Source organism: Methanomassiliicoccales archaeon, assembly GCA_036504055.1.
In the GTDB taxonomy this organism is placed as follows: Archaea; Thermoplasmatota; Thermoplasmata; order Methanomassiliicoccales; family UBA472; genus DASXVU01.
In genome coordinates, this window is the sequence record DASXVU010000033.1 from 1 (window position 1) to 54,797 (window position 54,797).

Annotated in this window: 66 protein-coding genes and 1 tRNA gene (1 of these 67 running past the window's edge); 21 read left to right on the top strand and 46 right to left on the bottom strand. The window is 58.0% G+C overall.

The window, feature by feature from the left end; genetic code table 11:
- Together glnA and VGK23_07565 are read right to left on the bottom strand one after the other, a co-directional pair.
- Positions 1–1,246 (bottom strand): type I glutamate--ammonia ligase (glnA, locus tag VGK23_07560; protein ID HEY3420391.1); only part of this gene is annotated, 1,246 nt, incomplete at its 3' end.
- A gap of 64 nt (positions 1,247–1,310) precedes the next feature.
- On the bottom strand, positions 1,311–2,498 hold the full coding sequence (locus VGK23_07565; GenBank protein ID HEY3420392.1) for a DHHA1 domain-containing protein: 1,188 nt from the start codon (positions 2,496–2,498) through the stop codon (positions 1,311–1,313).
- A gap of 218 nt (positions 2,499–2,716) precedes the next feature.
- Here VGK23_07565 and VGK23_07570 point away from each other — a divergent pair, with 218 nt between their 5' ends.
- Entirely contained in the window at positions 2,717–3,208 is a 492-nt protein-coding gene (locus tag VGK23_07570; protein HEY3420393.1) for an Lrp/AsnC family transcriptional regulator, read from the top strand.
- Between the two features lie 189 nt (positions 3,209–3,397).
- The gene (aspS, locus tag VGK23_07575; GenBank protein ID HEY3420394.1) at positions 3,398–5,221 is read left to right on the top strand and encodes an aspartate--tRNA ligase; all 1,824 of its coding nucleotides are present in this window, start codon (positions 3,398–3,400) and stop codon (positions 5,219–5,221) included.
- Here aspS and gatB read toward each other — a convergent pair.
- The 3 genes from gatB to gatC are packed head-to-tail and all read right to left on the bottom strand — an operon-like array spanning position 5,218 to position 8,173.
- Entirely contained in the window at positions 5,218–6,570 is a 1,353-nt protein-coding gene (gatB, locus tag VGK23_07580; GenBank protein ID HEY3420395.1) for an Asp-tRNA(Asn)/Glu-tRNA(Gln) amidotransferase subunit GatB, read from the bottom strand. The genes aspS and gatB overlap by 4 nt on opposite strands.
- Positions 6,567–7,904: an amidase family protein gene (locus tag VGK23_07585; GenBank protein HEY3420396.1), complete on the bottom strand. Its 1,338-nt coding sequence runs from the start codon at positions 7,902–7,904 to the stop codon at positions 6,567–6,569. Before VGK23_07585 ends, gatB begins: the two co-directional genes overlap by 4 nt.
- Entirely contained in the window at positions 7,901–8,173 is a 273-nt protein-coding gene (gatC, locus tag VGK23_07590; GenBank protein HEY3420397.1) for an Asp-tRNA(Asn)/Glu-tRNA(Gln) amidotransferase subunit GatC, read from the bottom strand. Before gatC ends, VGK23_07585 begins: the two co-directional genes overlap by 4 nt.
- Positions 8,174–8,386: 213 nt before the next feature.
- Between gatC and VGK23_07595 the strand changes: the two genes are divergently transcribed.
- The gene (locus VGK23_07595; GenBank protein HEY3420398.1) at positions 8,387–8,878 is read left to right on the top strand and encodes a hypothetical protein; all 492 of its coding nucleotides are present in this window, start codon (positions 8,387–8,389) and stop codon (positions 8,876–8,878) included.
- 21 nt (positions 8,879–8,899) lie between these two features.
- Here VGK23_07595 and VGK23_07600 read toward each other — a convergent pair whose 3' ends face one another.
- From VGK23_07600 to mptA, 3 genes are read right to left on the bottom strand one after another with little or no spacing between them, the layout of a single operon-like run.
- The gene (locus VGK23_07600) at positions 8,900–9,082 is read right to left on the bottom strand and encodes a hypothetical protein (protein HEY3420399.1); all 183 of its coding nucleotides are present in this window, start codon (positions 9,080–9,082) and stop codon (positions 8,900–8,902) included.
- Between the two features lie 57 nt (positions 9,083–9,139).
- Positions 9,140–9,874 (bottom strand): phosphoglycolate phosphatase, encoded by a 735-nt coding sequence (locus VGK23_07605; protein HEY3420400.1) that lies wholly within the window; start codon positions 9,872–9,874, stop codon positions 9,140–9,142.
- Between the two features lie 15 nt (positions 9,875–9,889).
- Positions 9,890–10,759, bottom strand: coding sequence for a GTP cyclohydrolase MptA (gene mptA / locus VGK23_07610; GenBank protein HEY3420401.1), 870 nt, complete (start codon positions 10,757–10,759; stop codon positions 9,890–9,892).
- A gap of 466 nt (positions 10,760–11,225) precedes the next feature.
- Between mptA and rnhB the strand changes: the two genes are divergently transcribed.
- Both rnhB and VGK23_07620 read left to right on the top strand, forming a co-directional pair.
- Positions 11,226–11,870: a ribonuclease HII gene (rnhB, locus tag VGK23_07615; protein HEY3420402.1), complete on the top strand. Its 645-nt coding sequence runs from the start codon at positions 11,226–11,228 to the stop codon at positions 11,868–11,870.
- Positions 11,871–11,874: 4 nt separating this feature from the next.
- Positions 11,875–12,207, top strand: a complete 333-nt coding sequence (locus tag VGK23_07620; GenBank protein ID HEY3420403.1) for an SCP2 sterol-binding domain-containing protein — start codon at positions 11,875–11,877, stop codon at positions 12,205–12,207.
- Positions 12,208–12,209: 2 nt separating this feature from the next.
- On the opposite strand, the gene VGK23_07625 is transcribed toward VGK23_07620, so the two are convergent.
- Positions 12,210–12,377: a hypothetical protein gene (locus VGK23_07625; GenBank protein HEY3420404.1), complete on the bottom strand. Its 168-nt coding sequence runs from the start codon at positions 12,375–12,377 to the stop codon at positions 12,210–12,212.
- Between the two features lie 126 nt (positions 12,378–12,503).
- On the opposite strand from VGK23_07625, the gene VGK23_07630 reads away from it, so the two are divergent.
- The 5 genes from VGK23_07630 to VGK23_07650 all read left to right on the top strand — a co-directional run bounded on the left by VGK23_07630 (position 12,504) and on the right by VGK23_07650 (position 16,649).
- Positions 12,504–12,581, top strand: a tRNA-Met gene (locus VGK23_07630).
- A 110-nt stretch (positions 12,582–12,691) separates the two neighbouring features.
- Positions 12,692–14,266: an anaerobic glycerol-3-phosphate dehydrogenase subunit GlpA gene (gene glpA, locus VGK23_07635; GenBank protein HEY3420405.1), complete on the top strand. Its 1,575-nt coding sequence runs from the start codon at positions 12,692–12,694 to the stop codon at positions 14,264–14,266.
- Entirely contained in the window at positions 14,263–15,354 is a 1,092-nt protein-coding gene (locus tag VGK23_07640) for an FAD-binding protein (GenBank protein ID HEY3420406.1), read from the top strand. The genes glpA and VGK23_07640 overlap by 4 nt, the downstream gene beginning before the upstream one ends.
- Positions 15,351–16,382, top strand: coding sequence for a heterodisulfide reductase-related iron-sulfur binding cluster (locus tag VGK23_07645; GenBank protein HEY3420407.1), 1,032 nt, complete (start codon positions 15,351–15,353; stop codon positions 16,380–16,382). Before VGK23_07640 ends, VGK23_07645 begins: the two co-directional genes overlap by 4 nt.
- Positions 16,383–16,439: 57 nt before the next feature.
- A complete protein-coding gene (locus tag VGK23_07650) occupies positions 16,440–16,649 on the top strand; it encodes a hypothetical protein (protein HEY3420408.1) in 210 nt (69 codons plus the stop codon).
- Positions 16,650–16,651: 2 nt separating this feature from the next.
- Here the strand turns inward: VGK23_07650 and VGK23_07655 are convergent, their stop codons facing one another.
- The gene (locus VGK23_07655; protein HEY3420409.1) at positions 16,652–17,335 is read right to left on the bottom strand and encodes an RAD55 family ATPase; all 684 of its coding nucleotides are present in this window, start codon (positions 17,333–17,335) and stop codon (positions 16,652–16,654) included.
- Between the two features lie 12 nt (positions 17,336–17,347).
- Positions 17,348–18,814, bottom strand: coding sequence for a gas vesicle protein GvpD P-loop domain-containing protein (gvpD, locus tag VGK23_07660; GenBank protein ID HEY3420410.1), 1,467 nt, complete (start codon positions 18,812–18,814; stop codon positions 17,348–17,350).
- 169 nt (positions 18,815–18,983) lie between these two features.
- Between gvpD and glmU the strand changes: the two genes are divergently transcribed.
- Entirely contained in the window at positions 18,984–20,174 is a 1,191-nt protein-coding gene (gene glmU / locus VGK23_07665; protein ID HEY3420411.1) for a bifunctional sugar-1-phosphate nucleotidylyltransferase/acetyltransferase, read from the top strand.
- A gap of 1 nt (position 20,175) precedes the next feature.
- The gene (gene glmS, locus VGK23_07670) at positions 20,176–21,966 is read left to right on the top strand and encodes a glutamine--fructose-6-phosphate transaminase (isomerizing) (protein HEY3420412.1); all 1,791 of its coding nucleotides are present in this window, start codon (positions 20,176–20,178) and stop codon (positions 21,964–21,966) included.
- On the opposite strand, the gene cas4 is transcribed toward glmS, so the two are convergent.
- Positions 21,967–22,947, bottom strand: a complete 981-nt coding sequence (gene cas4, locus VGK23_07675; GenBank protein HEY3420413.1) for a CRISPR-associated protein Cas4 — start codon at positions 22,945–22,947, stop codon at positions 21,967–21,969.
- Between the two features lie 43 nt (positions 22,948–22,990).
- Complete coding sequence (locus VGK23_07680; GenBank protein ID HEY3420414.1) at positions 22,991–23,749, bottom strand: C15orf41 family protein; 759 nt, start codon at positions 23,747–23,749, stop codon at positions 22,991–22,993.
- A gap of 230 nt (positions 23,750–23,979) precedes the next feature.
- Between VGK23_07680 and VGK23_07685 the strand changes: the two genes are divergently transcribed.
- Positions 23,980–24,648, top strand: a complete 669-nt coding sequence (locus VGK23_07685; protein HEY3420415.1) for a hypothetical protein — start codon at positions 23,980–23,982, stop codon at positions 24,646–24,648.
- A gap of 21 nt (positions 24,649–24,669) precedes the next feature.
- On the opposite strand, the gene VGK23_07690 is transcribed toward VGK23_07685, so the two are convergent.
- The gene (locus VGK23_07690) at positions 24,670–24,930 is read right to left on the bottom strand and encodes an RNA repair domain-containing protein (protein HEY3420416.1); all 261 of its coding nucleotides are present in this window, start codon (positions 24,928–24,930) and stop codon (positions 24,670–24,672) included.
- 61 nt (positions 24,931–24,991) lie between these two features.
- On the opposite strand from VGK23_07690, the gene ade reads away from it, so the two are divergent.
- Complete coding sequence (gene ade / locus VGK23_07695; protein HEY3420417.1) at positions 24,992–26,623, top strand: adenine deaminase; 1,632 nt, start codon at positions 24,992–24,994, stop codon at positions 26,621–26,623.
- An 84-nt stretch (positions 26,624–26,707) separates the two neighbouring features.
- Here ade and VGK23_07700 read toward each other — a convergent pair whose 3' ends face one another.
- Positions 26,708–28,396 (bottom strand): histidine kinase N-terminal 7TM domain-containing protein, encoded by a 1,689-nt coding sequence (locus VGK23_07700; protein HEY3420418.1) that lies wholly within the window; start codon positions 28,394–28,396, stop codon positions 26,708–26,710.
- A 318-nt stretch (positions 28,397–28,714) separates the two neighbouring features.
- Here VGK23_07700 and VGK23_07705 point away from each other — a divergent pair, with 318 nt between their 5' ends.
- Positions 28,715–29,377, top strand: coding sequence for a phosphoribosyltransferase (locus VGK23_07705; protein ID HEY3420419.1), 663 nt, complete (start codon positions 28,715–28,717; stop codon positions 29,375–29,377).
- A gap of 13 nt (positions 29,378–29,390) precedes the next feature.
- On the opposite strand, the gene VGK23_07710 is transcribed toward VGK23_07705, so the two are convergent.
- Positions 29,391–29,696 (bottom strand): Rieske (2Fe-2S) protein, encoded by a 306-nt coding sequence (locus VGK23_07710; protein ID HEY3420420.1) that lies wholly within the window; start codon positions 29,694–29,696, stop codon positions 29,391–29,393.
- Between the two features lie 108 nt (positions 29,697–29,804).
- Between VGK23_07710 and hpt the strand changes: the two genes are divergently transcribed.
- Entirely contained in the window at positions 29,805–30,362 is a 558-nt protein-coding gene (hpt, locus tag VGK23_07715; GenBank protein HEY3420421.1) for a hypoxanthine/guanine phosphoribosyltransferase, read from the top strand.
- Positions 30,363–30,376: 14 nt separating this feature from the next.
- Here the strand turns inward: hpt and VGK23_07720 are convergent, their stop codons facing one another.
- Both VGK23_07720 and VGK23_07725 read right to left on the bottom strand, forming a co-directional pair.
- Positions 30,377–31,162, bottom strand: a complete 786-nt coding sequence (locus VGK23_07720) for an ABC transporter permease (protein HEY3420422.1) — start codon at positions 31,160–31,162, stop codon at positions 30,377–30,379.
- On the bottom strand, positions 31,159–32,073 hold the full coding sequence (locus VGK23_07725) for an ATP-binding cassette domain-containing protein (protein HEY3420423.1): 915 nt from the start codon (positions 32,071–32,073) through the stop codon (positions 31,159–31,161). The genes VGK23_07720 and VGK23_07725 overlap by 4 nt, the downstream gene beginning before the upstream one ends.
- Before the next feature lie 62 nt (positions 32,074–32,135).
- Between VGK23_07725 and VGK23_07730 the strand changes: the two genes are divergently transcribed.
- On the top strand, positions 32,136–33,785 hold the full coding sequence (locus VGK23_07730; GenBank protein HEY3420424.1) for a tripartite tricarboxylate transporter permease: 1,650 nt from the start codon (positions 32,136–32,138) through the stop codon (positions 33,783–33,785).
- A gap of 194 nt (positions 33,786–33,979) precedes the next feature.
- Here VGK23_07730 and VGK23_07735 read toward each other — a convergent pair whose 3' ends face one another.
- From VGK23_07735 to VGK23_07745, 3 genes are read right to left on the bottom strand one after another with little or no spacing between them, the layout of a single operon-like run.
- A complete protein-coding gene (locus VGK23_07735; GenBank protein ID HEY3420425.1) occupies positions 33,980–36,349 on the bottom strand; it encodes a DNA polymerase domain-containing protein in 2,370 nt (789 codons plus the stop codon).
- On the bottom strand, positions 36,346–36,597 hold the full coding sequence (locus VGK23_07740; protein HEY3420426.1) for a hypothetical protein: 252 nt from the start codon (positions 36,595–36,597) through the stop codon (positions 36,346–36,348). The genes VGK23_07735 and VGK23_07740 overlap by 4 nt, the downstream gene beginning before the upstream one ends.
- Positions 36,594–37,340 carry a hypothetical protein gene (locus tag VGK23_07745; GenBank protein HEY3420427.1) on the bottom strand — a complete coding sequence of 249 codons (747 nt, stop codon included), beginning with the start codon at positions 37,338–37,340 and terminating at the stop codon, positions 36,594–36,596. The genes VGK23_07740 and VGK23_07745 overlap by 4 nt, the downstream gene beginning before the upstream one ends.
- A 56-nt stretch (positions 37,341–37,396) precedes the next feature.
- Between VGK23_07745 and VGK23_07750 the strand changes: the two genes are divergently transcribed.
- From VGK23_07750 to VGK23_07765, 4 genes are all read left to right on the top strand, one after another.
- On the top strand, positions 37,397–39,610 hold the full coding sequence (locus tag VGK23_07750) for a catalase (GenBank protein HEY3420428.1): 2,214 nt from the start codon (positions 37,397–37,399) through the stop codon (positions 39,608–39,610).
- A gap of 99 nt (positions 39,611–39,709) precedes the next feature.
- A complete protein-coding gene (locus VGK23_07755) occupies positions 39,710–40,087 on the top strand; it encodes an ACT domain-containing protein (protein HEY3420429.1) in 378 nt (125 codons plus the stop codon).
- A gap of 80 nt (positions 40,088–40,167) precedes the next feature.
- On the top strand, positions 40,168–41,181 hold the full coding sequence (locus VGK23_07760) for an MBL fold metallo-hydrolase (protein HEY3420430.1): 1,014 nt from the start codon (positions 40,168–40,170) through the stop codon (positions 41,179–41,181).
- A gap of 135 nt (positions 41,182–41,316) precedes the next feature.
- Positions 41,317–41,538, top strand: a complete 222-nt coding sequence (locus tag VGK23_07765) for a hypothetical protein (protein ID HEY3420431.1) — start codon at positions 41,317–41,319, stop codon at positions 41,536–41,538.
- On the opposite strand, the gene VGK23_07770 is transcribed toward VGK23_07765, so the two are convergent.
- The 25 genes in view from VGK23_07770 to VGK23_07890 are tightly spaced (at most 19 nt apart) and all read right to left on the bottom strand, a layout consistent with a single transcriptional unit that may run on beyond the window.
- Positions 41,539–42,516: an RNA-guided pseudouridylation complex pseudouridine synthase subunit Cbf5 gene (locus VGK23_07770; GenBank protein HEY3420432.1), complete on the bottom strand. Its 978-nt coding sequence runs from the start codon at positions 42,514–42,516 to the stop codon at positions 41,539–41,541.
- Positions 42,495–43,040, bottom strand: coding sequence for an AAA family ATPase (locus VGK23_07775; GenBank protein ID HEY3420433.1), 546 nt, complete (start codon positions 43,038–43,040; stop codon positions 42,495–42,497). Before VGK23_07775 ends, VGK23_07770 begins: the two co-directional genes overlap by 22 nt.
- On the bottom strand, positions 43,037–43,753 hold the full coding sequence (locus tag VGK23_07780) for an EMC3/TMCO1 family protein (GenBank protein ID HEY3420434.1): 717 nt from the start codon (positions 43,751–43,753) through the stop codon (positions 43,037–43,039). Before VGK23_07780 ends, VGK23_07775 begins: the two co-directional genes overlap by 4 nt.
- A gap of 1 nt (position 43,754) precedes the next feature.
- Positions 43,755–45,338 (bottom strand): preprotein translocase subunit SecY, encoded by a 1,584-nt coding sequence (secY, locus tag VGK23_07785; protein HEY3420435.1) that lies wholly within the window; start codon positions 45,336–45,338, stop codon positions 43,755–43,757.
- A 16-nt stretch (positions 45,339–45,354) separates the two neighbouring features.
- The gene (locus VGK23_07790) at positions 45,355–45,783 is read right to left on the bottom strand and encodes an uL15 family ribosomal protein (GenBank protein HEY3420436.1); all 429 of its coding nucleotides are present in this window, start codon (positions 45,781–45,783) and stop codon (positions 45,355–45,357) included.
- A 19-nt stretch (positions 45,784–45,802) separates the two neighbouring features.
- Positions 45,803–46,267: a 50S ribosomal protein L30 gene (locus VGK23_07795; protein HEY3420437.1), complete on the bottom strand. Its 465-nt coding sequence runs from the start codon at positions 46,265–46,267 to the stop codon at positions 45,803–45,805.
- Between the two features lie 5 nt (positions 46,268–46,272).
- Positions 46,273–46,971 carry a 30S ribosomal protein S5 gene (locus tag VGK23_07800; protein HEY3420438.1) on the bottom strand — a complete coding sequence of 233 codons (699 nt, stop codon included), beginning with the start codon at positions 46,969–46,971 and terminating at the stop codon, positions 46,273–46,275.
- 1 nt (position 46,972) lies between these two features.
- Positions 46,973–47,473: a 50S ribosomal protein L18 gene (locus tag VGK23_07805; protein HEY3420439.1), complete on the bottom strand. Its 501-nt coding sequence runs from the start codon at positions 47,471–47,473 to the stop codon at positions 46,973–46,975.
- Positions 47,473–47,928, bottom strand: coding sequence for a 50S ribosomal protein L19e (locus VGK23_07810; GenBank protein HEY3420440.1), 456 nt, complete (start codon positions 47,926–47,928; stop codon positions 47,473–47,475). The genes VGK23_07805 and VGK23_07810 overlap by 1 nt, the downstream gene beginning before the upstream one ends.
- Positions 47,929–47,943: 15 nt before the next feature.
- Positions 47,944–48,639, bottom strand: a complete 696-nt coding sequence (locus VGK23_07815) for a 50S ribosomal protein L32e (protein HEY3420441.1) — start codon at positions 48,637–48,639, stop codon at positions 47,944–47,946.
- Positions 48,639–49,187, bottom strand: coding sequence for a 50S ribosomal protein L6 (locus VGK23_07820; GenBank protein HEY3420442.1), 549 nt, complete (start codon positions 49,185–49,187; stop codon positions 48,639–48,641). Before VGK23_07820 ends, VGK23_07815 begins: the two co-directional genes overlap by 1 nt.
- A gap of 10 nt (positions 49,188–49,197) precedes the next feature.
- Positions 49,198–49,587 carry a 30S ribosomal protein S8 gene (locus tag VGK23_07825; protein ID HEY3420443.1) on the bottom strand — a complete coding sequence of 130 codons (390 nt, stop codon included), beginning with the start codon at positions 49,585–49,587 and terminating at the stop codon, positions 49,198–49,200.
- 9 nt (positions 49,588–49,596) lie between these two features.
- Positions 49,597–49,746, bottom strand: a complete 150-nt coding sequence (locus VGK23_07830; GenBank protein HEY3420444.1) for a 30S ribosomal protein S14 — start codon at positions 49,744–49,746, stop codon at positions 49,597–49,599.
- Complete coding sequence (locus tag VGK23_07835; protein HEY3420445.1) at positions 49,743–50,264, bottom strand: 50S ribosomal protein L5; 522 nt, start codon at positions 50,262–50,264, stop codon at positions 49,743–49,745. Before VGK23_07835 ends, VGK23_07830 begins: the two co-directional genes overlap by 4 nt.
- Positions 50,261–50,971, bottom strand: coding sequence for a 30S ribosomal protein S4e (locus VGK23_07840; GenBank protein HEY3420446.1), 711 nt, complete (start codon positions 50,969–50,971; stop codon positions 50,261–50,263). Before VGK23_07840 ends, VGK23_07835 begins: the two co-directional genes overlap by 4 nt.
- Entirely contained in the window at positions 50,968–51,342 is a 375-nt protein-coding gene (gene rplX / locus VGK23_07845; protein HEY3420447.1) for a 50S ribosomal protein L24, read from the bottom strand. The genes VGK23_07840 and rplX overlap by 4 nt, the downstream gene beginning before the upstream one ends.
- Before the next feature lie 9 nt (positions 51,343–51,351).
- A complete protein-coding gene (locus VGK23_07850) occupies positions 51,352–51,750 on the bottom strand; it encodes a 50S ribosomal protein L14 (protein ID HEY3420448.1) in 399 nt (132 codons plus the stop codon).
- Between the two features lie 5 nt (positions 51,751–51,755).
- Positions 51,756–52,085, bottom strand: coding sequence for a 30S ribosomal protein S17 (locus VGK23_07855; GenBank protein HEY3420449.1), 330 nt, complete (start codon positions 52,083–52,085; stop codon positions 51,756–51,758).
- A 5-nt stretch (positions 52,086–52,090) separates the two neighbouring features.
- Positions 52,091–52,351, bottom strand: coding sequence for a ribonuclease P protein subunit (locus VGK23_07860; protein ID HEY3420450.1), 261 nt, complete (start codon positions 52,349–52,351; stop codon positions 52,091–52,093).
- A gap of 7 nt (positions 52,352–52,358) precedes the next feature.
- Complete coding sequence (yciH, locus tag VGK23_07865) at positions 52,359–52,658, bottom strand: stress response translation initiation inhibitor YciH (GenBank protein ID HEY3420451.1); 300 nt, start codon at positions 52,656–52,658, stop codon at positions 52,359–52,361.
- Positions 52,658–52,858: a 50S ribosomal protein L29 gene (gene rpmC, locus VGK23_07870; protein ID HEY3420452.1), complete on the bottom strand. Its 201-nt coding sequence runs from the start codon at positions 52,856–52,858 to the stop codon at positions 52,658–52,660. Before rpmC ends, yciH begins: the two co-directional genes overlap by 1 nt.
- A gap of 5 nt (positions 52,859–52,863) precedes the next feature.
- Positions 52,864–53,601, bottom strand: coding sequence for a 30S ribosomal protein S3 (locus VGK23_07875; protein ID HEY3420453.1), 738 nt, complete (start codon positions 53,599–53,601; stop codon positions 52,864–52,866).
- On the bottom strand, positions 53,602–54,048 hold the full coding sequence (locus VGK23_07880) for a 50S ribosomal protein L22 (GenBank protein ID HEY3420454.1): 447 nt from the start codon (positions 54,046–54,048) through the stop codon (positions 53,602–53,604).
- Between the two features lie 9 nt (positions 54,049–54,057).
- Positions 54,058–54,519 (bottom strand): 30S ribosomal protein S19, encoded by a 462-nt coding sequence (locus tag VGK23_07885; protein HEY3420455.1) that lies wholly within the window; start codon positions 54,517–54,519, stop codon positions 54,058–54,060.
- A 5-nt stretch (positions 54,520–54,524) separates the two neighbouring features.
- Positions 54,525–54,797, bottom strand: partial view of a 50S ribosomal protein L2 gene (locus VGK23_07890; GenBank protein ID HEY3420456.1) — the final stretch only. The gene runs 432 nt beyond the window's last position; only the last 273 of its 705 coding nucleotides appear in the window; its start codon lies off the right edge, out of view; it ends in the stop codon at positions 54,525–54,527.

Consider the following 54,797-nt stretch of genomic DNA (forward strand, 5'->3'; position numbering starts at 1 on the left):
CACCAAGTGTCTGTTTCATCAGCTTGCTCTCGGAGAATACCTGCATCGCATCCCCCAGGTTCATCGGCAGGCTGTCTATCCCGTTCTTTGCCCGTTCCGCCTTGTTCATCCTGTATATGTCCTTCTCCACCGGCTCAGGAGGTTCCAAACGGCGGTCGATGCCGTCGAGGCCAGCGGCAAGCATGACCGCAAATTGGAGGTAAGGATTTCCGGCCGGATCGGGATTCCTCAGCTCCACCCTCGTCCGCGCACCCCTTCCGGCGGGTACCCGTATCAGTGCGCTCCGGTTCCGATTCGCCCAGCTGATGTAACAAGGAGCCTCATATCCCGGGACCAGTCGCTTATAGGAATTCACATGGGACGCCAATATGGCACAGTTGCTCTTGGAGTGTGCCAAGAGCCCTGCCAAATAGTTCAGCGCCATCCCGCTCAGCCCGAACGTTCCCTCTGGATCGTCGAAGGCGTTATGGCCTTTGTTCGCCAGGGATTGGTGGACATGCATTCCCGAACCGGCCAGGCCGTGCACGGGTTTGGGCATGAAGGTGGCATGGAGGCCATATTCCGCGGCGATGGTCTTGATGCCGAACTTCAAGGTCAGCACCCTGTCCGCCATTGTTAGGGCGTCCTGGTATCTCAGATCGATCTCCACCTGGCCCGGAGCAACTTCATGATGGGAGGCCTCCATTTCATAGCCCATCTGGTCGAACATGAGCATGATCTCTTTGCGGGCCATCTCGCCTCTGTCCATGGGCATCAGGTCAAAATAGCCTCCTGAATCGGAAGGCTTCCGGATCGGAAGCCCCGCATCGTCCATCGGGAAAAGGAAGAACTCGAACTCTGGCCCGACATTGAAATCGTAACCTTTCTCTTTGACCTTGGCCACCAGCTTCTCCAAGACCCAGCGAGGGTCCCCTTTGAAACGGTCTCCGCTATGGTCGTAGATGGTGCACATGAACCTTGCCGTTCTCAAAGGCCCATCCATCGTCCACGGATACACCTGGAAGGAGTCCAGGATAGGCATGGCCCGCATGTCTGATTCCTCGATCGTTGCATATCCGAGGATCGAGGACCCGTCGATATAGACTCCCTCCTCTATCACCCGGTCAATATGGGTCGTGGGAATGGAGACGCTTTTTACCGTACCTAGAATGTCAGAGAACTGCATCTCGATGAACTTCACGTCATCTTCTTTGATCTTCTTGATGATCTGTTCCTTCAATTCCGAATTCCGAGGAGCTTCGGTCATGATAGATACTCTGGTCAGACGAATATGGTTCTTTCCCTATGAATGACCGGACCGAATATTTGCCTCAGACCTTCCGACATCTCCGAACCGTTTCCACCACGTCACCGACCAAAACCTCTGACTGGCCACACACCTGCGCCCCTCCGGTGGCAAAGGTCCGATTTCCCCCGCCCTTCCCTGAGACCCTTTTCAGAACGTCGTTCAGCACCACGGAACAGTCGATCCCCAGGTCTGGACTGGAGGCAACGACAAGGGTTAGCTTGTCCCCCTCGGTGGCGAATGCACAAAGGGACGTGCTTTCTCTGGTGATAGAATTGGCCGCATCCATCAACACCTTCTTGTCGACACCTTCGAAAACACCGCTGTAGACCCTCATCCCGTCGATCGTTTCAGGAACGATGCGAGCCAAAGCCTGCCTGGCGTATTTCTTGAGTGCATCCTTGCTCATTCTAAGCTCTTCACCCTGGTTGGAGATCGCACCAAGCAGGGTATCCGTGGTCGCGCCCATCGAAGAGGAAGCTTGAAGCGCGAGACTGGACAATTCCAACGCCTTAAGCGTTGCTTTGTTCCCGACCTCGAACTCGATCTCGTAGTCTCCCACCGGCTTCGCGGAGGTGAATTTCGTCACCAGCAGCATTCCGATCTCGGATGTGTTCTTTACGTGAATCCCGGAGCAGGCCGCTATGTCATAATCTCCGAAGCTGACCAGGCGGACCCGGTCGCCATGAATCCTTTCCAGCTTGACCCTGGCCTTTTCCAGTAGAGGGCTGTCCCTACCCACCCAAACCTCCTCTGACAGAATGCCCTTCGCGATGACCTCGTTCACGGCCCGCTGGCTCGCCATGATGATGCCCCAGTCTATATGCCCCCGGACCATGACCATCTTCTTTTCCGGCGTGATCGATATCTTCACCAGCTCGAGCTCGTCCAGCATCTTCTGGATGGAACCGTAGAGAAGGTGTTCGCCGGAATGTCCTTTCATGAGGTCGTACCTCCTCTCCCAATCGATCTCACAATGGACCGCTTGACCGTTCGTGAACGTGTGGCGAGGCACCCGGTGTTTCACCGATTCCTTGTCTGCCTTCACCTCGGCTACGGCCATGCCCTCGATCGTTCCCAGGTCGGGTTCCTGCCCTCCTCCCCCGGGATAGAAGTATGTGCCATCCAAGGCGATCCAGTCCCCGTCGATGCCGACAACCTTGGCGTCGAAACATGAACAGTATGGATCATTCTCGTAAAGACGAACCGTCATACGACTCTGAAAACCATGAGCGCGTTGATAAACGTTCTCAATTCGGATCGTCTTCCTTTTGGGTTCGGTCATGCTCCCTAATCGACCAAGCTCAATTCTGCCAGGAATAAATGGCTAGATAAATGATTACTGTGTGGTCATGCAAACCGACATATATCTAGCATGACATTTCTGAACACCGCAACGGCCGAACCAATAATTCGGGACTGGGAAGTAACATGTTGGACGATTTGGACAAACGTATCGTTGAGGAGATATGCACCTCCAGCCAGGGATCCTATAGACAGATAGCGAAGAGGCTGGGGATACATCCTACGACCCTTATCCAGAGGGTCAAGAACTTGGAAGAGCAGGGGATCGTGAAGGGTTATCGCGCCAACGTCGACTATATGCGTCTCGGGTATGAGTTCATGGCCATCGTCCATATCTATGTAGAGGGGGATCTGGTCGAGGTCGAACGGCGAATCACCGACCTAAAGAACATAGTGGCGGTCTTCGATGTCACCGGCGAATGTGATGCGATCGCCTGGGTGGCCTGCCGCTCTAGGGAAGAGTTCAGCAACGTTGTGAAGGGCATGCTGACCATCCCCGGCGTAAAGAAGACCAATACCTACGTCATCTTGAGCTTGATCAAGGACCCGTTCAAGTTCATCCCTAATTTCGATGACAATAGCGAGGGTGAGAAGCCGGTCCACCACCGTGGAAAGTAGGCTGCCTCCCCGGGTGAAACCACAAACAATCGGCAGATTCTATTGTTAATTGAAAGCATAGTGTCAACTTTATTGGGCAATTGTTGCCATTATTCGTCATTTTGATCGAAGCCAGCTAGAAAAACGTTTAATACCGTTTGCCCTTAACCAAAGCCATCACAACCACAGCGTGACCAGAGGTAGCAGCAAATGATCAGAACACATGATTGCGGCGAAATTCGAACAAAGGACCTCGGAAAGAATGTCAAGCTGGCTGGTTGGGTTCGCTTCTACAGGGACCATGGAGGAGTGCTGTTCTTCGACCTAGCGGACGCACATGGCACCACCCAAACCGTCTTTGATCCGGAGGCCTACACCAGCTCAGTCGACGTAAAGGGTCTGGGCTCCATCCTGAATAGCATCGGCAGGGAGTATGTCATCTCCATCACCGGTACCGTCAGGGAAAGGGTGCCAGGCACCGAGGATGCGCGCAATCCCACTGGAGAGGTGGAGGTCCTCATCGAGGAGGCGAAGGTGCTCAACACGTCGAAGGCGCTGCCCTTCGAGATCGCAGAGCAGAAGAACTCTACTCTGCCAAACGAGGACGTGAGGATGAAATACCGCTATGTCGACCTGAGACGGAAGGAGATGGTGGCCAACCTGCGCTTCAGGCACAAGGTCATCTCCTCTGCCAGGAAATATCTGGACTCGGTCGGTTTCATCGAGGTCGAGACGCCCATGCTCACCAAGAGCTCGCAGGAGGGAGCAAGGGACTTCCTGGTGCCCTCCCGGACCATGCCGGGCGAGTTCTACGCCCTGCCTCAGTCGCCGCAGCTCTACAAGCAGATGCTGATGGTCGGCAGCGTCGAACGCTACTACCAGCTGGCACGTTGCTTCAGGGACGAGGATTCCCGGGCCGACCGGCAGCCGGAGTTCACCCAGCTCGATGTGGAGATGTCGTTCGTGGAGCAGGAGGACATTTTCGCCACCATCGAGGAGATGTACTCTTTCGTCTGGAAGGAGGTCTTCGGCAGCGAACTGAAGACACCGTTCCCGCGCATTCCGGTCGAGGAGGCGTTCTCCAAATATGGCACCGATGCGCCGGACGTGCGTTTCGGGCTTGAGATCGTCAACGTCACCGAAGAGGTGAAGTGCGCCAACTACGAGATATTCCAGCATATCCTGAAGAAGAAGGGCATCATCGTCTGCATCAACCTCAGATCGTCCCTGGTCAAAGAGAAGATCTTGGACGCGAACGTCGGCCGCAAACAGGTGGACCGTCTTATCGAATGGGCCAAGCAGCAGGGCATGGGCGGACTTACCTGGATGAGGATGACCGAAGAAGGTCTCAACTCCAACATCGTGAAGTATTTCCCTGAGGACGTCCGTAGATCGCTGGAGGAGAAAATGGAGGCGGAGAGCGGCGACCTTCTCCTGTTCATGGCCGGATCGAAGATGCCGACACTGAAGGCGGCGGGTCAGCTAAGGATCAAGCTGGCAAAGGAGAACGACCTGCTCGAGGGCAAGGGACACCAGTTCGTCTGGATCGTGGACTGCCCCATGTTCCAGGCCGATCCGGTGACCGGGAAGCTGACCTCGTTCCACCATCCGTTCGTCAGACCGGTCAACGGGGACATAAGCCAGAATGAGGACCCGATGAACATCATGGGGCTTTCCTACGACCTGGTACTGGACGGCAGCGAGATCGCCTCCGGCTCCATGAGGAACCATGATGCCTGTGTCCAGCGGAAGGTGTTCCATATGCTGGGCAAGGACGAGGAGCAGATGAAGAAGGAGTTCGACTTCTTCCTGGAGGCTTTATCCTTCGGCGCCCCGCCTCATGGAGGCATCGGGATGGGAATGGACCGTCTCTGCGCCATGCTGCTCGGCTGCGAGAGCATTCGCGACGTGATCGCTTTCCCGAAGAACAAGAAGTTCCAATCGCTGGTGGACGGCTCCCCGACGCAGGTCGAGCAATCGAAGCTGGACGAACTCCAGCTGCTCTCCCTGGCCGAGGATGAGAAAGAGGCCTAAGGCCTCTTCTCCAACTCTCTTCTCACCGCTTCCACGATCTCTTTCGACTGGAACTTCCCTTTTGTGGCCTTCATCACATGACCGATCACGCTGTTCGCCGCCTTCGGGTTGGTCTTGGCGTCCCTGACCGTCTCGGGATGGGCATCCAGGAACTCGTTCACGGACCGGACCAGTTCATCCTCGACCAGTACTCTGTCCTCCACCACGTGATTGCCGCCCCCGGCAATGGTGGCGATCGCCCTTCGTGCCTCGGAGTCGGTGATCTTACCGTTGATGTCGTCCTCGATGACCCGGCAGATCTGCGACCTCAAGTGATCGTCCAGCCTCTGCTCGATCGCTGTCCAGTTGGAGGTGATCGGACCGAGCAACTTAGGAACCACCTTCTCCGGCTCCAGTCTTAAGCATAGGTGCTCGAACAGGTCGGCCATGCCCCACGACGTCATCACGATCTGTTTCGCCGTGACCGCGCTGATCCCGTACTGGCTCTGCAGACGATAGGCACGCCGGACTGGTGTTTCGGGAAGCACTATCCCTCTGGCGAACTCCCCTACGTTGTACTCGCCCAGGTCCGGTTCGCCGATGTAACCGTATTCCTCCTCCATCTCCTTCTTCCGGGCTGGCATCGTGACCTTACGTTCCTCGTCGAACGCCCTGGTCTCCCGGATTATCTCCTTTCCCGCGGAGAGCATCTTGGTCTGACGGGAGACCTCGTAGTTCAATGCCCTTTCCAGGTTCTTCAGGCCCAGTATGTTCTTGACCTCGACGCGTTCCTCGCCGACCGAGATGTTGGCATCACAGCGGGCCACCTGCTCGTCGGATGCGCTCAGCCCGACCAGATGACGGAGTTCCACCAAAAGCTCGGCCACGAAGTCCCTGGCCTCGGCCGGTGACGACATATCCGGTGCACTGACTATCTCCACCAGCGGTACACCACTGCGGTTGTAGTCGATGAGCGAGACCTCCTCGCCTGACCGGCCCACACGCTTGATCCGTCCCGGGTCCTCCTCGATGTGGACCCTCCATATTCCGATACGCTTGCCGTTCAGCATGTAATGACCGTGCTCGCCCAGCGGGCTCTCGTACATGGTGATCTGGAAGTTCTTGGGCAGATCTGGATAGAAATAGGTCTTCCTGGAGAACCAGATGCGGTCGTGGAGCTCGCAATTCAGGAACTTGGTGATCATCAGGCCGTACTCGAGGGCCTGCCGGTTCAACGACGGGCGGGAGCCGGGGAAGCCTAGGCAAGTGGGGCAGATATGGCTGTTCGGTTCGGCGCCTTCGGTGCTGCAGGAGCAGAACAGCTTCGACTTAGTCGGAAGCTGGAAGTGCATCTCTAGTCCGATCTTCATTGCGCCACCTCCGGGTTCTTGCGCTGGAACGCCGATTCCCATTCCTCGCCCATCGAGATCAGCCCGGATTCATCCCAGTGAGGGGCGACGAACTGCATTCCTACTGGCATAGATGAAGTGTAACCGCAGGGTGCCGATAGGTGTGGCAGCCCGGTCAGGTTGGGCGGGATGGTAAGGAAATCGGCCGAATACATCTCCAGCGGCTTCATCTTGGCGATCTCTTCGAACCGGGGTGCCACAAACGGCATCGTCGGGGTCACTATCAGGTCGTGCTCATCGAACACGGTCCGATATTCCTTGGTAATGAGCTGACGGACCGCGAGCGATTTCAAGTAATACTTGTCCCTGAAACCCACCATGCGGCAAAAGGTCCCCAGCAGGATCCGGCGTTTCGCCTCCGGGCCGAAGCATTCCGAGCGAACGCCGGAGAAGAAATCGTTGAAATGCTGCGAAACGTCCTTTTCTGGCACCCCGAACCGCATGCCGCAGTACCGGGCCAGATTGGTCGACGCCTCGGTCGTGGCCAGGATGTAGTAGGCGGGCATAGCGAACCTAAGCGATGGCATGCTCACCTCGTGGACTGAGATCCCGAGCTCCTGCTTCATCATTTCCAATGCGTGACGGAAGATCAATTCCACCTCCGGCGAGATGTTCGCCATCGCTTCCTTCGGCAAGGCCAGACGCCTGATCTTCTTTGAGGATATCTCCAGCCTCGGCTGGGTACAGGAGGTTGGATCCTTCGGGTCAGAACCGGAAATCACCGGGAGAAGCCTCCTGATGTCCGCGATCGAACGGGACAAAAGACCCACCTTGTCCAGCGAGTTACCGTAGTCGATAAGGCCATAACGAGAGACGCGACCGTAGGTCGGGGTCAATCCATACACCCCGCAGAAAGAGGCCGGGGCCGATATCGAGCCGCCGGTAGACACACCGAGGGCTACATGACCCTCGATGAGCGCCGCAGCCGCGGCCGCACCCCCGCTGGAACCTCCGCATGCCCGTCCAGTATCGAACGGGTTCAACGGTATGTCGAAACCAGAGTTGGTGCTGAACGTGCCAAAACCGAACTCGTCCATGTTCGTCTTTCCCAGCAGCAGGCCTCCGGCCTCCCTCAGCTTGCGCACAGGCGTTGCATCGAATGGCGGACGGTATCCTTCAAGGATCTTCGAACCGGCACGGGCCTGGAACTCCTTCGTGCAAAGGTTATCCTTGGCCGAGAAAGTGAACGACGAACTGTCGTCCGCTTCCAGCATCTCCCGGTCGATCATCTGGTTGAATATTCGATACTTGTCGTTGATGGCCCTCAGAAGAGGCTCGTCAATGATGCCGCTCACGAGAGCTTAGGCCCCCTGACATAGTCTTCATAGGTGTCCATCATCGCACGGAGCAGTGCCGGATCGAACTCCTGGCCTACCTGGTCCTCACGTAGCACATCGTTCACCGGGATAGGGTTGAAATCATACTCGGTGAGGCCGGGTGCTTCATCCAGCACAGAGAAATTGTTGAGAATGTCCTCGAGATCCTGGGCGAACTTCTTCAGTTCCTCATCCGTCAGTTCCAATCTCGCGACCTTCGCGACTCTTTTCACCTTTTCGATGTCCATTCCATTCAACCCTGCACCTCCCACTAGAGAGACGCCGTTGACCTGAAGCGACTGCATTCATGTCAAACTTTCGCACCGATGTACTTGCTGCGTCACCCGTCCAAGGACCTACCTTCCCAGCAATCGACCACCATCCAGCATCGCTCTCGGACATCGTCTCTCAAAGGAAAACGTTTATCACCTATCACAACTTACTGCGGAATAAGTGATCCGATGGCGGATGATTACGAGAAATTGATGAAGCAGGGGTTCCAATCAATGGGCGAAGGCGAGTATGCTACTGCCCTATCCAAATTCGACAAGGCCATTAAGGCCAACCCGACGAGCGCGGAGGCATATCTGGCCAAGGCCGATGCCGGGGTCCTCGTCCCCAAAGTAACGCAGGAGGAGGTCATTGCCCTCTACAACAAGGCGATCGAGCTCGAGCCTGACAACCCTTTCATCTTCCAGTCGAAGGCCGCGTTCTGCATGGACGTCGGTCTGTTCAATGACGCCGAGGCCGCATACCAGAAGGCAGCCGAGAAGGACCCGGAGAATGCATCGTATTACTATTCCGAGTTCGGAGTGGAGTACTTCCGCAAGGCACCGGTGGTCTTCGAGCAGCATATGGACGAAAAGACGATGGAGATCATCACCAAGAAGTCGCTCAAGTACCTGCTCAAATCCATCAATCTGGATGAGGCAAGTGCGAAGAAGCTGCTCTAAACCTCATCTCTTCTTAGTCGATCAGCGGAGGAGCTTGTCCTCTTCCCGATCATCCTTCTCCCGTTTCATGGTGGCAGAGGGACTGCAGTTCGAACACATCTTGCTTTTACGATCATAGTGCCGTTCACAGACCATCTGCCCACAGATGATGCATGTGAAGTAGGCAGGACTTCCGCAGATACTGCATTGGCCGATCAGATCCATGATGATTTATTTCACCGGGCGGGGGATAAAGATTTGCTAATGAAACCGGTCGAAGGATCAGATACCGTGTTCCTCATCCTGCACCGTCGGCGTCGAACCCTCAGGAGAATGGTCCAGCATGCCCAGATGTGCCAATCCTTCCGCGACCCCTTCAGAGTGGATCGATGCGCAAACATAATCAGCGGCATCCTTCGCCGGACCCGAAGCATTGCCCACTGCGATACCGTAGCCGCACTGCCTTAGCATTTTCACATCGTTGTCGGAATCTCCGATGGCGACCACTTCCGAGATGTCAACTCCCAATATCTGGCATGCCTTCCTGACGCCATCCACCTTGCTGTGTCCCGGTTCCATTAGGTGTATTGCAAAACCAGTGGCCTCGATCTCCACGTTCCAATCCTTGAGCACGGCCCTAACCGTCTCCAGATCGAAAGATCGCTTTATCGCGACTTCGGTCCTGCGCCAATTATCGGTGAACAGACGATCGACCTCGGGCATTCTGGTTTGAAGATATGCGAATGCCTTGTTCGCGGTCTCGGCCGAATGTAGCTGGAAGATCTGTTCCTTGTAGGAGACCAGACCTCCGTTCTCCGCTATCACCGGACCCTTCAGCCCGATGAACGTGGAGAGACCGAACGCCACGGGAAGCACGTTCCCTGAGCACAAAGATACGGTATACCCGTTATCCTGGACCTGGCGAAGCGTCTCGATCCCCAGCGTCTGGATGCGCTTCCTGTTGTCGGTGATCGTGCCGTCGACGTCGCACACCAACAGTTTGTACTTGGAGTTCATCGGATCTTCCGAGTATCAGTTGCGAAGCTCGCCCAGGGTGGTGACCCTTTCGGCGAAGGCGTTGTGCTTATGGATCGACTCCTCACTCTCGCTGCGGACCGTCACAATGGTCTCGTCCGGCAGGTCGGTGAATTTTGCCAGTATGCGCTGCAGGTTCTCCCTTACCACATCTTCCACGAACTTCGGGTGGTCATGCGCCTGGATCACGACCATTGCCTCCTCTGACCGTTTCAGTATCTCATAGGTGGGCGAGCTGAACGACGCCTCGGCGATCTCGATGAGGTCGTTGGCCTCGATGTCCAGCTCCTCCGGGATCTCGATCATGAGGGTGGCCACGTTCCTCTGGTTGTGAGTTATGTTGGGTAGATCGTTATCCTTGAACCGGAGATTCCCTTTCTGCAGGTCCTTCACCGTCTCCATGGCGCATGGGCAGGCAGTCATCCCGATGACCTGGACCCCGATCATCTTCTTCATTCCGTTGCCCTTCCGGCTGGTGGCCTTGGCCATCAGCTTGAAGGACTCCATGGTCTTTCTTCCTGACGGTACAGTCCTCTCCAGGAAATAGTCGGCCTCGATGTTGACCTCGGAATATGTGGCATACTCATGCCTGTCGAGCAGGTCCTTGGACATGGTCGAGGCCAGCGCCTCGATGCCGCTGACCGGGGTGTTCAGGCTGCTTTCCACAACGTCGGTTATGACCTCGAGGTTGCGGGAAAGATGAGATCCTCTCTGTTCTGAAGGCAGGTCAACGAAAACATCGAATTTGCATGTAAGTGTGACCAGGTGACCGGCACGGTTCACAGCTACAGGTTTCTTGACGCCTGTAACCCCGACCCTGGTCAGCATGAACCCGTTGGTAAGCCGCCTGTTTTGAACATCGCTCAACTGAATGGTACCACCTAGCGCTGTGATTCAGGCTATGTATTAAAAACCTCTCGTTTGCGACCATTCTAACTGTTGAGGGAGATCATGGCAGGCATGATCAGTATCGATTCCCACGAACCTGTCCCGGATCTCTCCAATGAAAGGATCTAAGAGTCTTCTCGGAACATGCATAGCATGGATAGATCCCTCGCCCTTAGAGTGTCTTGATATTGATGCTGGAAAGGATCGCGGACGATCGCTGTAGGCAAATTTTGACTCGATCGACATGGTGCCCCTGAGAACGAAATACATATGCCGGGCATGGCCGCACGGTCGCCCTGTCCGGTATGACCACACGAACGGCATAAGTCGATCCACGGGGTCATGTTGTCCGATAAGACCCTTCATCGCCTAGAAGATCCATGGTCGCGACCAATAGGTTCACCGCCCCGACACGGCTTAATAGCGAGGAGGAAATCCTGGGTAGATGATCTGCGGGGTGGACGAGGCGGGAAGAGGGCCGGTGCTCGGCCCTATGGTCGTGGCGGCGGTTGCCATAGAGGACGACGCACCACTTAGACGGATGGAGGTCCGCGACTCCAAGAAGCTGACCCCCACTCGCAGGGAAGAACTGGCAGTCAAGATCAATGAATCATGTCAGGTCGAGTTCCAGATAATCAGCCATGAGGAGATCGATGCGCGAGGCCCGAAGACCTCGCTGAATGAGCTTGAGGCTATGGTGTTCGCCACTCTGATCGATCGGTTGAAAGCGGACGTTGTGTACGTGGATGCCTGCGATGTCAACGAGGACCATTTCCGCCAAATGGTCGGCGGGCGCTTGACCTACAGACCGCGAATGGTGTGCGAGCACAAAGCGGACGACCATTATCCGGTCGTGGCAGCGGCATCGATCATAGCCAAGACCAATAGGGACCGGATTGTGTCGGAAATTCGGTCCGAGATAGGCCAGGAGATAGGATCAGGATATGCCTCTGACCCAACTACCATTGCATTTCTGCAAAAGTGGATAAAGGAGAAAGGGGATTTGCCGCCCTATACGCGTAGGTCATGGGCTACTGCCAAAGAGGCTATGAGCTCGTCCAAGAACGCGAAACTGACCGACTGGGAATGATTTAATGCCGGTAAAAGATCTTCTGGAAGAAACCATCGCAAAATTCAACGCGAAGGTCGAAAAGGACGAAGCCCTACAAAAGGAGCTCGAGTGCGTCAAAAAGAAAGCGAACATGGACTTGGGCACCGAAAGCTACTCCTTCGAACTGTCGTGCAACAAGATTCATTCCCTGAAAGAGGGCATGGTCGACAACCCGGACGTCACGATCACATCGGACCCCAAGACGGTCGAGGAACTGATCACGGGCAAGATGAAACCAATGAAGGCCTGGGCGCTCAAGAAGATAAAGATTAAGGGCTCATTGGAGGACGTCATGCGCCTCCGCAAGTTCTTCTAAGCTCATTTCTTTCGAGAAAGGAGCAAACCTACCGTCGCCCCAGCGATTATGCCCGCCGCCAATCCAGCCTCGATGAACCACACTATGTTAGTGAAGACATACGCCATGAATCCGGCCATCAGGCCTAAGAGTGTGCCTATGGCAAGATACTTGGATAAGGTCTCGTTCATGCCCAAGCCATATGCTCGACATGATATTAGTCTTGCCATGATGGGAGATCAGAACCGACGATCGCAGAATCCCCAAATGTTAGGAAACCTTTATCTAAGGCTTCTCGTTTAGGAGTATTCCACAAAAGCGGGGTAGGGTAGCCAGGACATCCCGTCGGGCTCATAACCCGGAGACCGATCGTTCAAATCGATCCCCCGCTACCATCTTCTATATATTCTGATTCCGAGGTCGTTCCGCCCCGAACGGCGGTGAACGGTCATAAACAAATAGGCACCGACACATAACCTCCCGAACCGATAGGAAAGGTTTTTCCATGCCGAAAGTTGACGTTCTGATCATTGGCGCAGGAGTCACCGGTGCAGGTATCGCCCGGGACCTTTCCATGAGGGGGGCGTCGGTGATGCTCCTTGACCGGGGCGATTTCTGCTCTGGGGCATCTGGATCGAATCACGGGATGCTGCACAGCGGGGCGAGGTATGCTGTCAAGGACCCGGAATCGGCGAAGGAATGCGCCTCTGAGGCGAACATACTGAGAAAGATAGCGCCTGCGTTCATTGAGGACACGGGCGGCCTATTTGTATCATTGCCAGAAGATGATTTCGGTTTTGCGGAGAAGTTCAAGAGGGGCTGCAACAACGCCGGCGTCGACACCAGGGAGGTCGACGTGGCCGAGGCCAGAGAAATGGAACCATCCCTTAGCAGTGATATGGTCCGGGCGTTCTGGGTGGACGACGGTTCCATCGACCCCTTCGGCCTGACCCTGGGGAATATCGAGGACGCGCGCTCGATGGGGGCCAAGGTCCGCAACTACTGCGAGGTCGTGGGAATCGATGTGGACGATTACACCATCGATGCTGTCCGGTTCAAGGACCAACGGACCGGCACCGTAGAATCGGTGACTCCGGGAGTGGTGCTGAACGCGGCCGGTGCCTGGTCTCCTGGGATTGCCGCCATGGTCGGCCAGAAACTGCCCCTGAGGATCGACAAGGGGACACTGGTGGTGTTGAACGGTCGCCTGTGCAAGATGCTGGTGAACCGGCTCAGGCCCCCTGCCGACGGAGATATCGTGGTTCCCAGTCATTCATCGACTATCATAGGAACGACATCCAATGGAGTCTCTTCAGCGGACGGGAACATCCCGACCGAGTCGGAGGTCACGTTCCTTCTGCGGGAGACAGCGAAGGTTATTCCTGGAATTGCCAATGCCAGGGCTGTGCGCGCCTATTGCGGTGTCAGACCGCTCATCCCGGCGGGCGGTGGAGGGCGCTCGGCCAGCCGCAATTTCAGGATCATCGATCATGCCAGCACCGGTGTCTATAACCTGGTGAGCGTGATCGGCGGCAAGCTTACCACCTACCGGCTCATGGCGGAGAAGATATCGGACCTTGCCTGTGAGAAGATCAACAACCGCAACAGATGCCGCACCGCCAAGGAAACCATATCAGAGATGCCGACCATCGATCCCGTGCCTGGGATCCATGATCTGGCCCTCCTTCGCATGGCCAAGAAGAACGGATCAGAATACCAGAACGTCCTGGAGCAATGCGTTTCCCTTCCCCGAGGCAAGGAAGAGGTCTGTACGTGTGAGAGGGTTTTGCGCGGGGAGATCCAATACCACCTGAGGAAGGGAGATGTGAGGAACGCTTCCGACCTCGTTAAGCGGACAAGGGTCGGCATGGGATATTGCCAGGGAGGATTCTGTACGCTCGGCATTATATCGGCGGCGATGGGGGTCTACAAGACCGCTCCGATCGAATACATCGAGAGTTTCCTGAACGAAAGGAACAAGGGCATCTCGTCGATCTTGGTGGGGGAACAACTTCGACAGGAGATGTTCAAAGCCCATCTGCTGCGCAGCGTCTACGGCATCAGGGAGGAGTCGCGATGAGGCATCTCGATCCGGTGAGGACCGAATTCCTGGTAATCGGAGGAGGGGCGGCTGGCATGCTGGTCGCCACCTATCTTTCAGAGCGTCGTAAGAAAGTGGCGCTGGTCGATTCTGGCACATCGTGTACCGCCCTCTCCACCGGATGTTTCAACGGCACGGGATTGAACGAGGAAATGCTGGAGTTCCTTTTGCCCAGGCTCACGTCCAATGGACTCAGCATGAAACGCGATATGGAACAGAGCCCCCTGCTGGGCAACGCCGGCAACCGTTACCATTGCAGGCTTGCCCCCTATTACACTGCCCTTGGCACGATGGAATCGATGCAGCGGTCAAAGCTCGCGGTGGTCGGGATAGATGGAAATCCGGAGGTCGATCCGGAACTGGTGTGTTCCATATTGAGGCAGGATGCCGGCCTCAAGGCAGACCCTGTTCATGTCATCAGCAAGGGAAAGGTCTCGCTGGATTCGCTATGCGACCAATTAAAAATGGTGAACGCGGACATGATCATGCTGCCACCTTTGTTCCCGCTCCGCGACCACAAGACATCCATGCTCGAACTGACCGAACGTACTGGGCGGATAGTTTTCGAGCCGGTCACCCCGCTTTCGCTGCCAGGCCTCCGGCTGGCGGGGGCGATGCGTCAGATGCTGGTCGATAGCGGATGTCAGGTGATGGAGCTCCGCCGGGTGACCAAGCTGATACAGATCGGCGGCCGGTACGACACGGCCATGGTCCAAACGACCGGCACGACCCAGGAGATCAATTTCTCCACCCTGATCATCGCTGGAGGGAACGCCATCGGACCGGGACTGTCCGTATCTGGCAAAGAGGTGACCGACCCGTTCGAGGCGTTCGCCATCACCAGGAAACAGGAGAGCCTGAGCGGCATGCCTGTCAACCGCGCATTATCGTCAGGATATGAGGTCGATGGGAGATTCAGGGTCATAATGACAAACGGGAACTCGGCCGAGAACGTCTACGCCTGCGGGTCCGCCCTGGCCGGCATCTCCTATCCGCTGGGAAGAGGCCTATTGGATGTGCTGGACGGGGCTTGGGACGTCGCCCGCAATGCGGAGGCTTACCGATGACCCGACCTTTCAACGCGGACCGGTGCATCAAGTGCGGTGCCTGCATGCGCGCCTGCCCGGTGGTCCAGGAGGAAACGACCAGCATGTTCGACGGGCCTCGCAGCCTGGCTGTTGATTCGTCCCGTTTCTCCCATGAGGTGAACTCCCTCCGGGACAATATCTTCGCCTGCTCCATGTGCTGGAAGTGCGCGGATGTCTGTCCTTCACGGGTCGAGATGCCCCGGGCCATCCTGCGGGCCAGGGCAGATATGTTCGACCGGAACGCGGCATTGCCTGGCCACACCAAGATGATGCAGAACATCGATGTGGACGGTCTTTCGGTAAGGCGGGAACTGGACTCACTCTCCCTCGGGGTGGAGAAGGCTTCGGTGCTATACTTCCCGGGGTGCATCGCCGGACAGAAGTTCCGGAACATCGCCGATGGGGTGGTGCGGACCCTGCTGCAGAACGCGACGGTGCGCACCCCGTCGGGACTGGTGTGCTGCGGGTCCCCCCTGGAAAAGGTGGGTGACCGGGTGCGCATGGAGGCGCTGAGGAAAAGGAACCTGAAGCTCTTTGAGGGCCGTTCCCAGATAGTGACCTCCTGTCCCGGCTGCACCAGCCACATCAACGACCAATATGGTGTAGAGGCCCTTCATATCGTCGAGTACCTGGTGGAGTCGGTGGGGCTGGCCAAACTGAAGTTCAGGAACCATGGGGTGGTGCGGGTGGTACTGCATGAGCCCTGCCACCTGAAGAGGACCGTGGGGCCGCACGCGATCGATTACTGTTATGACATCCTCCAGTCCATGCCCGGGATAAGGGTCCTTGACATGGCCGAGCCGGACCGTTGCTGCGGTGGCGGGGGTGGATTGCTGTCCGGATACCCTGACGTCGCCATGGACCTGGCCAGGACCAAGATCGAGGATGCTGCGGCCAGCGGCGCGGACGTCGTTCTGGCTCCCTGCCCGTTCTGCGTGCTCAACCTAAAACAGGCGGGAGGGATGGACGTGATGGACCTCACCGAGTTCATTTCCTTCCGTTTCTAGGGAACGAACATGCTGTGCCAATGCTAAAATACCCCATCTGCTTCTTTTCGGTCGTCCATGACCAACGATCAGAAGTGTTTTACATGCCTCCACCGGGAGATACGGCCGGAACTAGGCGTCAACGGTCAATTGATCTACTGCAGGAGAAAGGAGATGGTGGTCAGAGCGAAGGCGGAATGCCCTATCTATTCCCGGGCCACCAAGCAGTCGGTGAAGGAACTTCACAAATCCATCTATGGCGAGATCGAGGAAGAGCACGAGGAATGAGCCTAGCGCCATTCCAGTAATGCCGGGCAGGTCTCCGCCGCCTCGCCCCTGATCTCGAACGGGACCCACTGGCTGGAGGTCGGGTAACCTCTCATGTGGCGTATCCTCATGCGCCGGTTAAGGTCGTCATCGAACTTGAGCTCGATGACCCCGTCAGCAATGGCCATCAGGTGGTTGACGGTCTTGTCATCGTGCACACTGTCGTGGATCGAGAATATCATGGTGCCGTAAGTGCTCCTCACCTTGGAGCTCGATATCTGGAAGAACTTCAGGACCACGTTGGACTGGTTGTACAGGAACAGCGTCGAAAGGGTGTAGAGGAAGACCCTCACCGGTCGAGCGTGCTCGGAGCCTATGGAGTTCACGTTGAACATGATTCCTTCCAGATCCGAAACTGGCCGCACCTCGGACTTCGGATATGGCGACCTCTCCTCGTTGGAACCGAGCAGTGAGGAGTGATAGTCCACCACGAACAGCTTCTTGCCGAGCACCGCCTTGGTGTCTATGCCAAAATGGCCCATCATGGTGATTATGTCCGACGGCAGCACGTCGACGGTCACGAAGATCACTGAGACGTCCTGCGTGAGGTAGTCCTTTAGGAGGCTTATGTTGAACTCCAGCAATCCGATCCCTGGTGATCCGACCAACAGAATGGAACTGTGGTCGGGAAGCGAGGCTTTGATCATTTCTTTTCCTCCTCACACTATGGGGGAGAGCGAGATGTTTCCTCCCCGTTCCCTTGCCTCCACCGCCAATGCGTTGCATTCCGTGAAGGGTTCCTCACCGAAGAGCACCACCGTGCCGCCTATCCTTTCCACCTTTATGTGCAGGTTTGCCAGATCGGCCAGCCGTTGCGTGGACTTTGTCGAGGGAGATGTTATTCCGACGAATATCCCGTTGTTACGCTTTATGGCAGCCAGGTGATCGGGGATCTGGTCCATCACCTTGTCCCCATATATCGACTCGAGCGAATCGAACCCCATCACGGACAGAATGGGTGACTCGGCGTTGCCGAGCGCATAGGATATGGATTTCCATTTGTAGTCTGAGGCGGGTGATGAGCCTTCCACCGGCATCACGTAGGGAGCACCGGCCAGTTCCATCTGTGCCGCCAGCTCGGGAATCCTGACATGCTTCTCGAACTGTTCCTTTGTCAGCGACCCGGTCATCTGGTTCTTTGCCGCCTCGGCCGATGTCTTGCGGGTGGGAAGCCAGAAGACCCCCCGGTTCAGCGAGACGAAGTTGGCCACCAATGACCTTTCCAATACCCCGCTTATCGCCGTTGGGATGCCGTGACCGAGCTCTATCAGCGTCATGGAACCCTTTTCCATGCCGCCCCTCATGAGCCGGTCCAGATCGGTGAGGCCGAAGGAGACCTTGCCGGTCGTGTCCTGGACCGGTTTCCATGGGTCCTGATGCCTGACCTCGTTCTCCCAAAGGTTGGCAAAGGTCTGTATACGAGAGGTTTTGAGAGTGAAAAGGTACTTTGGCTGGGCTATCTCGACCCCCCTCAATTTGAGGATGTCGATCTCCCTTATGCGACGCAACTGGTGATCTGCCAGTCCCAGGATGAGGACCCCGTCCCCCAGATAGTCTAGCTTGGTCTCATTGTTCTCAAGCACAAAGAGAACGTTGGAACCGTAACCCTCGACCAGGTCCTTTTGTATGGCAGTGAGGAGGGAGGCGCAGCTCATGCTGTACCGTTCCGCCATGGCATCGATGGAATCGATTACGATGAGCGAACGGGCCGGGAACGTACCCTCGACCACGTCATAGACATGCTCCAGGTCGCCCAGGTCCTTACCGATCATGACCGACATCTCTTTCTTGGCGGTGCCGATGCTTTGCATCCCCAGGCCCTTCAGCTTGCTGAGGCCAGTCCGATGTTTGCCTACCACTTCCTCCTTCTTTTGTTCGGCCGCAACGGAGGCGGGCATCAGCTTTTCCGTGAGCCAGGGGAACTGAGTAATCAACGAGTGGTCCGACACCCGCATGGAAAAGTAGAAACTGTTCTCGATCTGGGCCAGATCCTCGATCGTCTGCAAGGCGAAGGTGGTCTTACCAGTACCTGCATTACCGCGTAGGATGAGGGAATGTCCGCCGGGATTCATGAAGAACTTGCATATCTCGGTCGGTATCCTGCGGCTTTCTTCTGAACGGATCATCTATACACACCCGAAATGTCTGAATTTGACTGATTTAGAACAGTCTCTCGGAGTTAATCCCCGTTGTGGTCTGATTATCAAGGCAACGAATATCGGTGTTACTACACGCTGGAAAAGGTTGGAAAGTTATTATAGCTCGATATGTTGATGCTCGCCCGAGGCACAAACCATGCAGGCAATTATTCTAGCCGCGGGGGAAGGCACCAGACTGCGGCCTTTCACGATGTCGAAGCCTAAAGTCATGTTGCCAATAGGAAACAAACCCATCCTCGCCTACGTGGTCAGGGCCCTGGTCGAGAATGGCCTCAAGGACATCATAATGGTCGTCGGATACAAGAAGGAACGGATCATGTCCTTCTTCGGCGACGGTTCCAAGTTCGGCGCGAAGATTACCTATGTCGTTCAGGAGAAACAGCTCGGGACGGCCCACGCCCTCCTCCATGTCAAGAACATGGTTAAGGGGGACTTCATCCTGGTAGCGGGAGACAACATAATCGATCGGGAGACGGTCTCCAGGATCATAAACTATGAAAAGAACCCGTCCGTCCTGGTGACCGAGAGCGAGTTGCCATCCAAGTACGGCGTCATCACTTTGGACCACGATCGGGTGGCGAGCATCACCGAGAAGCCCGACCGCAGGATCGGGAACATCATAAACACGGGGGTCTACCATTTTAATAAAGACATCTTCCAGTTGGTCGAGGAGGAGGTCAGGGCCGGTCGCTATGGGATAACCGAAGTGCTACAGTCCAAGATAGACGAGATCAGACTGGAAGCGGTCAGGACCGGCGGACGCTGGCATGACGCCGTCTATCCCTGGGACCTGATCAAGCTCAACGAGAAGGCCCTCGATCTGCACGGACAACAGGTGTCCGGGATGATCGAGCCTGGTGTCACCATCAAAGGACCGGTGTCCATAGGCGCCGGTTCCCGCATCCGCGCCGGCACCTACATCGAGGGGCCAGTGGTCATCGGGGAGGGCTGCGACATAGGCCCGAACGTGGCCATATTCCCTTCTACCAGCATAGGCAACAGCGTGGAGATCGGACCCTTCACCAGCATTCACAATTCCCTCATAATGAACAGTGTAAGGATAGGTTCGCATTCACACCTGGGGAACGCGGTCATCGGAGACGGCGTGTCCATCAAGGGAGCGTTGTCAGCGTTCGTTGGACCTGCCTACGTCAAGGTCGAGGGCGAGTTCTTCAGGGTGGACGAGATCGGGGCGATGATCGGTGAGGACACCACCATCTGCTCCCGGGTCGTTCTCACATCTGGAGTGATCGTCGGGGCGGGGTGCAGGATCGGGGACGGAGCTACCCTCAGGGGAAACATGGAAAACAAGAGCGTTGTGATCTGAGATGTGCGGCATAATAGGTTATACTGGATACAGGCAGGCATCGTCAGTATTGCTGGACGCGTTGAAACGGCTGGAATACCGCGGGTATGACTCCGCCGGCATTGCAGTGATGACCCCCAATCTGGAGGTCCACAAGAAAAAGGGCAAGATCGAGGAACTGCGTAAGATCCTGCCGGAGGTCAAGGGCAACGTAGGGATCGGCCATACCCGGTGGGCGTCGTGCGGCAAACCGTCCGATGAGAACGCCCACCCGTTCCGGGACTGTTCGAAGGGAATCGCCGTGGTGCACAACGGCATCATCGAGAACTACATGTCATTGAAGAAGACCCTCGAAGCCGAGGGGCACAAGTTCTCTTCCCAGACCGATACCGAGGTCATCGTCCACCTGCTCGAGAAGTACTATGTGGACGATATGCACGAGGCGTTGCAGAAGACCGTGGCGACCATCAAAGGAACATATGCCATTGCCGCGGTCAAGGAGGGCAGCAATGAGATCGTCGCCGCCCGCAAGGAGAATCCGATGGTCATCGGATTGGGGGTAGGGGAGAATCTGATATCGTCGGACGTGACAGCGCTTCTGCCATACACCAGCAAGGTACTGTACATCATGGACGGGGAGACCGTCAGGATCACTCCGGAAAAGGTCCTGGTGTTCGACACGAACGGTACTCTGGTGGACAGGGAGGAAGAGATCGTCTCATGGAGCCCCGAGGACGCCCAGAAGGGCGGATTCGAGCATTTCATGCTGAAGGAGATCTTCGAGGAACCGCTGGCCATCCACAATTCCATCCTGGGGGCGCAGGAGCTCATCGAGGGCGAACTGCTTCCCAACGTCAGTTTCAACTCCATCAAGATCGTCGGATGCGGCACGTCGTTCAACGCCGCCATGGTGGGCAAATACATCATGGAGGAGTTCGCCAAGATCCCGACAACGCTGGAGCTGGCATCAGAATACCGTTACTCGCCCGGGGCGTTGGAGACCCCCCTGGTGATCCTGATATCGCAGAGCGGCGAGACGGCCGACACCTTGGCCGCAGCACGTGAGGCCCGTCGCCGTGGATGCAGAACGCTCGGGGTCACCAACGTGGTGGGAAGCTCGTTGACGCGTGAGGTGGACGAGGTGTTCTATACCCATGCCGGACCGGAGATCGGGGTCGCCGCGACCAAGAGCTACATCACGCAGCTGATCGCGATGTACATCATCGGCATACGCATCGGATACGCCAAGCGGGCCCTCAGCTACGACGCCATGTGGAACGCCCTGTCCGGTCTGAGATCGGCCCCCTCGGTGGTCCAATCGGTCCTCGACAGAGCGTCGGAGATAGAGCAGACCGCAGAATTCATCAAGGACGCCCGAGACATGTTCTTCATCGGAAGGAACATCAACTACCCGACCATGCTGGAAGGGGCGCTGAAGATGAAAGAGATATCCTACATCCATGCCGAGGGGTTCGCCGCCGGCGAACTGAAGCATGGACCTCTGGCGCTGATCGACTCGAAGACGCCGATCATCGCGGTGGCCCTCTCTAAGGACCACACCTACGACAAGATGATGGCGAACATATCGGAAGTGGCGGCCAGGGACTCGCCCGTGGTCTCGATCGGACTTGAGAACGACCACGAACTGGCTCAGATATCCGATCGGATGATCACGGTGCCGACCACGCCCTCGGTGTTCTCGCCGATCCCGGTGACCATCGTGCTGCAATTGCTCTCCTACTATGTGGCCAAGAAGAGGAACTGCGATATCGACAAACCGAAGAACCTGGCGAAGAGTGTCACGATCGAGTGATCAGCCCAGTCTTTCGGGGCAGTTCTCCCTGCGGGAACACCCAACGCACTTTCCGACCCGGTGGTGGTTGCGGTGCACCTCACCGCTCTTCATCAGCCCCCGCATCTCCGCCAATTTGCCCAGCAGAAGGCTTTCCAGTTCGTCGTCGAACTCGATCTCGTGCTCGACGTCCCCGTACTTCAGGATGCCGCGGGACACCCGCTTACCGTTCTCGTCGCTTAGCAGCAGGCAATAGGCCCCGATCTGAAGTATGTGCGAGAATAGCGGGCCTCGAGGCTGTCGGCCGGTCTTCAGGTCGACCGGGATCAGCTCGTTGTCCACCATCAGTATGTAGTCTGGACGGCCGGTGAGCTTGTACTTTTCCGAGATCAAGAGCCTCTGATCGTCCGTACCGACGTAAAGCACCTTGCCGTCCACGTTGACCTTGGCGCGCTTCTTCTTGGCCAGGCTCTCTGCCATCAGAGAATAGTACAGGGCTGAGCTGGCCCCCATGAGCCATATCAGGGCAAGCACCTCGAATACCGAGGCCATCTCCTGATTGAACTGAAGAAGGGTAACGGCGTTCAGGGCCACCACCATTGCGACTATGCCAGCGACCGCGATCTGCCTTTCCCTGCGGATAACCCCAGCGGCTTTGGCCGAAACACTGTGTATGAGTATCAGAACGGCAGCGACCCAGAAGACCGAAAGGAGGGTCAGCAGCCAATGCCAGCCGGTAAGGGTCCGGGACTGCGTCAGCAGAAACCCGACGATGGCCATTAGGGTTGATACCGCCGAGAACCACAGCACCGCCCGCTCCCAGGAACCGGCCTTTTTCTCGCTGACCATGATGGTCATCAGGTCATCTGAGATGTTTTCGTGGTTCCTTGTGCCCTGTTTCAGGCTTTCCGAGCTTGCCTGGCCTGACCTGCCCTGCCACCAGCTGAGGGGGCAATAGCCGAAGCGCTCCAGGTCACTAGCAGAAATGAACTCGGGGTCCACGGGTCAAATGAAGCGCTGTGTGTATTTGGCGCTTACCATCTGGTTAAGGCATCTTGCAAATCAGGTTGGTGATGGAAGCGTCAGAGATGTAGATGCCCTCGGGCGGGGTTATCTCGTCCACGAACCCGAACCAATAGATGACCACTCCCTGTCCGAAAAGTTCCAGGTACGGTTCCAGTTGCTTCTTCATGTTCTTGTTGACTTCCACCCGGTCACCGAAGGTCGCCTTGGACTCGATCCATTTGACCTCCCATCCGTTGACCCTGATGGGTTTGTCGAGAAGGCAGTCAGGGGTCTTCGGGTATTCCCCCCGCAGGTCCTTCTCGGTCCGGTAAGAGATATTCTGGCCGTCCAACCAGCACTGCAACTTCTCTTCGCCCCAGGTCCCCCGCTTGTATTGCTTCTCCGTGGCCCAAGGAGAATAGACGAGGTCTTCCTCGGTGATCTCTTTGATCTGCTGTTTGAGGGACTCGTCAGAGATTGTGTCCACGCTGCGCACCATGTTCCAGAACTGTTTCTTGGACCGGCCGCTCACCTGATAGATCATCAGACCGGTCAAGATCGGAGGGAAGTTCCATTTCCTTGCAACCTCCAGCAAGGTCAATCCATGGTTCCAGTCGTTGACCAACTTTTGCGCGTTCCTCTGGACCTTGTAGAAGCTTTTAGTGGTCTCTCGGACCGTCCTTTGGGTAAAAATGACATCCAAGAGCTCGAGGTCAAGACCGAGTTCCTGGGAGAGCTTGGTGATGTCTGCCGGCTCATTCAGTCGGTCATAGATCACCTTGAAATCGTTGTGCTTCATTAGTTCACGCTTGTCATTGCTTCGTACAAGGGATTTAATATATAAATCTATTGTAAATTAGATTAATAATGAGAACATCTGGATAGGGTAAGAAACGGCCATTTTAGGGCGGTCGTGCTGGTGCCTGATTTGCCCCACCATGTATTCGATACATTCATTATAATTGAATGCCTTTCGTAATCCATAGTCCAGTTCAATATCTGGGCAATTAGAGATGGGAGACTTAGATTATGGCAGTATTACCGTACATGGCGAACCCGGTCGGCCCTCCGTGGCTTCCCGCAAGCGTCGCCGAGGCAAGAAAGCTAGCTTACTGGGCCCAAATAATCGCTGGAGTCCTGGGCGTCCTGTTGATCATTGCAGGCATCGTCAACCTGGTGGTATGGGATAGAGGCTTAGGGATAATTTACCTCATCGACGCGATCATCGCCTTGGCGTTCGCCGTCCTGCTGAAGGGAATGCTGTTCGACATCATAGACCAGGGCAAGTTCAAGGAGGCGAGCGACCGCATGCTGATCTTGGGGATCATCGGACTGTTCGCCTCGGTGATCCCGGGCATACTGCTCATTCTAGGATATGTCCGGATGCAGGAGGTATTCCAGCCACAGTACCAGCAATACCAACCGCAGAATGCCACCGTCGCCCCGCCCCAACAGGTACCGCAGCAACAGGCACCAGGCCAATACCAACAGGCCTATCAGCAGCCTGCCCCGCAGCCGGCACCGCAGCAATATGACCAGATGCAGACCCTCAGGGAAGGGATAAAGCAGGACCAGGCAGCGGCAGAGCAGAAGAAGAAGGATCAAAAGACCGAGATGATCAAGTGCAGCAAGTGCGGCGTTCAATACCCGTCCTTCATGCACGCGTGCCCTAACTGCAACGAGCCGAAGTCGAAGTAATGAGAACCCTTTCACCACCTCCTAGGTGGTGTCATCCCTTTTCTTTTCGAACTCCTTGATATCGAAGAGGACCTCGCCCCGCTTCAATATCAAAACGATGCGATGATATGGGATCTCGCTGTCGGCGGTCATGAAGAACGAACGTCCGAGCGTTACGATCTCCTTTGCCGGTATGGTCAGAACGTCGCCCGGGGCCCCGCGGTGAACATAGGTTATCAAGACCCCGTCCAGACTGCCGTCCTTCCATTTCAATCGGTTCAGGATCTCCCTTGGATAAGGCACCATGATCAATCAGATGCTCATGGCAAAAGCTTTTTCTGGAACACACTGCCTGCATTCCTCCATGGACGTCAGGTCGATCACGGGCAACTTCGTCGATGTGGTCTCGGGCAAGATATTCCCGGCAAAGTTGTCCTATGCGGACGGTAAGGTACTGGCAATAGAAAAACTGGACTCAGCCGAGTCCCGGTTCATACTGCCCGGATTCATCGATGCCCATATACACATCGAGTCCTCGCAGCTCGTCCCTTCGCGTTTCGCGGAGGCGGCTGTTCCACACGGTACCACCGCCACGGTCTCGGACCCGCATGAGATCGCCAACGTGATGGGCATGGAAGGCATCCAGTACATGGTCAGCGATTCCGGGTCGGTGCCCATGCGCATCTTCTTCACCGCACCTTCCTGCGTCCCGGCGACCCCCTTCGAGACGGCCGGCGCCAGGATAGACACGGAGCAGATAGAGAGACTGCTGGGAATGAAACAGTTCGTGGCACTGGGAGAGGTCATGAATTACATGGGTGCGATACGCGAGGAACCGGAGGTGATGGGCAAGATCAAGGCTGCCCACGCCCTCTGGAAGCCCATCGACGGGCACAGCCCGGGGCTCGTGGGGCCTGACCTGGTCAAGTACATCAACGCCGGTATCAGGACGGACCATGAATGCCTTACCGCGGACGAGGCGGAGGAGAAGTTCCACCTGGGAATGTGGGTGATGGTCCGGGAAGGCAGCACGGAAAAGAACATGCGGGACCTGATGCCCTTCGCAAAGGCCAATGAGTGCTTCCTCGTCTCCGATGACCTCCGGGCGACCGATCTGATGAAAGGTCATGTGGACCTGCTGCTCCGCAAGGCCATTTCCATGGGCATGGACCCTATCCACGCCATCCGGGCGGTCACTGCCTGGCCGGCATGGCACTATTATCTGCCAGGCGGAGTCCTCAGCGTGGGAAAGCCTGCCGATTTCGTGATCGTGGACGACCTCAAGGACTTCAAGGTGAGGGAGGTGCACATCGCCGGGGAACTGGTGGCGAAGGACGGTAAAGCGCTGTTCGACGTGATCCCGTTGAAGGCCCCGCTGGCCATTCTCAAGCAGGACAGGAAACCGGTGGAGTTCGAGATCCCCACCTCTGGTCCGAGCGCAAGAGTAAGGGTCATACGGGTGATACCGGAGGAGATCGAGAGCCGGGCAGAGACCGCTTTCCTCAAGGTGATCGATGACATCGTAATTCCTGACGCCTCCAGAGGGATCAACCTGATCGCCGTGGTGAACCGGTATCGCGAGGCGCCGGTCTCGGTAGCGTTCGTTTCCGGATTTGACCTTAAACGGGGGGCCATGGCGTCGACGGTGGCCCACGATTCTCACAACATCATTGCGGTCGGGGCGGACCCGGTCTCTCTGGCGGAGGTGGTGAACCGGGTCTCCGAGCAGGGAGGTTACTACATCACCGACGGAGAGAGGAACGAGTCCATGCGCCTTCCGGTCGCCGGCCTGATGAGCACCGATCCATGCCATTCGGTGGCGGAGGAAGAGATCAGGGCGGTCAATATGGCCCGGTCCATGGGCTGCAACCTGGCGGCGCCGTTCATGACCTTGTCATTCCAGGCATTGCTAGTGGTGCCGGAGCTCAAGCTGTCCGACAAGGGGCTGTTCGACAGCCACCGCATGGAGTTCGTGGACGTTGTGCTCGATGGATGACCCCCGCCGGCGTGTGGTGCCGCCATGGAATTCGTTGAACCAGGACTGGATGGGACTGCCCGCCCCAAGAACGGCGGTCGCCCGTCATCCAATGGTCTGTTTCATCCGCCATTTTCCCTTGGGTACGATGATCTCGAACCTGGCGCCCCCGCCGGGGGTCCCGTTCTCCTTGATGCCCATGCCGGTGATGCCGAGGATCTGCATACCGAGATAGAGCCCGAGCCCGGAGTCCCTTCCGTATCCTTTGATGAATATCTTCTCCTTCTCTCCGGCGCCGACCCCCATTCCGTCATCCTCGTAGACAATGGAACAGGCATCCCCCGCCAGGTCCACGGTCAGCCTGACCTTGGAGACCTTCGCCCCGTGACGGTTGGTGTTGTCGAGCAGAATGTAGAAGAGCCTTTCAAGCATGGGGTCGGCGTACACCTCCAGAGAACCCGTCGTCACCGCATACTCGACGCCCTGCTCGGCGCACAGGACCTTGGCCCTCTGGAATGTCCGTTCGACATTCTGCCATTCAGGCGAGAGGACCCCTATCTTCTCATAATCCCTGGTGAAGTTTATGAGATGCTCGATCGCGGCCGTTGCCTCCATCATCCTCTTGAGGTATTCGCTTGATTGCGATGGGTCCTGCGCCTTCTCCTTGAGCAGCTGCCCGTATCCCCTGATGACCGTGATCCGATTCAGGATGTCATGCCTCGTGATCCCGTAGAGCACGTTGAGCTTGGAATTCGAGGAGGCAAGCGCTTCCTCCGTCCTTCTGACCGAGGTGATGTCCCGGAGGATGAGAAGGCGGCCGAGCCGCTTGTCCTCCACATTCACCGCCGAATTCATGACCTCTAGCCTGAGCGGAGAGCCGTCGGATGCCGCCGTCTCGACGACCCATAACCCTTCGCGTTCAGGGCCCAACGATGCATGGACTTCGGGCATGACCTCCGCGATCATCCGGCCGAGAGGGAACCGTCCGTCGTTATGGACAAACCTCTCCGCGGCGGAGTTCAGGTATGTCACGCGGCCCTCCTGATCGATCATGACCGCCCCGTCCTGCATGATATCGGCGATGGAGTTGAGGACCAGGGGGGTGGCGTAGAAAAGGCCGTACCGGTAGACCGCCAGATACAGGGTCACGCCGCTGAAGATGAACGCGGATATCATGGCATCGACGATCGGCACGGAGATCAGGCGGCCGAGGCTCAGCATGATCACGGCCGTAGGGATCACGGCCGATATGAGGATCAAGCCCACCTGTGCCCTCTGCAACTTCGGGCATCGGATGAAGGCGATGACCGCCACGCTGATCGCGGCCATCTCGAGGATGAGCGAATAGATGATATGGATGTAGTACACCGGACCTTTGACCGTGAATATCTGGCCGCTGACGGGATCGAGGTGGACCTCCTGATAGAACAAATGAAGGTAACTGTTCGTCCATACCATCAGGACGACGAACGCCGGCACGGCGCAGGCGATGGCCAGGTTCCGTCTGGTCAAGAGGTCCTCCCTTCCGGCATATCTCACCACGATGACAAGGTAAAGGACCGGAATGCCCGCGATGCTGATGTACTCAACGTCGTTGCACAGGAGCTTGGCCGATAGCCCGTCCACGAGCCTCTCGCACATGTAGGTGACAGCGAGGATAAGGACCAGAAGAGATAATGTAATGAAATTGGACCTGAACTGCCTGGTACCCCGTTTCCAGAAAAGAAACGCCAGGCATGCCGCCATCACCGCCATGGCGGTATCGAGTAACATCGGGGCCAATAACTCGGTCATGCAACGAAATTGATTTTTCTATTCGTATTTATGTGATGGGGCACCATTCCTTCGAACGATAACGTGTTCCCATGAGCCTATCATTTCATCTGGCTCAAGCGCTGCTCGTTCATCAGCGGTCGTACGGACTTGAACATGTCGAAGGATCGATTTGTTCGGACGCCCTATGTCATCGTCATCCGGTTACCGGAGGCGCGATGATGTTCCTTGCATGAACGCGCATCGCCCTGACCTCTCGTCGGCAAACCTTTTCACCGTGGACGGTCATCGGGGGTGGACGCTGGCCCATAGGCGGCGGTGGCGTCGGGGCGAAGTCGCATGGAAAAGGTGGAGAGCTTCCGGTGCAAATTGGTGACCTGGGACGAGATCGCGCAGTGGACCGAGTCAGTGGCCAGGAAGATCACTGAGACCGGTTTCCATCCCACTGTGGTCATAGGACTGACCCGCGGAGGTTGGGTCCCGGCGAGACTGATCTGTGACCATCTCAAGGTGAAAAAGCTTTACGCGGTCAAGACCGAGCACTGGGGTGTCACGGCCAATCAGGACGGCAAGGCGCTGCTCACCCAGGAACTGAGCATCGACATCGCCAATGACAACGTTCTGATAGTGGACGACATCACCGACACCGGGGAGAGCCTGATCCTGGCATTGGGCCACCTGATGAAGATGAAGCCTCGGGAACTGAAGAGCTCCACCCTGCTGCACATCGCCCATTCCAAGATCCAACCGGACTTCTTCTGCGTCCACGTCCCCAAGGAGGAATGGACCTGGTTCATCTTCCCCTGGAACCTGCATGAGGACCTCAGGACCATCCTGCCCAAGACGCTCACGGTCCCCCGGGATGAGAAGGGAGTGCAACTGGCCTTCAAGGAGCAGTTCTCCGTCGACGTCCCGATTGAACTGGTGCGGGAAACGCTGCAGGAACTGTGCGCAGAAGGTCTGGTCCGGCAGGAAGGGAGCTCCTGGATCAAGGCCAACTGAGCGCGGACGAGGGTCAGAGCTCGATGAATACCTCTTCCCCTTCGAGCGTGAGCGGATAGGTCTGGAGCTTCTTCGCCTGCGCATTTCGCACCACATCCCCTGTCCTGACATCGAATTCCGCACCGTGCATCTTGCACCGGACCAGATTCCCTTCTTTCTTTCCTTTGGAGAGATCATAACCCATATGGGAGCAGCGTCCCTCCATGGCGAAGGGCTTTCCATCCATCAGACCGATGACGATCGACTTGCCTTCCACCTCGACCTTGGTCAGTGTCTCTTCCGAAAGATCCGTGAGGGTAGCTATCTTGAAGCGCGCCATGTTCGGAAATATCGATGGCGGGAGGGCATAATCCTTTCTATGGAAAAGGGACGGGCAACCCCCCGACCGATAGTGACTATAAATCGTCGGAATGTTGTTACTTCAAACATGTTGGAGAACCTCAGGAGGAGCCTGGAGGCGGCACCCATCGTGAAGATGGGAGACTACAATTACTTCGTTCACCCGGTCACCGACGGCATACCGTTCATGGAGGCGGCAGTGATGAAGGAGATCATCGACCGGATCCAGAACGTGGGGGATTTCGATTGCGATTACATCGTCGCACCAGAGGCCATGGGCATACCGCTGGCCGTACCGTTGACGCTGAGGACCGGCATCCCTTACAACGTGGTTAGGAAAAGACGGTACGGGCTTCCAGGAGAGGTGAGCGTCCACCAGGTCACCGGATATTCGGAGAAGGAGCTCTATATTAACGGCCTCCGGTCGGGGGACCGGGTGGTCATCGTGGATGACGTCATCTCCACCGGAGGAACGATGCGCGCCCTGGTCCAGGCCCTTCAGAACATGGGCGTGAGGATCGTCGACATCATCGTGGTGGTCGAGAAAGGCGACCGTAAGGAAGCGCTCGAGGCAGAGCTGCACATAAAGATAAAGACCTTGGTCAAGGTCGAGGTCAGGGACGGAAAGCTGGCCGTCCTGAACTGACCTTCGTTTCTGCCTTACTTGATCAGTCTTCTCTTCATCATGAACACTGCCGCCAAGGTCAATATCAGTGCCAGCACGGCGATGTACGCCATGCTTATCACGCTGTTGATGGTGAACATGTTCAGGCAAAGGTCCCTGGTCAGCGTGGTCACGTGCGTCAACGGCAGCGCGTAGGCGCCGGCGGCGGCCCACGACGGCAGCAGCGATAAGGGGAAGAATGTCCCGCTGAGCAGGAACATGGGCGTGATGAACAGGAAGAACGGATAGTTGTAGGAGTCGATGTTAGGGACGATGGCCGTGAATATCAATGCCATTGATGAGAACATGAGCCCGCCGAAGAAGGCGATGAACGGGATGAGCAGCAGCCCGGGGAAGCTCGCCGCTCCCACGACCACGATCACCAGGAGCACGATGCTCGCGTTTATCATGGCCTTGGTGGCGCCCCACAGCACCTCCCCTACCATGACGTCCTCGATCGAAAGGGGGGTCGCGATCATGGCGTCGAAGGTCTTCTGATAGTGCATACGGACGAACGAGCCGTAGGTACATTCGTAGAACGAGTTGTTCATGATCGAAATGGCGACCAGTCCGGGCGCCAGGAATGCCACGTAGCTTATCTGCCGACCCTCGTAAGGAGGCAGCGTCACCGCCGCACCGAAGCTGAAGCCCATTGCCAGCAGGTACAGCACCGGTTCGATGAAGGGAGGCAGGAAGTTCGTCTTCCAGGTCTTGAGGAAGACGTCCTTGTTCCTCCTCCAGGCTTCCCAGGAACGCCAGCTGATGTTCCTGACGAGGCTCACTCTATCAGCCCCCTGCCGGTCAGTTTGAGGAATACGTCCTCCAGTGTGGCGTTCCGGATGATGCTCCGGTCGAGCGACACTTTCCCCTTGATCTGGGCGAGCACGGCGGCGCTGTCATTGGTGTAGACGAATATCCGGTCCGCGTACCGTTCATAGTTCCAGCCATTGTCCTTGACCAACTGGATAAGCTCGTCCGAGGGCGGGATCATCTCCAGCACCTGGGAGCTGACGTGCTTGTCGATCAGATCGCGCGGGTTTCCCTCGGCCACGATCTTCCCCTTGTCCATTATGATGAGGCGGTCGCAGAGCTGTTCCGCCTCGTCCATGTAATGCGTGGTCAGCAGGACCGTCACCTTCCGCTTCCTGAGCTCCCTCACGCGCTCCCAGATGAGATGCCTTGCCTGTGGGTCCAGACCGGTGGTGGGTTCGTCGAGTATCAGTATCCGGGGGTCGTTGATCAAGGCACGGGCTATGATCAGCCGCCGCTTCAGCCCGCCCGAGAGCTCGTCGATCTTGGAATCGCGCTTGTCCTTGAGCTGCATGAACTCGATCAGCTCGTCGGCCCGTTTAGAGGCCACCTCCGGATCGACCTGGAAATACCTGGCATAGACGGTAAGGTTCTTGTGCACGGTGAAATCCACGTCCAGGTTGTTCTCCTGCGGCACCACTCCGATCAATGCCTTTATCTCCCGCTGGTGGTCCTCCTCCACGTCCATCCCCAGGACGTTGAGCGTACCGGACGTCAGAGGTGAGACGCAGTAGATCATGCGCATGGTGGTGCTCTTCCCCGCACCGTTGGGGCCGAGGAAGCCGAAGCATTCGCCTTCCTCGATGGAGAAATTGATGCCCTTTACCGCGGTCAGTTCCTCGAAGTCCTTGCGCAGGTTGATGGCATTTATCACCGTGGTCATGGCAACACCGATGAATGCAGCCGAACTCATATAAACCGTTCTCTAGGTGAACGCTGACTGTAATGGGCTGGATAACGGGAAAGGGAATCCGTACCCATGTCGTGGACCCCGGGCTCCTGCTGATGGTCTTGTACTGCACCTGTGCCGGAGCGGCGCTGGGCACCCTCACCGGCATCGCCCCGGGAATACACGTGAACACTCTGGCCCTGATCATGCTGGTCTCCTATCCGGGGATCGCCGGTTTCACGGGCCTGATCTGCGGCATATTTGGGATTGGCGTCGACCACGTTCCGTTGTTGGTCTGCTGCATGATCGTTTCGGCCTCTGTCGTCCATTCTTTCGTTGACTTCATACCCTCGGTCTTCCTGGGAGCGCCTGACCAGGAGACCGTTCTATCGATCCTGCCCGGGCACCGGCTCCTCCTTTCGGGAAAGGGTCTTGAGGCGATCGCCTGCGCCGCAAAGGGAAGCCTTGCCGGCGCTTCGGTCGCGGTGATCCTCGTCTACCCGTTGTTCATCCTGATGTCCGGTCCGATCGACCTCTACGGCCGTTTCGAACCGCTCATCCCTGGTGTCCTTGTCGTCGTAATGGTGATGCTGGTGATGGCGGAGCAGGATGACCGGCGGATCACCACGTCTATCGACGCCCGCCATGGTTCGGTGAGAAGGCTGGAACGGATCAGCGTCCCGCACCTGGTCCCCAGGGATGGTGAACCGGTCACGGCCTGGGGAAGGCTGGAACGGACCTCTCGCAAACGGTTCATGCTCCACTCATCGCAAGGGAAATGGACGGTGCTCGCCAGAGCGGGCACCGTGGCCGGCACCGCGGAGGTGAGCGGCGTCTGGAGGGTCAGGCGGAACCGATGCCGCAAGAAGATATCTGCTCTCCTGCTCCTTCTCTCGTCAGGGCTCCTGGGATTCCTGGCACTCAACGCGAGACTGCCAATGACCGGTCTCTGGGACGGCATCGACGGCAATATGCTGTTTCCTCTGCTCACCGGACTCTTCGGTCTGCCCACGCTGCTGTCTTCGATCTCGTCCGGACGGATCCCGGAACAGGAAGCATCGGTCAGCCACGATCTCGAGACCAGGGCTGCCATCGGCGGAGCTCTGGCCGGCGGTTTCGTGGGATGGGTTCCGGGAGTGACGTCGACCACCGGCACGATGATCGGCTCCATGGCCGACCCGGACCGGGACGGGGACGATGAACGGCCTGCCCGCCGGTTCATCACCATGGTATCCTCGGTCGGCACCGCCGCGGCGGTGTTCGGGATCGTCGCACTGGCGGTGACTGGAAAGGGAAGGACCGGTGCCTTGCTGGTGGTGAAGCAGATGCTCGGTGCCGAAGGCGTGACCGCGCTGTCATCGGCCACTTCAGCCGAGACGATCATGCTGCTGGTGTCTGTGCTCGCCTCCGCCTTGGTCGGCTACCTGATCACCATACGCCTGGGCAACATATTTGCCGCTAGGATCGGCAGCATCGACCTCCACCGGTTGACGCAGGCCATCATCATCTCCCTGATCATTCTGGTCTTTCTGATGAGCGGGATACCGGGTCTGTTCCTGCTTCTTGCCTCTACGCTGCTGGGCCTGATCCCGCCCCGCATCGGCACCAACCGGGTGCATCTGACCGGCTGCCTGCTGTTCCCGATCACCCTTTTCTTCTTCGGCATGGAATCTCCCTTTGCCGCGTTCCTTGGAGGTCTGCTGTGACCGAGGCGATCTACCATGCCGGGATGGCGTTCTCGGTATCCGGATCCGTGCTGAAGCTGACCGGGATGCCTCTCTCCTGGGCGTTCGTGGCGGTGCTGGCCTCCCTGATGGTCGATCTGGACCGGACGGTCTCGCCGGCGAAAGGGTACGACCGGTTCCTTCACTCCCCCTGCATCGCCCTGGCCCTTCCGATATCAGCCGTCATCGCCGGACTCGCCGGCGAATGGGAGATACTGTTCCTCCCCTCCCTCGGCGCCCTCTGCCACATATTCCTGGACGGTCTGTCCGGTGAAGAGATCTGCATGGTCGACGGCCGGCTCCGTCTCGTATCGTTCCAGTTCCGCTGGCGCGATCCCCACAGGGCGCGGTGGGTCTGTCGCGCCGGTATCGCGTGCTGCCCCCTGCTCCTCTTCGTTTGAGAACAGCATTCGCATCGTCGCGATGTCATACCCGAACGGCACCAGCAGCTCCGATGCTGCCCGCAGCGAGAGTTCCACATACTTCTCCGGGTCGTATGTCTCATCGCCGTCCAGGAACTTCGCCACCTTGACCCGCTCCTCGCCGGCCAGCACGACATACTCGATCGCCTCCCCGGGCGGCACCGAGAAGCCGTTGCGCTTCATCTGCTGCAATGCCTCGAACGACTCATTGTGCTGCGTGTACTCCTCCAGCTCCTTGGAGACGCTCTTCCTTATCACCAGCTTGTCCAGGGGCACGGAGCCGGAGCGCAGCGTCTCGACGTACCCGCCGACGATGTCCAGCACTTCCGGTATCGCTTCCCGGAACTCCCTTGAGTCCTTGCACTTGGCCAACCGGTCGAGCATCGCCTGCTGCAGCTCCCGCACGATGGTGGTGGTGTCATGCTTCCTCAGCGCGATGCCGCGGATCTTGACCTCGCCGCTCTCGAACACCCCGTAATAACGGTTCAGCGCTCCCACGCCGGTGGTGATGTTCGGCAGGAAGACGATCCAGTTGTAGATGCCGTCCAGCACCAGCGGTATCTTCTCGATCTTCTTCACGTCGGTGGCGAACGCCTCGGTGTCCCCGTCCCCCTGGAGCCAGAGCGAGTCCACGATGCCATGCAGAACGCGGAAGCCGCGCTGCTCCGCCAGTGCCGACGTCCGCAGCAGTATCTCCCTGCCAAAGGCGTTGATGGCCTCGTGGCACTCGATCCGCCCGAAGCGGGCGTTACGGTAGCCGGTGTATCCGAAGCAGGTCACCAGCAGCCATTTCAGCGCCTTGGCCAGGGAATCGTACTTCTTGGCATTCCGGGACCCGCTCTTGGCCAGTTTCTTCAGCGCCAGCCGGCGGTGGACGATCGGGCCGAGCACCCGCGGAAGCAGCCCCGGCCCCCTCTCGCATATGCGGTAGCCTATCTCCGGGACGATCAGCCTGGAATCGGGGCAGCAGTCGCACTGCAGCGTCTCCGGGGAGATGTTGTGGACCACCATGATGCTGGGATAGAGCGATGCGAAATCGAACTCCGCCACCCGGTCGTGGATGCCCACCTTCGGCTCGTAGATGAAACCGCCCCGGTCCGATACGATCAGCTCGCCGGCGGTCTTGAAGTTCTCCGGCAGGTTCTTCTTCCAGAGCACCAGCGTCCCGCATCGCACCGCCTCGTTCACCTGCATCGAGCTGATCGCCGTGCCGGGTGAGAGCCGGGACATCTCCTGCAGGGATATCCGGGACATCCTGGTCATGTCGATCAGCCCGTAAAGTCCGCCCTCCTCGAAGGTGAACGAGCTGTCGGCGTCGATGTGTATCCGTCCGCGCAGCTTCTGCGCCGGCGGCTTGTAGACGATGCGGCCGTAGGTGAAGTAGCTCTTGCCCTTGGCGTTCCGCACTCCCTTCTCACGGCCGAGGTCGAACTCCATTCCCAGCTTCTCCGCCCGGTGCGAGAGGTAGGGCAGGTAGAAGCTGTCGCCGTTCTGCGTCAGGATGATGTCCGGGTCCTTACGGCGGACCAGCTCCAGGACGCCTTGGAGCACGTCCTCCTCAGTGCCGTCGACCTCATCCCCGCCCAGTGAGGCGGAGCGCAGAGGGTCCTCATAGGTCGGGATGTGGTTCCGGGCGTTGACCTTGATGTCCAGGCGCATGACCTTCAGGTTCGGTATGGGATAGTCCAGCCGGTAGGGCTGGTCCAGGTGATGGTACCGCTCGCCGGTGTCCAGCAGGCCCATGGGGAATATTCCGTGCGCCAGATAGTATCGGTGGTCCATGCGGAAGTCGACGTTGAAAAGTCTGTAGTCCCGGTACAGGCCCCAGCGGTCTATCATCTTGGCCGTAGGCATAAGCGAAAGGTAGCAGTCCGGCACGATCTTCACCACGTCCCGTTTCTTCTCCCCGAGCCAGGTCCGGTGCTTCTCCACCGTCTGCTCGCCGATGCCGGCGATGCTCAGGCCGGAGCGCAGCTCGGCCAGCTTCCCCTCCGGGGCCCATACGTAGAACGCCGGGCGGAACTTCCTGTCCACGATCTTCCGGACGCCCTTGGCCGTCCACAGCCACAGGACCATCGAATCGTCCTTGGTGTCGGCATAGCAGTCGATGATCCAGCCCCTCATCGGACATCGCCCTTGCGCAGCGCCAGGATCTCCTTCTCCTGCTCCAGCAGTATCGACAGGATGGCGCTCTCGAAGGGGTCGGTGAACGCGGCGTACGTCGCGGCGGAGGCGTGCATCCGCACCCGGTTGCAGATCGAGTCGAAGGCCACCTTATCGTCCTGCGGCAACGCCCGCCGGTAATCGGACCAGCTGTTGATCATGCCCTCCGCGTTCATGCGGTAGGTCGGCACCGTCCGCCCCGTGGTCACCACCTCCCGAACTCGTCCAACGTCGTCTGGTTGCGAGGCACCGGACGGTACAGGGTGCCAGTGTTCTCCTTCGGCAGCATGATGCGCAGCGCCTTCCCGTAGGTCTCGATGCGCACCACCCGGTCCACGCCGTCGTACAGCAACGGTCTTAGGCCCTTGCGGTAGAACATCTTGGCCAGGCCGAAGTTGGTGATGACCGTGATAAGGTCGTGCCTTTCCGTGAGCTCCCGCAACTTTTCCATCGATCTGCGCATCAGCTGGAACGACTCGGACCATTCCATGTCCTTGTCCTGGAACAGGTCCGGGAAGCACGATATGACCACCATGCCGGTGCGGATGCGCTGCACCTCCTTCTCCAGCATGTCCTCGATCAGGGTGGACAGCTGGTAGGCGGTGAAAGCGCGTGATATCGTCACCGAGGAGAGCACATCGTCCGATGACAGACGGAAACGCTTGCACACCGCGGTCAGCTCGAACGGGTTGGCGGAGTTCCCCCCATCCACCCATATCACCTCATCGTGGTTCTCGCTGACGGCGTTGACCGACATCATATTGACCATGCCGAAGACGATCCGGTCGGCGCTGTCGATCAGCGTCATGGTCCTCGGCCGAAGCCCGCCTATCAGCGCGTCGATCGGCGGTACATAGGTGCGCACCGACCGTTCGGTGCGGTCGGCATAGGGCGTGTCATGCGAAATGCCGATGTTGGCATATTCCCTCGGATCTGTCGTGCTTAGTTCCATCGGCTCTCACTGTGTACCGTTTCCGTCTTCTGAATATAAAGGCGTGAAGGGGAGAGGTGACCGAAAGTGTGGCCAGATGTCCGTCCAGCATTTGTCCTGCGGTATGGCTAGCTTATACCGTTGATTCGGAGCCCAAACCCTTATTATCCGCATGGTGCAGAATGCAGGGCATGACCCGCGCTTCAGGAAAACGCAAAAAGGAGAAAGTCCCGACGGCGGACTGGGACCCGCGACCGGCCGTAGGCGGCGAGCTGCATCAGACCGCTGGCGGAGAGCACCCCGCGCTCACCACGAACCTGGGCGTCCCGATCTCAGATAACCAGAACTCGCTTCGGGCCAACCCCCGAGGCCCCACGCTGCTGGAGGACTTCGTCCTTCGCGACAAGATCATGCATTTCGACCATGAGCGCATCCCCGAGCGCATCGTTCATGCACGGGGGACCGGCGTGCATGGATTCTTCGAACTGACCTCCTCCCTGAGGAAATACACCACCGCCAAGGTGCTCACCGAGGTGGGCGAGAAGATCCCCGTGTTCGCCCGCTTCTCCACCGTCGCCGGCGGTGCGGGATCGGTGGACACGCCCCGCGACGTGCGCGGATTCGCGGTCAAGTTCTACACGAAGGAGGGCAACTGGGACCTGGTCGGCAACAATATTCCGGTATTCTTCATCCAGGACGCCATCAAGTTCCCTGACCTCATCCATTCGGTGAAAATGGAGCCGGACCGCGGCTTTCCCCAATCGGCGACCGCGCATGACACGTTCTGGGACTTCATCTCGCTCACGCCCGAGTCGATGCACATGGTGATGTGGATCATGTCCGACCGCACGATACCGCGTTCCCTGCGGATGATGGAGGGCTTCGGCGTCCACAGCTTCCGTTTGATCGACGAGGGCGGGGAATCCACCTTCGTCAAGTTCCACTGGCGGCCCAAGCTGGGCCTGCAGTCCACGATCTGGGACGAGACGGTCAAGATCAGCGGCGCCGACCAGGACTTCCACCGCCGAGATCTGTTCGAGGCCGTCACGACGGGCGCTTTCCCCGAGTGGGAGTTTGCGGTCCAGCTCTTCACGCAGGAGGACGCGGATAAGTTCCCGTTCGATCACCTGGACGCGACCAAGCTGATCCCCGAGGAACTGGTCCCCCTGAAGGTGATCGGCCGCATGGTGCTGGACCGCTGGCCGGACAACTTCTTCGCCGAGACAGAACAGGTCGCCTACTGCGCCGCCAACGTTGTGCCGGGCATCGATTTCTCGAACGACCCGCTGCTGCAGGGCCGCCTCTTCTCCTATCTTGACACGCAGCTCTCGCGTCTAGGTTCGCCCAACTTCCACCAGATCCCGATCAACGCTCCCAAGTGTCCGCCCTCGAACCAACAGCGCGACGGGCACATGCAGATGGAACAGGCCAAGGGCCGGGTCGCCTACGAGCCCAACTCCCTGTCGGAGAGCTCGCCGCGCGAAACGTCGGCCAGGGGATTCCGCAGCGCTCGGGCTGCTGAGACCGGGGAGAAGGGCCGCATCCGGGCGGAGAGCTTCGCCGACCATTACAGCCAGGCAAGGCTGTTCTACCTGAGCCAGACCACCTACGAACAGGCGCACATCGCCTCCGCCCTGGTGTTCGAACTCTCCAAGGTCGAGCATGTCCATGTGCGGGGGGCGATGGTCGGCCACCTGCGGCATATCGACGAGAGCCTGGCCGAACGGGTCGCGGCCGGTCTCGGGCTCGAGAGGTTACCTGAAGCACCGAGGACCGCGGCCCCCGTGCAGGAGATGGAGCCTTCGCCGGCGCTGCGGACCATCGGCAACATGAAGGACACCCTCTCCGGGCGCAAGATCGGCATACTGGTCACCGATGGCTCGGACGGTGCGGTGATCAAGTCCATCGGGAAGGCGGCCGTTGATGCCGGCGCGAGCGTGAAGATCGTCGCCCCCAAGGCGGGCGGCGTGAGGCTGGCCAACGGCCCGATGCTGGCGGTCGACGGACTACTGGCCGGTACGTCTTCCGTGCTGTTCGACGCCGTCGCGGTGATCCTCTCCGAAGAGGGAGCGAAGGACCTGTCGGGGGAGGGCGCCGCCATCGATTTCGTGCGGGATGCCTATGGCCACCTCAAGGCGATCGCCGTGGACCAGGGCGGACAGGCGCTCCTGAAGAGGGCGAACGTGGGAAGGGATAAGGGCATCGTGGATGCCAAGGACGTGGATGCGTTCATCGCCCAGGCGAAGATCCGCCAATGGGACCGGGAGAGGACGGTTAGAAAGTTGGCCTGACCGACGACGGGATCATAGGCCTGTTCCGGCCTATCAAATAATCAAAGTCGATTCTTACGTCGTCGGCTATTTTATGTAAAATAGTCCTTATGACCGACGATGAGGCTGACGCTCAAGGTTCTGGACGTGACGCTGGCGATATGTCAGCTGGAGCCCGGTTCCGAGGTCGAGGAGTGGAGCGACGGTACCGGCATCTTCTCGGTGATGCGCACCGATGACGAGGTGACGGTCGTGTGCAGCGAAGACCTGGTGCCGGATGGCGCTACGTGCAGCAAGGGCTGGAAGTGCATACGGCTGATCGGCCATTTTGATTTCACCGAGGTCGGCATACTATCACAGCTGGCGCTGCCATTGGCCGGAGCCAACATTCCGATCTTTGCCATGTCCACGTACGCCACCGATTACGTTCTGGTCAAGAAGCAGGACCTGCAAAGGGCGTCCGATGCGCTCCGCATGGCCGGGCACGACATACAGTGATCGGACGAAAGTTCGTCGTCCAGCAGTTTCGGCACACCCGATGCAACCGGTAAATACTAGCGCGGCATTAGACGCGGCCAATGGAAGGGGATGCACTAGAGGTCAGGCTTTGCCCGGGAGGTCAGGGTGTGGAGCTCCATATGGGCGGGACCAAGTTCTTCTTTGATCCCCGTAGCACCCCCGACGACGGCGTCCATTGCATCTCCCACGCCCATTCGGACCACCTGCCCAGCGCCACCAAGAAGCTGGAAGGGCGGTCCATCGTCTGCTCGCCCATCACCGCGACGCTCGCCTCAAAAAGACTGAAGCGGCCGCTTGCCAAACCCATCGTCCCGTCCACCCATCCAGAGGTGGAAATGCTCAATGCCGGGCACATCGCCGGCTCCAACATGTTCCTGGTCCATGGGGAGAAGACCGTACTCTACACGGGGGACATGAGCACCAGGGACCGTTTCGGAATGGAGGGGGCGAGACCGGTCAAGACTGACATATTGATCATCGAGTCCACCTACGGGGACCCGTCATACAGCTTCCCGGCCACCGACAGGATCGCCCGGGTCATCAAGGACTGGGTGGAGGACTCGATGTCCAGCGGTTATTCTACCGCCCTTTTCGCCTATCCGCTAGGGAAATCACAGGAGCTGATCAGGATGCTGAGCGATTTCGAACCGTTCATCGAGGGCAGCGTTCTGGACTGCACCCGCCACATCGAATCGCACGGCGTGGAGTACTGTTATCGTCCTCTCGAACCTAACAGCGGATTCGACTCCCCCTGCGTGATGGTATGTTCCACCAACGCCAAGTACGGAATTACCAGCAGGATGAAGCGCAGTCAGTTGAGGACCGCCGCCGTATCGGGATGGGCGACCAGCTCGTCCTTCAAGTACCAGATGGGAGTGGATGAGGCGTTCCCCTTCTCAGACCACGCCGATTTCGAGGAGCTGATCGAGTTCGTCAAGGGCTGCGACCCGGAGGTCGTCTACACTCATCACGGTTCCGCCGATACCCTTGCGGAGGAGATCAAACGGCGCCTTGGCATCGAGGCGAAATCGCTTTTGCCGCCCCCGAAACAGCGCCGCCTGGGGGACTTCTAACCCCCAGTCATCCGGCCGACCGTTATTGATAGCGACAAGATGGGGAGCTGGTCTCAATATCGGTATTGACAACTGTCTAGCAACGCTGATAAACACTGACCCTCCTAGAGATAAATAATAAAGAGGATATTGAAAATGAGCGAGACCAGCTATAGGTCCAGCAGGGACAGGTCGTTCGATGATCTGGAATCAGTCGTACAGAGCATCGATATCATTCCTTCGATGAGCCCCAAGTTGAGCCGCATCGGTTCTTCAAGGCCGCGGAGGGACCGTAACGACATATCGGTGGTGGAGATCGGTTTCCGTAACTTCCGCAAGGGACAGCTGAACTTCCGCGAGTACGACCTCTACGAGTGATCAGCACTGTTGCTTGACCCACATCTTCGGGTACGTCCCCGCCGACATGAACACCCGGTCTGACCGGACCACATTCCCTTCCGCAGCCTTGAAGATGGATTCTGAATCCATCAGGGTGATCCCGAGCGCCACACCTTCTCCCTTTTGGGTGAACAACGCCACCGTGGCCCCTTTTGACACTCCCGGGTCCAACCGGATTATGCCGGCGGCCGCCAGGTCCGCTCCGTGACAGATCGCGTCCACCGCGCTGTCCTTGATGATTATCTTCGGCAATGGCTCCAGCAAGAGCTCGAACGGCATGACCATGGATTTCAGCTGGGAATCGTCCCGGTCCTCCTTCCAGGCCACGCAGGCATCCTTCAGTTCCTGCAGGGTGACGGAACCGTTCTCGGTCAGCGTGCCGGAACGGGTTCGTCTCAACGCTTCCATGTTGGCCCCGACACCCAGCGCTTCACCGATGTCGACCGCCAGCGTCCGGATGTAGGTGCCGGCATCGCATCCGACCCGGAACAGCACGTTCCGGCCTTCGATCTCGATCACGTTGATGTAATGGACCCGTCTAATCCGCAGCTGCCTCTTGACGGCGGCGCGGACCGGCGGCGTCTGGTAGATGTTCCCGACGAAGGTGGCTATGACCGCCAGGGCCTTCTCCCTGGGGACGTCCTTGTGGAGCTTGACGTGGCACACGTACTCCTTGTCGGAACGCAGCACCAGATCGGTGGCGCGGGTGGCCTTGCCGAGGGCGATGGGCAGCACCCCGCTCACGTGGGGGTCCAGCGTCCCGCCGTGGCCGATCCGTTTTATGCCCAGTATGTCCCGTACCCAGGCGGTGACCTGGTGGGAGGTCGGGCCCTGGACCTTGTCCAGGTCGATGACGCCGGCGGACAGCAGCTCCTCTATGGTGCGCTCGGAAGGCGCCTTCCCGGCCTTGAGCGAGCGCGGCGCCGCGTCCTTGATCAGCATTTTTGAGGCTTCCATTCCTCGACCTTCCCTATCATGATGTCCACGATCTGTTCCGGGGTCTTGTCCGCGGTGTCTATGACGACATCGTAGACATCCTCGCTCCTTATATCGATGCCATAGTAAGAAAGATACCGCACCGCTTCCGATTCCTCGCGCTCCTTCATCTCAAGCAGCGCCGTCTGCAGCTGTTGCCCCTCGCGCTCCACGACACGTCTCGCCCGGGTCTCCAGGTCGGCGGTCAGGAAGAACTTCAGGGCCGGGATGCCGTTCTTCTCCAGCATGTGTGCGACCAGACGGCCTTCGAGTATTATGTCCGGGTTGTCCCGGGAGATCTCCACCATGCGCTCGTCCAGCATCCGGTCGTAGCGCATGTCGCGTTCACACAGGGCCCCGAACTCCGCCAGGGACAGTTTGTGCTCTTTGGCCATCTCCCGGAAGATGTTCCCGGAGACCACGCTTCGGTATCCCAACCGCTTCGACAGCAGGTTGCAGACGGTGGTCTTGCCGGAGCCGATCGGACCGCTGATGGTTATCCTCATACCTTTGCTGCCCTTAGTTCCTTCAGGCGCCTCGCGAACGAGAAGTACCTGAGCGCTCTCGATAGCACCTGTCCGAAAGGAATGCTCACCAATGTGTAGACCAGCACCCACTGGGGGAACAGGTATGCCTCGTTGAAGTTGGCTACGTTCGACCAGGGTACGCTGTAGTAGAGCATTGAGACCGTGGTGCCAGGATGATACACGCCAGACAGACCGGTGACGAAGACCGAGAGCCATGCGAATATCGGGATGACGATGATCATCGATACCGGCAACAGCTTGAACTGGGTCGTGGTCTGGGCCATCGACTTCTGCATGATCTTCGGCTGCTCGGCCAGGAGCTTCTTCATCTTGAAGGAGTTGTTCTCCTTGCGCGCGTCGCGCAGTTCCTTATTGAACGCCGAGACGATCTTCTGGCTCCTTGCCTGCTCCACGTAGTCGGTGAAGAAGTGGCGTACCACGATGGTGAGCGCCGCCATCAGAAGACCGGTGATCACGAAGGTAAGGACCGGGTATGCATGATTGAAGGAGACCAGCGGGTCCAGTCCGTAGCCGACCGCGGTACCCAGAGCACTTCTCAGGGAATTATCGAACAGGATGAATATCGCCAGGACGAATATGAAGATGGTGACCATCCTCGACATCCCGCCCTTGGGCGCAGCTGCCGGTGCCGTAGAGGCGGCCGGCGTCGATGAAGCGATCTTTTCAGCCATCTTACTCCTCGCCTCCGAAGAATCCTCTCAGCACTGGATGCATCTCCATCATCTGTTCCCGGCTTATCGCCTCATAGAACTGGATCATGATACCGACCGACAGCAGCACACCGGTACCGCTGGCATTACCGACCGTACCGATCAGGTCCGCCCCTGCGGCCAGAGCTCCCACGGTCGCACCGGATATGACGGTCACTATCGGGATATAACGCTCCAGCACCCTCTTGAGCACTCTGGGATCGCGCCTGAACCCGGGTATCTGCAGTCCCGAGGACTCGATCTGCCTGGCCACGGCCTCCGGGCCCATGTTGGTGGTCTGAATCCAGAACTTGGCGAACAGTATCGAACCGAGCACCATTATGCTGAAGAACACGATCACGTGCGCTCCGATCTGCCAAGTGTTGTGCAAACCGGCCAGGCTGCCATACCTATCGGGGCTCAGCATCGGCAGAAGCCAATCACCCGCCCCCCGAGGAGTCGACAGATACCAGGCGATGCCTCCGGACGGGGTCGTGGACCCGGCATTGAAGAAGCCTAGCCACCACTGTCCGCCGATGAGCGGGATCTGTCGTAGCGTCTCGCTGTTCCAAAGAAGTAAACTGAACATGCTGACGTTCGCCAGCACGGCGGCCATCAGGATGACCGGGATGTTGGACGCATAGATCAGCTTGATCGGATAGCGGCCGCGAGCTCCCCTGGACGTGCCGTGCGCCAACGGCAGCTCGATCCTGGTGGACTCGATGTAGGCGACGAACATGAAGATCACTATCGTTCCCACTAACGCGATCATCGGATTGGGATTCTGAAGTAATATTCGTTCATATCCCCCACTTGCCAGCGACGATGCTGTACTTTCGTGAAGGATGTAAAGCGTTTTCGGTATCGTACCTACTGGCGGATTTTCCAGGCTGAGCGGGCTGGTCGATACGTACTGCTCCCAATTGAGCGTACCTGTGAATATGGCCTGCGCCACGCCTGCAGCTATGAAGAGCGAGATCCCACTTCCTATCCCCCACTTGGAGACGACCTCGTCCATGAGGAACACCAGATAGGATCCGACGAACAGCTGGATGATGATGATTATCTGAGCCATGCCATGGCCGTCGATGAACCCACCCGGGGCGAACACCGTGTTCAGCCCGCTGGTGAAATTGGTGGAAGGAACGAGGTACCCGAACACCTGCGGCACCGCTTCGACCAGGATCATGATTATGACGAGGAACTTCTGTGTGCTCTGGTATACTGCCTTGTCCTCTTTGTTCGTCAGGTCAAGCTTGATGATCTTGGCGCCGACGAACAGTTGCATGATGATCGAAGCCGTGACGATGGGTCCTATGCCCAGATGCATCAAGGAGCCTTGTGCGCCTGCCAGGATGGCCCGGTATTGGGCGAAGATGTCCAAAGTCTGTGTCTGGTCAAGACCGTAGATGAACACGTTGGTCATCACGAAATAGAAGACGAGGATCACGATGACCCATACCATCTTGGTCCTGAAGTGGACGTGGCCCTCCGGCTTTTTGACGGCCGGTAGCCTGTCCGTTATTGGCTTTAGCCCGTAAAGCCTGCTCTTCTTTTCTTCCGCCATGTGGATCACGGGAGACTTACTGCGGTAGGAGGATATGGCCGCCAGCCATTTCAACCTTCTGCTTTGCGGTCTCCGTGGCTTCCGCCACCGTGATCTCGACTGCGACCCCGATCTTGCCGGAACCGAGCAGCTTTTCGATGCCCAGCTCCGTCAGGTTAAGGGTGTACGTCTCGCCCTGCTTCTGGGCCGAGCCGTCCTTTACCAGTGTCTCGACGCCCTGGTCGATGTCGCAGACGTTCATGGTGATCTTAGCGCCCACCATGCTCTGTGGCCTCTTGAAGCCGTGGCGGCCGAAGTGGTCCGGCATATACTTCAGCATGTGCTGCGCCTTGTGCTTGTGCAATCCGGCGTTGCCCGTACCTCCGTGCTTGCCCGCTCCCCTTCCGCTCTTCTTGCCGCGGCCGTGGGTCCTGCTGCCCCTGAACTTATCGGTTCTGCTAACCATTGGAATCACCCGGTTATCCTTACATCATCCTCTCGATGATCTCGTTTATTTCCTTGCCACGATAGCCGAGGGCACCGCCGGCTTGGTATGCCCGCTTGCTTCCGCCGTATCCTTTCTTCGGAGGTGCCAGACGGAACAGTGGCTTGATGTTCTTCATGTCCGAGTACCGAACCTCGCCCTTGGTGACCGCCCGGGCGAACGAAAGGATCGAGGAGAACTCGATGTTCTCCTTGACCACCGCGTCGTCGATGGGCTTGTCGCCGTTGATGCGGCCCCTGAACTTGATCATTCTGGCCAAGGTCTCTTCCGTGACCTCGCCCCAGGTGACATAGTCCTTCACCTTGAAGAGCATGCCCTGTATGTCCGCCGTCTGCGGCAGCACCACACAGTGGTTGATCCGAGTTAGGCGGAGCATCTTCATGGTGTCCTCTATGTCCCCATTGACGCGGGAGTGCCCGCGCACCCTGATGACTGCGAATGCCATTTAATTCACGCTCCCTTCGCTTCCGCCGGGCCCGCCATCGTGTCGACGGCCGTCTGGGCGACGTGCATCTGTACCGGTCCAGAGACGATCTTGAGCCTCTTTTCCTGGTCTTCGGTGACACGCATCTCGGTGGTCTTCTTCAGCGCGTTGTAGGTTGCCTGCGCATAGTTGACGGTGGTCTTGGTGTGGCCCTTGGCATATCCCCAGGAATCCTTCACGCCGGCCAGGGTCAGGATGCTCTTGGCGACATCGCCGACGGCCAATGAGATGCCCCTCGGTGCCGGCTTGAGTATGACCTCGACGGAGCCGGACTTGCCCATGACCTCGAACGGCAGCGAGTGCGGCGTACCGCAGCCGCATTCCCACGAACCGCAGCCGCGCTTGATCTCGATGATGTTCAGCTTGGCGTTGTCGATGGCCTTCCGGATCGACGGTCCGACCTCCTTGCCCTTGCAGCGGCCGATGCCGATGAACCCGTCGCCGTTTCCGACCACGCAGGTTATCCTGAACTTGACCCTTCTTCCAGAGTCGGTCATCCTTTGCACGATGTTGACATCGATGACCTCGTCCTTGAGGTCCGGCAATAGTATGTCCACGATCTCCGCCTCACGCAGCGGTAGCTTCGTGGCTAGCGCCTGGCTCATGCTGGTGACCTCTCCTGAGAGGACCATGTGTCCGAGCCTGGTCTTTGGAACCCATTCCATCTTAAGCAGCCTCCATGCGGTTCTTGACTTCCTGTACTAGTTTCGCGACATCCTCTCCGATGTGCGCGCCGTTCAGCCGGTCCTGGGACGGAAGGATCTCCTTTCCGTGCGGGATGGCAACGCCAGCGTCCACCATGCCCTTGAGGGCTGCGAAGACCGCCGCTCCCTTTGCCGGCACCTTGAGCCCGATATCGAGCACGCACTCGGTGATGCCGTTCTTCTTGGCCCGCTTTCCGGCCATGTAGCCGGTCAGGTAGGCTGCCGGCAGGTTACCGGTGGCCTTGTTCCAGCCCAGGTCCACCAGCTCGCGCGAGTGTGCCGTGGCCAAGACCCTGTCTCCGGCCGCATCGTAGGCGATGATCTGTATGCTGGTGTGGCGCAGAGAGTTCCTTACCACTGCCCTCGGGATCCTTGCCCGCAGCAGCCTGGCCCTCTGCCTGTAATCTGTCCTGCCCTCACGCCTGCGGCGGAAGGCCACCTTATATCTCGGTCCCGTTGCCATCAGTTAGCCTCCTTGAGGTATCCCGCGGTCTTCAGGTGCATCAGGAGATTGTTCCTGCTCTTGAACATGCCGCCCTTGGCCTTCATGTAGAACTCCCTGTAGACCGCTTTGGTTATTGTCCCCTCGTCGCGGAGCTTAGCCAGCTCGACGCGGATCGGGCGGATAGTCTGTATCCACCTTCTCTTCCTTGGGGTACGGGCACCTCCGGTACCCTTCCTGCTGCCCTGTCCACGCCTGCGTCCCTTGGCCTTTTGGGCCGCCATGTATCTGGCCCTGCCACGGGAGATTCCCTTCTGAGGGAGCGCGCGGATGGTCCCGGATTCGATGGCCGTCCTTATGTCCGCCCGGGTAATGGCGTCTGCGATATCCTCGATCCTGTTCGGGTCGAGCCAGACACGCGAGTGTCCGCATTTGAGGATCTCGGCCGCCATGCGCTTTTGATTCTTCAGATCCATATCTTCACTTCCAAATTACCTGTTCAATACGCGGATCTTCAGCTGGTCCGCCTTCTCTATGATTGCCGCCCTCTTCTTCCCGCCGACGGTGCCGCCGATCTTGGCCGCCTGGGTCTTCGGGTCGATAACGTCGAGGTTCGACGGGTTGTACACCAATACCTCTATGAACCCGGAGGATGCCAGTCCACGTACCAATGCCGGTCCGCGGAATCCGATCGAGACGATGGTGGGCCTGTACTTGTAGTGCCTTCTCATCTTCGAGTGCATTCCCCTCGGTTTTCTCCACTTCTTGCCGAGCTTTGCGTACCGGAACCACTCCTGACGGAGGAACTCCGGCCTGCGCCCAGAGATCTCCGCGCGCTTCTCGAGCATGGACTTGACCTCGGCGGAGAGAACGGGCTTGATCTTGGCGATGTAAGCTCCTTTCTCCACGACCTCGGCGTCTGCCTCCTCGATGATCTCGGTCTTGGACTCCTTGGTCGCCAGAGCGGTGGACTCTTCCGGTTCCATGACCTCGATCCAGTGGTCGGCTATCTTGTCGCCGACACCCTCGAGGTCATCGACTATCTTCTGTTTCTTCTTGCTGTCCTTGAGCGCCGCCAGCAGCTCAGGCAGGTCATTGATGCCCATCTTCTCGAGCTGGGCGGTGTACTCCTCGCGGTAGTACGGTAGGTCCGCCAGCTCCTTTATTTCCTTCTTGTTCTTGGCCATTAGATAGCCCTCCCTGCCTTCTCGGTGATGTATATGCCATCCTGGAAGACCCTGGGATCGAATCCCCTGATCCTGGTGGCCCTTTCTATGTTCGCCGCGGTCTGGGAGACCTGTTCCAGGTCAGCTCCGGTCAGCAGTACTTCTGCACCTGCGACCTTGACCTTGGTCTCTCCTATGATGTTCGCGCTGCGGGGAGCCTTCTCCCCGAGGAAGTTCTCGATGGAGAACTTGTTGCCCTTCACTGCCGCCTTGATGGGGAAGTGGGAGTAGACGATCTTCATCTTGTACTCGTAGCCGATCGTGACTCCGACGATCATGTTCCTGACATGGGCGGCAAAGGTACCGACGATGGCCTTCTCGCGCACCTTCGGCATCTCGCTGCTGACGATCACATGGTTGTCGGCGATGGTTAGCTTTACCTTGGGGTGGGAAAAGTTCCTTGACAGCTGACCGTTCTTTCCCTTGAGCGCGATTATCCCGTTCTCAACGGTGACCTTCACGTCCTTAGGGATCTCGATCTTTTCCTCGATGTATCCGCTTACCGTCATCTCTTTTCCCTCAGTACACGAACGCCAGCAGCTTGCCGCCGACGCCCAATTCCTTTGCTTTCACGTGGCTGATTACGCCCTCGGTGGTCGAGACGATCAAAACGCCGAAATCCTGGGCAGGGAGGTACCTGGCCTCGAACGTCTCGAGGTCTACCTTCTTGACCGAGTAGCGCGGCTTGATGACTCCGCAGTTGTTGATCTTTCCCTGCATCTTGACCTTGAAGACACCGGCCTTACCATCTTCGACGAACTCGAACTGGTTAATGTAGCCGTTTTCTTGCATGACCTTGAGCACGCGGCCGATGAGCTTAGAGGATGGCTTTATCTGGCACTCGCTCTTTCCCACTGTCGCCGCATTCTTGATTGTTGACATTGCATCATTTAATGGGTCGTTCTGCATCTTCTCACCTCACGAGTACTTCTTAAACCCGATCTGCGGCGCGACTTCACGGAAACACTGCCTGCACAGGTGCATGCCGTACCTCCTAACTATTCCGCGCTTCCTTCCGCAGCGCGTGCAGCCTATGGTCCTGCCGAACACTTTCTTTGGCTTCGTCACTCGACCACCTCCGCTTTGTACTTCTCTTTCATGAAATTTACTGCCTCGTCCCGGGTCATCCGGTGCTCCTTCGGCAGCTTCTTCTTCATTATGCGGCGCCGGGTGATCCGCCTTCCGGGCCTCTGGATCGACACGCAGACGTCCATACCAAAGATGCCTATCTCTGGGTCATATCTCATTCCCGCGAAGTCGGTGTAGTCACTGACCCCGAAGGACAGGTTGCCTTCCTGGTCGAAGGAGTAGCGAGCGAGCCGCCCCTCCCGGATGGTGAGCGCCCGGTTCAGGAAATCATCCGCCAGCTCTCCGCGCAGCGTTACCTTGACACCGATCGGCATGCCCTCACGAACGCCCAGGTCCCTGTTGGTCACCTTGGCGAAGGTGGTCTTCGGCTTCTGCTTGGTGACCATCTCCAGGACCTTCTCGGCCTTCTGGAGACGCTCGCCGGCCTCGCCGACGCCGATGTTGACGACGATCTTCTCGATGCGCGGCTCGCGCATCACGTTCTTTTCGTCGCTCATAGTGCGCTAGCCTCCGGTAGGTTGATCTCCGGCACCTTGGCGCCGACGACGAATACGTTGTTCTTCACCGTGGTCGTCCCGTCCTTGAACTTGACCAGGTTCGGGGCCGACGAACGGGTGACGATGTACTCCTCGACCGCTTCCAGCCGGCCAGCGTGGGCACCGGCGATAACCAGGACCATGTTGCCCTTGGTCAGCTTGTAGGTCTCCAGTATCTTCTGGGACGGAATCTCCAGCTTAACGACGTCTCCGGACTTCCAGCCGTCCTTGGCCACGATGACGTTGCGTCCGTCGTGGAGGTTCAGCTGGGTCTTTCCGCCCGGCAGGGTGGTCTTCTTCTCGACGCGGCACAGCTTCCAGGCCTCTTTCCCGTTCGGGATCGAGACCAGACGCATCTTGTCGTTCTCATCGAGGACCATCCGGTAGTTCTGTCCGAGCTTCTGGATGGACACTACGTCCATCAGTCCGACCGGGAAACGGTGGTTGGTGACTACGCGCCCATCGACCTTTATCTCGCGGGCATGCAACAGCTTGACGCCTTCCGCCGCGGTGTCGGCCAGATGGAGCATGTCACGGATGATGATCATGATCGGCATGCTGACATCGATCGAGTGCGGTCCCGGGCTCGGGCTTGTGATCCACACATGGGACTTCCTTGGTACTGGCCAGCTGCGGGGAGCGGTCAGTCTCTTCATATCGTTGCTCATGAGGATGCCTCCTTCTTCTGGAGCTTGTCCTTTCTCCACTGATCTTTGAGTTCCAGCTTGGTGACCACGCAGTTAGATGCGTGTACCGAGCGGCTCTCCATCTTGGCGTCCGCCTTCTTGACGGTGACGCCTTCGATTATGATCCGGCCGCTGTCAGTCTTCACTTCAGTGACCTTTCCTTCCAGCCCCAGGATCGCCGCGTCGCCGCGTACGATCTTGACGGTGTCGCCCTTGACGACCCTGACCGAACGCCTGCCTACGTCCGCGGCCAGTTCCGTGCTGAGGTGTGAAGAGACCGTCTTCCCCTTCACATGCGTCGGGGCGTTGTACAGTGCCTTCCTCTGCTTCCTTGCTTGTTTGCTCTTTTCCATTCTACCACCTCAGATAATCGTCGAGGCCGTGGCTGCGATACGGGGCCACCTCTCGGCGGCCTCCCTGGCGACTGCACCCTTGATGTCGCTGCCCTTGGTCTCTCCTTCCTCTGTAGTAATGACGGCCGCGTTGTCCTCGAACTGAACCCATGTGCCGTCAGCGCGCCTGAACGGGCGCCTCTGCCGGACGATGACCGCGTATATGACCTGGCGCCTCATCTCTGGTGTTCCCTTCTTGACCGACGCGACGACGATGTCGCCGACGCCTGCGGACGGGTAGCGCCTTACTACGCCGTGATATCCCGGGACCGCTATGACCGAGATGGTCTTCGCGCCGGTGTTGTCGATGACAGTGAGGATCGTGCCGGTGCATACGCCTCTGGTCTGGTTGCCCGCAATTCCCTTCATGTCATTCACCTCTTCTCGATGATCACGAACGATACCGTCTTGCTGAGGGGCCTGCACTCCGCAATGCGCACCTGGTCGCCTGGCTTGACGCCTAGGCAGGCCGGGTTGTGGACTGTGTAGTGGCTGGTCCTCTTCGAGTACCTTTCGTACTTCTGGTCATACTTCAAATATTTCCTCTCGACCACTGCCGACTTGTTCATCTTGACGGAGATTACTGTCCCGTCGATGATCTGTCCCCTCACTGGCAACACGCCGTGGAAGGGGCAGTTCTTGTCGTCGCAGGTGGCCGTCGGGGCCTTAACATCAATGCCGATATCTTTAACCTCACCATTCATAAGATTCACCTCGTCTTCTTGATCCGATCTTCCGGTCGGTGCTGAATCTCTGATCCCATTACTGTGATCTTTTCGCTTCCGTATGTGAACTGGAATCCGTTGCCTTTCTTGGGGACCGTCCTCGCCTTTCCGTCGTGTTCGATCGAGAGGGTGTTCTTGCTCTCGTCCACCACGACGCCGCTCATCCTGTAACCAGGATGTGCCGACGACACGACCTCAACTTCCAGACCGATGAATTCCTGTTTCATGAAATCCCTTTTATCCATGGGACGCTCATCTGACCTCGGTCTTGAAGCCCATACTTTCCAGGGCCTCCTTGACCTTCTTCTTGTGGTCCCCCTGCAGTTCGATCTTGCCATCCTTTGCGGTGCCGCCGGCAGCGCATTTGTTTTTCAACTTCTTGGCCAGGTCGTTGATGTCGATGTCGTTGGCATCGATACCATCGATGACCGTGACCATCTTACCATATCGTCTGCTGTCGGTGTATATCTTCACCGTTTGCTGTTCACGTGCTATTTCCTCGCACATGCACAGCTCTTTGGGGAGCCCACATACGGAGCAAATTTCAGCCATTACTTCTCTTCCTCCTGCTGGACGGTGAGTATCCTGGCTATGTTGGTCCTTATCGCCCTTATCCTGCCAGGGTTGGCAGGAGCACCGCCCATCGCTGCCGTGCCCCTCTCGTGCATGAGCTCATCCTGCAACTCGCGGAGCTTAGCGCCCCGGTCGTTCTGGCTCATGGTCTTGATCTCCTTGACTCTGATCAGTGCCATCTCGATTACTCCTCCTTGGCGTCGCCCTCGGCGGGCTCCTTGGACTCTTCCATTGCGGCCCTATCAGAGGCGGAAGCTATTGCGTCCGGGATGTCGTCCTGATGGACCAGCAGTCCGGCCATCTCGGGGATCGCCGCCATTGCCTCTTCCATCGACTTGACGCTTATCTCGGCCGGCAGCCTGGCGTTCGGGTCCATGATCTCGACCTTGACCCCGATGACCCCGGGCTTCAGCTTGGCCACGGCGAATCCCTCCATGATGAACAGGTTACGGGTCTCGCCGCAATATTTGATGTAGCCTTCTTTGAACTTCTCGGTCCTGTGCCTCTCTCCAGTCAGCTTGCCGGATATGATGATGAGGCATCCCCGGGCGCCCGAGTCCATTATCCTGCGGACGGTGGAGTGACCAGCGCGTCTGAAGTGCCATCCCCTCTCAAGCGCAAAGGCCAGTTTCTCGGCCATGATCTGCGCGTTGAGGTTCGGCTCCTCGACCTCCTGGACCTCGATCTGGGGGTTGTCGTACTTGAAATTGTCCTCGATGGCCTTGGTCAGCGTCTTGATCGCTGCGCCGCGGCGTCCGATAACGATTCCTGGCCTCTCGGTTATCAGCGTCACCCTGGTACCCATCGGGGTCCTCTGGACGTCGACGCCACCGAAGCCTGCCCGGTCGACGGTCTTCATCAGGTATTCCCTCAGCAGGGTCCTCCTGATGTTCTCCGCGACGAACTTCCTCTCGCTTGCCATTTACTCCATCTCCTCAAGGATGACTTCGATGTTCACGGTCTGTTGGTTCCACTGGGTGGCTCGGCCGTACGCCCTCTGCATCTGTCCCTTCTGGGTGCGCCCCAGGTGGGCGGCTATGACCTTCAGCCTCATGTTCTCGGCGTCGAGGCCCTTGTACTCGGCGTTGTGCTTCGCGCTCTCGATGGCCTCGATGAAGGCCTTCGCGGCCTTTTGCGGGAATCGGCCGGGCCCTACCCCGGCCTTGTGCGCTACGCCTGTGTTGTAGCGGCGGATCGGGACCGGCCTCTTCAGCTCGGCGACCTCCTCCAGCATCTGCAACGCGACGGATACCTTCTTTCCCCTTATCATCCTGGCGATCTCACGTGAGAACTTAGGTGAAATGGGATTCTCCTTCCCGATCGCTCGGGCGGTAGTGTCCGGGTCTGTACTTTGTGTGTATCCAGCCATGTTCTCACCTTACTTCAGCGGCATGAACTTCGACGACCTGGTCGCACCGACACCTGGTCCAGAGTGCTTGACGATCTTGCGGGTCAGAGCAAACTCTCCCAGGAAGTGCCCTATCATCTCGGCCCTGAGCTCCACTTCCTTGAACTCCTTTCCGTTGTGAATTGCCACTTTCTTTCCGACCATCTGGGGAACGATCGGTATGTCCCTCCGGTGGGTCCGGACAGGTTCTCCATCGCTCGCCTTGATCTTCTCGAAGGCGGTCTTCTGCTCGTCGTTGAATCCCCTGACGAAGCTCCTCCTTATCCGGGAGGGCATCAGGTCGAGGACCTCTTCGAACGGCATCTCCAGAAGTTGCTCCAGAGTAAATCCGCGGTAGGTGAACTCCTTCTTCCGCTTTGCCTGGAGGACTCCCTTCTTCTTTCTAAGCTTCCTTCTCGAGGACTTGGTACCTGACATCTTTTCATCAGCCATTCAGATCACCTCTTCTCCTTTTTCTTCTTCTGGGGCGAGAGGCGTCCGACCTTCCTTCCTGGAGGTGCGTTCCTCGACACAGTGCTTGGCTTACCGACATGCGGGTGACCCCCACCGCCGTGCGGGTGGTCTACCGGGTTCATTGCGATGCCCTTGACCTTGAAGTAAGCCTTGGACTTGCTGCGCCACGCATGGAACTTCCTTCCGGCCGTTGCGAACGGCTTCTCCTTCGCGCCACCGCCGGCCACGATACCGATCGAGGCCCGGCATAGCGGGTC

Coding starts and splice junctions, on each gene's coding strand:
- VGK23_07565 (HEY3420392.1), bottom strand. CDS start 2,498: ATGACGGTTCGTCTTTACGAGAATGATCCATACTGTTCATGTTTCGAC.
- VGK23_07570 (HEY3420393.1), top strand. CDS start 2,717: ATGTTGGACGATTTGGACAAACGTATCGTTGAGGAGATATGCACCTCC.
- aspS (HEY3420394.1), top strand. CDS start 3,398: ATGATCAGAACACATGATTGCGGCGAAATTCGAACAAAGGACCTCGGA.
- gatB (HEY3420395.1), bottom strand. CDS start 6,570: ATGAAGATCGGACTAGAGATGCACTTCCAGCTTCCGACTAAGTCGAAG.
- gatC (HEY3420397.1), bottom strand. CDS start 8,173: ATGGACATCGAAAAGGTGAAAAGAGTCGCGAAGGTCGCGAGATTGGAA.
- VGK23_07595 (HEY3420398.1), top strand. CDS start 8,387: ATGGCGGATGATTACGAGAAATTGATGAAGCAGGGGTTCCAATCAATG.
- VGK23_07600 (HEY3420399.1), bottom strand. CDS start 9,082: ATGGATCTGATCGGCCAATGCAGTATCTGCGGAAGTCCTGCCTACTTC.
- VGK23_07605 (HEY3420400.1), bottom strand. CDS start 9,874: ATGAACTCCAAGTACAAACTGTTGGTGTGCGACGTCGACGGCACGATC.
- rnhB (HEY3420402.1), top strand. CDS start 11,226: ATGATCTGCGGGGTGGACGAGGCGGGAAGAGGGCCGGTGCTCGGCCCT.
- VGK23_07620 (HEY3420403.1), top strand. CDS start 11,875: ATGCCGGTAAAAGATCTTCTGGAAGAAACCATCGCAAAATTCAACGCG.
- VGK23_07625 (HEY3420404.1), bottom strand. CDS start 12,377: ATGAACGAGACCTTATCCAAGTATCTTGCCATAGGCACACTCTTAGGC.
- glpA (HEY3420405.1), top strand. CDS start 12,692: ATGCCGAAAGTTGACGTTCTGATCATTGGCGCAGGAGTCACCGGTGCA.
- VGK23_07640 (HEY3420406.1), top strand. CDS start 14,263: ATGAGGCATCTCGATCCGGTGAGGACCGAATTCCTGGTAATCGGAGGA.
- VGK23_07645 (HEY3420407.1), top strand. CDS start 15,351: ATGACCCGACCTTTCAACGCGGACCGGTGCATCAAGTGCGGTGCCTGC.
- VGK23_07650 (HEY3420408.1), top strand. CDS start 16,440: ATGACCAACGATCAGAAGTGTTTTACATGCCTCCACCGGGAGATACGG.
- VGK23_07655 (HEY3420409.1), bottom strand. CDS start 17,335: ATGATCAAAGCCTCGCTTCCCGACCACAGTTCCATTCTGTTGGTCGGA.
- gvpD (HEY3420410.1), bottom strand. CDS start 18,814: ATGATCCGTTCAGAAGAAAGCCGCAGGATACCGACCGAGATATGCAAG.
- glmU (HEY3420411.1), top strand. CDS start 18,984: ATGCAGGCAATTATTCTAGCCGCGGGGGAAGGCACCAGACTGCGGCCT.
- glmS (HEY3420412.1), top strand. CDS start 20,176: ATGTGCGGCATAATAGGTTATACTGGATACAGGCAGGCATCGTCAGTA.
- VGK23_07680 (HEY3420414.1), bottom strand. CDS start 23,749: ATGAAGCACAACGATTTCAAGGTGATCTATGACCGACTGAATGAGCCG.
- VGK23_07685 (HEY3420415.1), top strand. CDS start 23,980: ATGGCAGTATTACCGTACATGGCGAACCCGGTCGGCCCTCCGTGGCTT.
- ade (HEY3420417.1), top strand. CDS start 24,992: ATGGACGTCAGGTCGATCACGGGCAACTTCGTCGATGTGGTCTCGGGC.
- VGK23_07700 (HEY3420418.1), bottom strand. CDS start 28,396: ATGACCGAGTTATTGGCCCCGATGTTACTCGATACCGCCATGGCGGTG.
- VGK23_07705 (HEY3420419.1), top strand. CDS start 28,715: ATGGAAAAGGTGGAGAGCTTCCGGTGCAAATTGGTGACCTGGGACGAG.
- VGK23_07710 (HEY3420420.1), bottom strand. CDS start 29,696: ATGGCGCGCTTCAAGATAGCTACCCTCACGGATCTTTCGGAAGAGACA.
- hpt (HEY3420421.1), top strand. CDS start 29,805: ATGTTGGAGAACCTCAGGAGGAGCCTGGAGGCGGCACCCATCGTGAAG.
- VGK23_07725 (HEY3420423.1), bottom strand. CDS start 32,073: ATGACCACGGTGATAAATGCCATCAACCTGCGCAAGGACTTCGAGGAA.
- VGK23_07730 (HEY3420424.1), top strand. CDS start 32,136: ATGGGCTGGATAACGGGAAAGGGAATCCGTACCCATGTCGTGGACCCC.
- VGK23_07735 (HEY3420425.1), bottom strand. CDS start 36,349: ATGAGGGGCTGGATCATCGACTGCTATGCCGACACCAAGGACGATTCG.
- VGK23_07745 (HEY3420427.1), bottom strand. CDS start 37,340: ATGGAACTAAGCACGACAGATCCGAGGGAATATGCCAACATCGGCATT.
- VGK23_07755 (HEY3420429.1), top strand. CDS start 39,710: ATGAGGCTGACGCTCAAGGTTCTGGACGTGACGCTGGCGATATGTCAG.
- VGK23_07760 (HEY3420430.1), top strand. CDS start 40,168: ATGGAAGGGGATGCACTAGAGGTCAGGCTTTGCCCGGGAGGTCAGGGT.
- VGK23_07765 (HEY3420431.1), top strand. CDS start 41,317: ATGAGCGAGACCAGCTATAGGTCCAGCAGGGACAGGTCGTTCGATGAT.
- VGK23_07770 (HEY3420432.1), bottom strand. CDS start 42,516: ATGGAAGCCTCAAAAATGCTGATCAAGGACGCGGCGCCGCGCTCGCTC.
- VGK23_07775 (HEY3420433.1), bottom strand. CDS start 43,040: ATGAGGATAACCATCAGCGGTCCGATCGGCTCCGGCAAGACCACCGTC.
- VGK23_07780 (HEY3420434.1), bottom strand. CDS start 43,753: ATGGCTGAAAAGATCGCTTCATCGACGCCGGCCGCCTCTACGGCACCG.
- secY (HEY3420435.1), bottom strand. CDS start 45,338: ATGGCGGAAGAAAAGAAGAGCAGGCTTTACGGGCTAAAGCCAATAACG.
- VGK23_07790 (HEY3420436.1), bottom strand. CDS start 45,783: ATGGTTAGCAGAACCGATAAGTTCAGGGGCAGCAGGACCCACGGCCGC.
- VGK23_07795 (HEY3420437.1), bottom strand. CDS start 46,267: ATGGCATTCGCAGTCATCAGGGTGCGCGGGCACTCCCGCGTCAATGGG.
- VGK23_07800 (HEY3420438.1), bottom strand. CDS start 46,971: ATGGAATGGGTTCCAAAGACCAGGCTCGGACACATGGTCCTCTCAGGA.
- VGK23_07805 (HEY3420439.1), bottom strand. CDS start 47,473: ATGGCAACGGGACCGAGATATAAGGTGGCCTTCCGCCGCAGGCGTGAG.
- VGK23_07810 (HEY3420440.1), bottom strand. CDS start 47,928: ATGGATCTGAAGAATCAAAAGCGCATGGCGGCCGAGATCCTCAAATGC.
- VGK23_07815 (HEY3420441.1), bottom strand. CDS start 48,639: ATGGCCAAGAACAAGAAGGAAATAAAGGAGCTGGCGGACCTACCGTAC.
- VGK23_07820 (HEY3420442.1), bottom strand. CDS start 49,187: ATGACGGTAAGCGGATACATCGAGGAAAAGATCGAGATCCCTAAGGAC.
- VGK23_07825 (HEY3420443.1), bottom strand. CDS start 49,587: ATGCAGAACGACCCATTAAATGATGCAATGTCAACAATCAAGAATGCG.
- VGK23_07835 (HEY3420445.1), bottom strand. CDS start 50,264: ATGAGCGACGAAAAGAACGTGATGCGCGAGCCGCGCATCGAGAAGATC.
- VGK23_07840 (HEY3420446.1), bottom strand. CDS start 50,971: ATGAGCAACGATATGAAGAGACTGACCGCTCCCCGCAGCTGGCCAGTA.
- rplX (HEY3420447.1), bottom strand. CDS start 51,342: ATGGAAAAGAGCAAACAAGCAAGGAAGCAGAGGAAGGCACTGTACAAC.
- VGK23_07850 (HEY3420448.1), bottom strand. CDS start 51,750: ATGAAGGGAATTGCGGGCAACCAGACCAGAGGCGTATGCACCGGCACG.
- VGK23_07855 (HEY3420449.1), bottom strand. CDS start 52,085: ATGAATGGTGAGGTTAAAGATATCGGCATTGATGTTAAGGCCCCGACG.
- VGK23_07860 (HEY3420450.1), bottom strand. CDS start 52,351: ATGGATAAAAGGGATTTCATGAAACAGGAATTCATCGGTCTGGAAGTT.
- yciH (HEY3420451.1), bottom strand. CDS start 52,658: ATGGCTGAAATTTGCTCCGTATGTGGGCTCCCCAAAGAGCTGTGCATG.
- rpmC (HEY3420452.1), bottom strand. CDS start 52,858: ATGGCACTGATCAGAGTCAAGGAGATCAAGACCATGAGCCAGAACGAC.
- VGK23_07875 (HEY3420453.1), bottom strand. CDS start 53,601: ATGGCAAGCGAGAGGAAGTTCGTCGCGGAGAACATCAGGAGGACCCTG.
- VGK23_07880 (HEY3420454.1), bottom strand. CDS start 54,048: ATGGCTGGATACACACAAAGTACAGACCCGGACACTACCGCCCGAGCG.
- VGK23_07885 (HEY3420455.1), bottom strand. CDS start 54,519: ATGGCTGATGAAAAGATGTCAGGTACCAAGTCCTCGAGAAGGAAGCTT.